General features: G+C 41.6%; 44 protein-coding genes, 2 tRNA genes and 1 riboswitch (2 of these 47 running past the window's edge). Of the genes, 26 read left to right on the top strand and 20 right to left on the bottom strand.

From position 1 onward, the window contains the following. On the bottom strand, positions 1-738 hold the 5' portion of the coding sequence (locus tag WMO13_RS07985) for an IS5 family transposase (RefSeq protein WP_342386815.1). Its footprint begins 18 nt before the window's first position; the window shows 738 of its 756 coding nt (coding positions 1-738); the start codon lies at positions 736-738; its stop codon lies beyond the left edge, outside the window. A 794-nt stretch (positions 739-1,532) separates the two neighbouring features. Between WMO13_RS07985 and WMO13_RS07980 the strand changes: the two genes are divergently transcribed. The 6 genes from WMO13_RS07980 (at position 1,533) to dnaA (ending at position 5,715) form a co-directional block, all read left to right on the top strand. Further along, positions 1,533-1,608 (top strand) — tRNA-Ala (locus WMO13_RS07980). Positions 1,609-1,612: 4 nt separating this feature from the next. Then, a tRNA-Glu gene (locus WMO13_RS07975) sits at positions 1,613-1,688 on the top strand. A gap of 295 nt (positions 1,689-1,983) precedes the next feature. After that, entirely contained in the window at positions 1,984-2,502 is a 519-nt protein-coding gene (locus tag WMO13_RS07970; RefSeq protein ID WP_026879299.1) for a disulfide bond formation protein B, read from the top strand. 172 nt (positions 2,503-2,674) lie between these two features. Next, positions 2,675-3,472, top strand: a complete 798-nt coding sequence (locus WMO13_RS07965) for an ABC transporter ATP-binding protein (RefSeq protein ID WP_034855976.1) — start codon at positions 2,675-2,677, stop codon at positions 3,470-3,472. After that, the gene (locus WMO13_RS07960; RefSeq protein ID WP_034855979.1) at positions 3,469-4,251 is read left to right on the top strand and encodes an MlaE family lipid ABC transporter permease subunit; all 783 of its coding nucleotides are present in this window, start codon (positions 3,469-3,471) and stop codon (positions 4,249-4,251) included. Before WMO13_RS07965 ends, WMO13_RS07960 begins: the two co-directional genes overlap by 4 nt. A gap of 99 nt (positions 4,252-4,350) precedes the next feature. Next, positions 4,351-5,715, top strand: a complete 1,365-nt coding sequence (gene dnaA, locus WMO13_RS07955) for a chromosomal replication initiator protein DnaA (RefSeq protein ID WP_342386836.1) — start codon at positions 4,351-4,353, stop codon at positions 5,713-5,715. Between the two features lie 838 nt (positions 5,716-6,553). On the opposite strand, the gene WMO13_RS07950 is transcribed toward dnaA, so the two are convergent. Next, the gene (locus WMO13_RS07950) at positions 6,554-6,907 is read right to left on the bottom strand and encodes a YraN family protein (RefSeq protein WP_026879303.1); all 354 of its coding nucleotides are present in this window, start codon (positions 6,905-6,907) and stop codon (positions 6,554-6,556) included. 56 nt (positions 6,908-6,963) lie between these two features. On the opposite strand from WMO13_RS07950, the gene rsmI reads away from it, so the two are divergent. From rsmI to WMO13_RS07930, 4 genes are all read left to right on the top strand, one after another. After that, on the top strand, positions 6,964-7,809 hold the full coding sequence (gene rsmI / locus WMO13_RS07945) for a 16S rRNA (cytidine(1402)-2'-O)-methyltransferase (RefSeq protein ID WP_026879304.1): 846 nt from the start codon (positions 6,964-6,966) through the stop codon (positions 7,807-7,809). Next, a complete protein-coding gene (locus WMO13_RS07940) occupies positions 7,810-9,411 on the top strand; it encodes an MFS transporter (RefSeq protein ID WP_051396285.1) in 1,602 nt (533 codons plus the stop codon). A gap of 225 nt (positions 9,412-9,636) precedes the next feature. Continuing rightward, a complete protein-coding gene (locus WMO13_RS07935; RefSeq protein WP_026879305.1) occupies positions 9,637-10,407 on the top strand; it encodes an inositol monophosphatase family protein in 771 nt (256 codons plus the stop codon). A gap of 27 nt (positions 10,408-10,434) precedes the next feature. Further along, a complete protein-coding gene (locus tag WMO13_RS07930) occupies positions 10,435-11,313 on the top strand; it encodes a phosphodiester glycosidase family protein (RefSeq protein WP_051396286.1) in 879 nt (292 codons plus the stop codon). A gap of 206 nt (positions 11,314-11,519) precedes the next feature. Here the strand turns inward: WMO13_RS07930 and WMO13_RS07925 are convergent, their stop codons facing one another. The 3 genes from WMO13_RS07925 to WMO13_RS07915 form a co-directional block, all read right to left on the bottom strand. Then, positions 11,520-12,866: an ATP-binding protein gene (locus WMO13_RS07925; RefSeq protein WP_026879307.1), complete on the bottom strand. Its 1,347-nt coding sequence runs from the start codon at positions 12,864-12,866 to the stop codon at positions 11,520-11,522. A 71-nt stretch (positions 12,867-12,937) separates the two neighbouring features. Beyond that, complete coding sequence (locus tag WMO13_RS07920) at positions 12,938-13,654, bottom strand: response regulator (RefSeq protein WP_034855981.1); 717 nt, start codon at positions 13,652-13,654, stop codon at positions 12,938-12,940. 326 nt (positions 13,655-13,980) lie between these two features. After that, complete coding sequence (locus WMO13_RS07915; protein ID WP_034855984.1) at positions 13,981-15,438, bottom strand: potassium transporter TrkG; 1,458 nt, start codon at positions 15,436-15,438, stop codon at positions 13,981-13,983. A gap of 249 nt (positions 15,439-15,687) precedes the next feature. Here WMO13_RS07915 and WMO13_RS07910 point away from each other — a divergent pair, with 249 nt between their 5' ends. Further along, complete coding sequence (locus tag WMO13_RS07910; protein ID WP_026879310.1) at positions 15,688-15,870, top strand: hypothetical protein; 183 nt, start codon at positions 15,688-15,690, stop codon at positions 15,868-15,870. Positions 15,871-16,032: 162 nt separating this feature from the next. Here WMO13_RS07910 and hemB read toward each other — a convergent pair whose 3' ends face one another. From hemB to WMO13_RS07875, 7 genes are all read right to left on the bottom strand, one after another. Continuing rightward, positions 16,033-17,043, bottom strand: a complete 1,011-nt coding sequence (gene hemB, locus WMO13_RS07905) for a porphobilinogen synthase (protein ID WP_026879311.1) — start codon at positions 17,041-17,043, stop codon at positions 16,033-16,035. Positions 17,044-17,128: 85 nt separating this feature from the next. Further along, positions 17,129-18,121 carry an NAD(P)H-dependent glycerol-3-phosphate dehydrogenase gene (locus WMO13_RS07900; RefSeq protein WP_026879312.1) on the bottom strand — a complete coding sequence of 331 codons (993 nt, stop codon included), beginning with the start codon at positions 18,119-18,121 and terminating at the stop codon, positions 17,129-17,131. A gap of 351 nt (positions 18,122-18,472) precedes the next feature. Continuing rightward, positions 18,473-18,790, bottom strand: coding sequence for a hypothetical protein (locus WMO13_RS07895; RefSeq protein WP_026879313.1), 318 nt, complete (start codon positions 18,788-18,790; stop codon positions 18,473-18,475). A gap of 389 nt (positions 18,791-19,179) precedes the next feature. Further along, the gene (locus WMO13_RS07890; RefSeq protein WP_051396287.1) at positions 19,180-20,307 is read right to left on the bottom strand and encodes a porin; all 1,128 of its coding nucleotides are present in this window, start codon (positions 20,305-20,307) and stop codon (positions 19,180-19,182) included. 471 nt (positions 20,308-20,778) lie between these two features. Then, entirely contained in the window at positions 20,779-21,897 is a 1,119-nt protein-coding gene (locus tag WMO13_RS07885) for a porin (protein WP_026879315.1), read from the bottom strand. Between the two features lie 439 nt (positions 21,898-22,336). Continuing rightward, positions 22,337-23,578 carry a porin gene (locus WMO13_RS07880; protein ID WP_026879316.1) on the bottom strand — a complete coding sequence of 414 codons (1,242 nt, stop codon included), beginning with the start codon at positions 23,576-23,578 and terminating at the stop codon, positions 22,337-22,339. Positions 23,579-23,954: 376 nt separating this feature from the next. Continuing rightward, a complete protein-coding gene (locus WMO13_RS07875) occupies positions 23,955-25,178 on the bottom strand; it encodes a porin (protein ID WP_026879317.1) in 1,224 nt (407 codons plus the stop codon). Positions 25,179-25,818: 640 nt separating this feature from the next. On the opposite strand from WMO13_RS07875, the gene WMO13_RS07870 reads away from it, so the two are divergent. After that, positions 25,819-25,989 (top strand): hypothetical protein, encoded by a 171-nt coding sequence (locus WMO13_RS07870; protein ID WP_156923285.1) that lies wholly within the window; start codon positions 25,819-25,821, stop codon positions 25,987-25,989. 63 nt (positions 25,990-26,052) lie between these two features. Further along, a complete protein-coding gene (locus WMO13_RS07865; protein ID WP_156923286.1) occupies positions 26,053-26,193 on the top strand; it encodes a hypothetical protein in 141 nt (46 codons plus the stop codon). A gap of 84 nt (positions 26,194-26,277) precedes the next feature. Here WMO13_RS07865 and lon read toward each other — a convergent pair whose 3' ends face one another. Next, a complete protein-coding gene (lon, locus tag WMO13_RS07860) occupies positions 26,278-28,665 on the bottom strand; it encodes an endopeptidase La (RefSeq protein ID WP_342386834.1) in 2,388 nt (795 codons plus the stop codon). Between the two features lie 737 nt (positions 28,666-29,402). On the opposite strand from lon, the gene WMO13_RS07855 reads away from it, so the two are divergent. Continuing rightward, positions 29,403-32,270: an FAD-binding and (Fe-S)-binding domain-containing protein gene (locus WMO13_RS07855; RefSeq protein ID WP_245601174.1), complete on the top strand. Its 2,868-nt coding sequence runs from the start codon at positions 29,403-29,405 to the stop codon at positions 32,268-32,270. A gap of 978 nt (positions 32,271-33,248) precedes the next feature. Here the strand turns inward: WMO13_RS07855 and WMO13_RS07850 are convergent. Further along, positions 33,249-34,193: a LysR family transcriptional regulator gene (locus tag WMO13_RS07850; RefSeq protein WP_051396284.1), complete on the bottom strand. Its 945-nt coding sequence runs from the start codon at positions 34,191-34,193 to the stop codon at positions 33,249-33,251. Positions 34,194-34,438: 245 nt separating this feature from the next. Between WMO13_RS07850 and WMO13_RS07845 the strand changes: the two genes are divergently transcribed. Together WMO13_RS07845 and WMO13_RS07840 are read left to right on the top strand one after the other, a co-directional pair. After that, positions 34,439-34,858: a DoxX family protein gene (locus WMO13_RS07845; RefSeq protein WP_026879295.1), complete on the top strand. Its 420-nt coding sequence runs from the start codon at positions 34,439-34,441 to the stop codon at positions 34,856-34,858. A 215-nt stretch (positions 34,859-35,073) separates the two neighbouring features. Next, positions 35,074-37,002: a hypothetical protein gene (locus tag WMO13_RS07840; protein WP_342386833.1), complete on the top strand. Its 1,929-nt coding sequence runs from the start codon at positions 35,074-35,076 to the stop codon at positions 37,000-37,002. Between the two features lie 253 nt (positions 37,003-37,255). On the opposite strand, the gene brnQ is transcribed toward WMO13_RS07840, so the two are convergent. The 3 genes from brnQ to WMO13_RS07825 all read right to left on the bottom strand — a co-directional run bounded on the left by brnQ (position 37,256) and on the right by WMO13_RS07825 (position 40,256). Continuing rightward, a complete protein-coding gene (gene brnQ / locus WMO13_RS07835) occupies positions 37,256-38,611 on the bottom strand; it encodes a branched-chain amino acid transport system II carrier protein (protein ID WP_026879293.1) in 1,356 nt (451 codons plus the stop codon). Positions 38,612-38,815: 204 nt separating this feature from the next. Further along, positions 38,816-39,688, bottom strand: a complete 873-nt coding sequence (locus WMO13_RS07830; protein ID WP_026879292.1) for a DMT family transporter — start codon at positions 39,686-39,688, stop codon at positions 38,816-38,818. A 160-nt stretch (positions 39,689-39,848) separates the two neighbouring features. Further along, a complete protein-coding gene (locus WMO13_RS07825; RefSeq protein WP_026879291.1) occupies positions 39,849-40,256 on the bottom strand; it encodes a pyrimidine dimer DNA glycosylase/endonuclease V in 408 nt (135 codons plus the stop codon). Positions 40,257-40,569: 313 nt separating this feature from the next. Continuing rightward, positions 40,570-40,674: riboswitch (TPP riboswitch) on the top strand. A 226-nt stretch (positions 40,675-40,900) separates the two neighbouring features. Here WMO13_RS07825 and thiC point away from each other — a divergent pair. Next, positions 40,901-42,733: a phosphomethylpyrimidine synthase ThiC gene (gene thiC, locus WMO13_RS07820; RefSeq protein WP_084331515.1), complete on the top strand. Its 1,833-nt coding sequence runs from the start codon at positions 40,901-40,903 to the stop codon at positions 42,731-42,733. Positions 42,734-42,771: 38 nt separating this feature from the next. On the opposite strand, the gene WMO13_RS07815 is transcribed toward thiC, so the two are convergent. Both WMO13_RS07815 and WMO13_RS07810 read right to left on the bottom strand, forming a co-directional pair. Next, positions 42,772-43,194 carry a DUF4878 domain-containing protein gene (locus WMO13_RS07815; protein WP_026879289.1) on the bottom strand — a complete coding sequence of 141 codons (423 nt, stop codon included), beginning with the start codon at positions 43,192-43,194 and terminating at the stop codon, positions 42,772-42,774. A gap of 218 nt (positions 43,195-43,412) precedes the next feature. Continuing rightward, complete coding sequence (locus WMO13_RS07810) at positions 43,413-45,701, bottom strand: Tex family protein (RefSeq protein ID WP_034855968.1); 2,289 nt, start codon at positions 45,699-45,701, stop codon at positions 43,413-43,415. A 654-nt stretch (positions 45,702-46,355) separates the two neighbouring features. On the opposite strand from WMO13_RS07810, the gene WMO13_RS07805 reads away from it, so the two are divergent. From WMO13_RS07805 to der, 9 genes are all read left to right on the top strand, one after another. Continuing rightward, a complete protein-coding gene (locus WMO13_RS07805; RefSeq protein ID WP_051396283.1) occupies positions 46,356-46,820 on the top strand; it encodes an ATP-dependent zinc protease family protein in 465 nt (154 codons plus the stop codon). A gap of 196 nt (positions 46,821-47,016) precedes the next feature. Beyond that, the gene (locus tag WMO13_RS07800; RefSeq protein ID WP_026879286.1) at positions 47,017-48,600 is read left to right on the top strand and encodes a UUP1 family membrane protein; all 1,584 of its coding nucleotides are present in this window, start codon (positions 47,017-47,019) and stop codon (positions 48,598-48,600) included. Positions 48,601-48,604: 4 nt separating this feature from the next. Beyond that, positions 48,605-49,588: an alpha-L-glutamate ligase-like protein gene (locus tag WMO13_RS07795; protein WP_026879285.1), complete on the top strand. Its 984-nt coding sequence runs from the start codon at positions 48,605-48,607 to the stop codon at positions 49,586-49,588. 229 nt (positions 49,589-49,817) lie between these two features. Continuing rightward, positions 49,818-50,594, top strand: coding sequence for a tetratricopeptide repeat protein (locus WMO13_RS07790; protein WP_026879284.1), 777 nt, complete (start codon positions 49,818-49,820; stop codon positions 50,592-50,594). Next, positions 50,595-52,121 carry a helix-turn-helix domain-containing protein gene (locus WMO13_RS07785; RefSeq protein ID WP_026879283.1) on the top strand — a complete coding sequence of 509 codons (1,527 nt, stop codon included), beginning with the start codon at positions 50,595-50,597 and terminating at the stop codon, positions 52,119-52,121. A 40-nt stretch (positions 52,122-52,161) separates the two neighbouring features. Next, a complete protein-coding gene (hisS, locus tag WMO13_RS07780; protein WP_026879282.1) occupies positions 52,162-53,442 on the top strand; it encodes a histidine--tRNA ligase in 1,281 nt (426 codons plus the stop codon). 12 nt (positions 53,443-53,454) lie between these two features. Further along, on the top strand, positions 53,455-54,072 hold the full coding sequence (locus WMO13_RS07775) for a YfgM family protein (protein ID WP_026879281.1): 618 nt from the start codon (positions 53,455-53,457) through the stop codon (positions 54,070-54,072). 27 nt (positions 54,073-54,099) lie between these two features. After that, the gene (locus tag WMO13_RS07770) at positions 54,100-55,242 is read left to right on the top strand and encodes a PQQ-binding-like beta-propeller repeat protein (protein WP_026879280.1); all 1,143 of its coding nucleotides are present in this window, start codon (positions 54,100-54,102) and stop codon (positions 55,240-55,242) included. 8 nt (positions 55,243-55,250) lie between these two features. After that, on the top strand, positions 55,251-56,660 hold the full coding sequence (gene der, locus WMO13_RS07765; RefSeq protein WP_026879279.1) for a ribosome biogenesis GTPase Der: 1,410 nt from the start codon (positions 55,251-55,253) through the stop codon (positions 56,658-56,660). A 144-nt stretch (positions 56,661-56,804) separates the two neighbouring features. Here der and WMO13_RS07760 read toward each other — a convergent pair whose 3' ends face one another. Continuing rightward, a protein-coding gene (locus WMO13_RS07760) for a DUF808 domain-containing protein (protein WP_026879278.1) crosses the window boundary here: on the bottom strand, positions 56,805-57,671 show its 3' portion. Its footprint extends 60 nt past the window's final position; only the last 867 of its 927 coding nucleotides appear in the window; its start codon lies beyond the right edge, outside the window; its stop codon occupies positions 56,805-56,807.

Genomic DNA, 57,671 nt, shown 5'->3' with positions numbered 1-57,671 from the left:
ATAGGCACAAGCTAAAGCAACGTTGTTTTCATAATGTTGTTTTAGCTTGTCATATCTTGTTGCTATACTTCTAAAATGTTTCAGCCTTGCAAATGCATTCTCCACTAAATGCCGAGTTTTATAAATATGCCAGTCCATATGATTATTATTCGTAAGAGTATTCCTCTTTTTAGGAATAATAGCTTTAGCTCCTTGATTTATAATATCTTCTCTAAAACTCTCAGAATCATAACCTTTATCTGCACTAACGTAATCTGTCGTATTTAAATGAACCCTGCTAAGTAGCTCTGGAGCGACCTTGATATCGTGGGTCGTTCCATCTGTTACGATAAATTCACAGGGATTACCGCAAGCATCTACGATCATATGAATTTTTGAACTATTTCCACCAACACTTTTAGATATTGCTTGAGGATTATCTGCGGTTGCTCCTGTGCTATGCTGGTGAGCTCTAATGTGAGTTGCATCTATAAACAGCCATTCATAGTCAACATCTTGTGATAGTTTTTTAAATAATTTCAAGAGCTTGTTATTTTTAGACCAACGACTAAAAGTTTTAAAAATAGTATTAGGTCGCCCAAATTGCTCAGGAATATCCCTCCAAGGAACACCTGTTCTCATTCTAAATAGAATACCCTCAACGATATTTCTTAAATTTGGTTTGTCATAGATATTCAAATCTAGGAGAATAGGCTTCAGTTTCAGCCATAGTTTATCTGTAAGCATGGTTCGAGACATAGCGAGAGGTAGGTTTTTTTTGACGATAATATTCTACCGCTCGCTTTTTTTATTTTGAACTGCAATGTTCAACAGCCCCTAGTTATTAGATAAAAAACACATCTAATAAAAGAGTGTTTTTAGTGACATTTTAATGTTTTATATTTACTATTAGGATAGTTAGCTGAAACCAGCAAAAATCGACATAAATAGGTAGTTGTAATGGCAGTTTTCTACAAAGTTTTACCTTGTGGAATATTCAGTCGAGCTTATTGTGATTGATCATTGTAAAGCAATTTATTTTTAACTAGGAACTAAATAGAATATAAATTAAATGAGATAAGTTGAAAATAAATAGGTTAGATAAAATACAAATATAGCTTATTGATTATATTTATATGTTGTTGTTATTTTTAGATTTAGTACTTTTATGGTAATTTTTATTAAAATTAAATGTTCATGATTTATGCTGTAACTATTTTGTTAAATAGGGGGATCTTATTAAAAAGGGGCAATATATTGATGGTTTACAGTAAGGTTGTTTTGATGTTGGTTTTGTAAGGCCATAACTTAGAATTTCAAGCTTTTTCAGTGTAGAGCTACTTCGAGCCTTCTGAGATCTTGAACAAATATTTTTATCAAATCATTTGGTACAATACTCAACAACATTGTTTTTAAATCGTTTTCACATAAGTTTTAAAGGAAAATTTCACATAAGTTTGAGGGGATCGATTTGCTGGTTATAAATTGCGCAATATTTAAATTGACAATATTTGATGAATCTCCTATTATACAACTCCTCAGACAGCAAGTCTGGGGCTATAGCTCAGTTGGTAGAGCGCTTGCATGGCATGCAAGAGGTCGTCGGTTCGATTCCGACTAGCTCCACCATAAAGTCCCTATCGTCTAGAGGCCTAGGACACTGCCCTTTCACGGCGGCAACCGGGGTTCGAATCCCCGTAGGGACGCCAAATTAAGAAACCTGCACAATGTGCAGGTTTTTTTATTCTCTAAAGGTTATTGCTTTAAAGGGAGATAATATCAAGGGTTAATGCGCAATGAAGAAGTCTCTGATTGCGAGTGTACCAATGAGATTTTAAGACAAAATAGTACGATTTTATCTTGTTTGAAAGCTCCTATTTTGGAGGCATTAAGGTTATCTAGATCGAAGAATGATAATTTTAATAGTGTGATTTATCTGAAGAAGTTATCCACAAAACGTGATAATATATTCAGTCCTGAATATCGTCAAAAGGGTTCCTCAAAATGTCTCCTCGCGGTCTATTTTTTATTTTAGGTTTGATACCATTATTGGCCATTGCATTTGCTAAATTTTATCTAGAAGATGTGCAATTATTAGAGCCATGTCCTTACTGTATGTTACAGCGCGGCGTATTCTTGCTTTTTACTGCGGTCTTTTGGTTAAGTGCTATTTTTGTGAAGCAGGGTTCTCGTTTCTTTTCTGCGGTTTCCCTCATATTGACGATTGCAGTGGGAATCTTAGGGCTTGTCATCGCCGGAAAGCACGTTTACCTACAGTTGAATCCGAGTGATGCCTTAGGTTGTACACAAACGACACTAGCAATTACAGAAGTTTTCGATTATCAAATCGTGAAAGATCTACTTCTCACGGGCGGAGATTGTAGTGCAATTGATTGGTCGCTTTGGGGCTTATCTATTCCGATGTGGAGCGCGATTTTGATCTTTGTCTTGATGATTGCCGGTATCGGCGCTAATCTTAGAGCGCGTCAACGACCGACAAGAGATTGGTTGCGGGGAATATAACTATATCAACGGTGTTATTATTTACGAGTGATGTTAATAGGCATGAGCGAGTAATAGTACTTTAAACCTTAGGTGAGTTATCTATAAAACGCAATGAATAGCAATTTGACTAGATAGCGTTAGATGGAAAGCAGGTAAATAATGGGGAAGAGATCAGAAGGAGTATATCTCAATGCAATTTAAGCAGAATATTATTGAATTAACAGATATTCAATTGAGTTTTGGTGATCGACAGATCTTTAATAATCTATCGATTCAAATTCCAACTGGGAAAATCACTGCGATTTTAGGGCCTTCGGGATCTGGTAAGACGACATTGTTAAAAATGCTCAGTGGACAGATGCCGCCAGATTCAGGTGATGTTGAGTTGATGGGGCAAAATATCGGTTCGATTTCTACCAAGAACCTCTATGAAATTCGCACGAAAATGGGGGTGCTTTTTCAATCTGGCGCGCTCTTTACCGACATGACAGTCTATGACAATATCGCATTTGCGCTACGGGAACATACGGATCTTAATGAGTCGATGATCGAAACCTTGGTACTTTTAAAGCTGCAATCAGTAGGGCTTCGTGCGCTCAAAGATTCTTATCCTTCACAATTATCTGGCGGACAAGCGCGCCGTGTTGCGCTTGCAAGAGCCATTGCTTTAGACCCAGCGCTGCTGCTCTATGATGAGCCTTTTACCGGACAAGATCCGATCTCGATGGGCGTTTTAATTCGTCTGATTAAGAATTTGAATGATGCACTCAAGATTACGAGTGTGGTTATCTCCCATGATGTGGAAGAGGTGCTCTCTATCTCTGATAATGTCTGCGTCTTAGGTGAGAAAAAAATTATCGCGCAAGGAACGCCGGATGAGATTCGTAATCACCCTAATCCTTGGGTTAAACAATTTATTAATGGTGATGCAGATGGACCTGTGCCATTTCATATTCCCACAAAACCATTAGAGGAGGTTCTGTTTTGAGTAATGTAATTGTGGCAACGGGTACCAAAACTCGGCATTTTCTCACTCATGTAGGGGAAGCGACTCAATTATTAGTCAATATTGTGATTAATTCTTGGTATCTCTTTAAGAAACCTTCGCTCTTTGTCCGTCAGCTCTATCAGCTTGGAATTCTCTCTTTGCCGATTATTCTCCTATCCGGCTTATTCGTCGGAATGGTGCTCTGTTTTCAAGGGTTTGTGAATCTTATCAACTTCGGCGCAGAGGCATCAGTAGGGACGATTGTCGCTCTGGCACTTTTTCGGGAGTTAAGTTCAGTCTTAACCGCGCTTCTTTATACAGGGCGTGCAAGTTCCTCTTTAACAGCGGAGATTGGCCTGATGCGTGCGACAGAGCAGTGGGCAAGTTATGAACTAATGGCGATTAATCCTGTGCAATATATCCTCACGCCTCGTTTCTGGGCCGGCGTATTAGCTGTTCCTATTCTCGCGCTTCTCTTTAGCGTGATTGGTATTATCGGCGGTTACGGCGTTGCAACCATTTCTCTCGGCGTTGATGGCGGTGCTTATTGGTCGCAAATGAAATCAGGGGTCGATTTTGGGGTAGATATTGGTCTTGGGGTAGTTTTAAAAAGTTTTGTTTTCGGTATAATATCGAACCTTGTTGCGCTTTATATCGGCTTAAAGGGCAGAGCGACGGCGAGCGGAATTGCCCGTTCTACGACAGATACGGTGGTGATCTCATCACTATTGATTCTCGTAGCGGACTTCCTCTTAACTGCGATGATCTTCGGCATCTAGTTGTTTAAATGACTGAATAGATAATACTATTCTCTCGAGAGACGATGTTAGCCTTTTTATTAACCTTTACCGATTGTTAGAATTTAGAGTCTTATATTTATGATGAAATTTAGTTGGGATAATTGCCTTGAGCTTCTTGCAGATCAGATGTCTGAAGAAGAGTTCAGCATGTGGATTTCACCGCTTGAGGTGGTGTTAAAAGATGATCATGTCATGGTGCTAGCCGCAAATGAGATTGTATTACGCGGTGTTCAAACTAAGTTTAAGACTCTCTTAGAGAATACGATTATTGATGCAGCAGATCGTGAAGTTGAGGTTCGTTATGGCCTTGGTACTGAATCTGATTATGAAGATCATCAGGTCAAAAAACAGATTAAGCGTGTTAAGAATAAAACCGGTAAAGCGCGGAATGTGACGAAAGACTCTATTCGTGAGCAGTCCATTGAAACGAGTAACCTGAATCCTGATTTCAGCTTTGAGAATTTTGTAGAAGGGAAATCGAACCAGTTTGCGCTAGCTGCTTGTGCGCAAGTCTCTAAAAATCCAGGGACTTCACATAACCCACTTTTTATCTACGGAAATACCGGTCTTGGTAAAACGCATTTAATGCATGCTGTTGGGAATGCGATCAAAGAGCAGTATCCTGATGCGCGCCTTATTTATCAGCATTGTGACGGTTTTATCGAAGATATTGTGCGCAGTATGCGTAATAATACGATCAATGAGTTGCGTCACTTCTATCGGACGCTTGATGCGTTATTGATTGATGATATTCAACTCTTATCAGGCAAGGGCGGCTCTCAGGAAGTTTTCTTCCATACTTTTAATACCCTTCTTGATGGTGGGCATCAGGTGATCTTAACCTGTGACCGTTATCCAAAAGAGTTAGAGGCGATGGAAGAGCGCTTGAAATCCCGCTTTGCATCAGGTTTAACGGTGGATATTAAACCGCCTGATTTTGAGCATCGGGTCGCAATCTTGGAACAAAAAGCGGAAGATTGGGGGATTGAATTACCGAAAGATACTAAATTCTTTATCGGCGAAACGGTGCGGGCAAATGTGCGTGAATTAGAGGGGGCATTGAAGCAGGTGAATGCGATGGCCTCTTTTAAAGGGATGCCATTAACCCTTGAAATTGCGCAAGAAGCACTTCGTCATTTAGTAGAAATTCAAGATCGGCAGATCACGCTTGCGAATATTCAGCGGACAGTGGCAAGCTATTTTGATCTTGATATGAGTGAGATTCTAGGGAAATCCCGAAAAGCGAATATCGTGAAACCTCGGCAGTTAGCCATGTATATTGCACGGGTATTAACCGATCATAGCTTACCGGAGATCGGCCGAGAATTTGCCCGGGATCATTCAACCGTGATGCATGCATACGACAAGATTGCCGAAGAGTTAGAAACCAATATCCGCTTAAAACGGGATTATGAAGCGATTAAAGCTTCACTATTAGTATAGTAAATTTAGTTTAAGAAAAATGATTTTAAACAACACTTGCAAGATGCCGGATAGAATGGCTTCCTTACTTATTACAGTCGATGCGCCGGCACTTAAATAAGCTTATTTTGAGCCGACATTACATATATAAATCATTCTTAGGAATCACAATTATTCTACGGTAATTGTGGTTTTTTTATTACCGAGAGATTAGGTAATCACTCATCTGCGGGCGCGGGATCATTCTGGATTTGCAAACATTCCCTCCCGCCGCAAATCAGATTCTATCTTAAACGACTCAGAAAATGTATCGCATCGCCGGGGAGAAATATCTCGTTCTTTTAGTAATAGTGCGCTGGCAGATTGTGCGCTGTTGCCCCGGAGATATCCTCATTTATGAGAAGCACAAGCCGGCAGATTGTATTTTCTCCTATCGAGAGATTAGGTAATCGCTCATCTGCGGGCGCGGGATCGTTCTGGATTTGCAAAAAATTCCCTCCCGCCGCAAATCAGATTCTATCTTAAACGACTCAGAAAACTTATTGCATCGCCGGGGAGAAATATCTCGTTCTTTTAGTAATAGTGCGCCGGCAAATTGTGCGCTGTAGCCCCGGAGATATCCTCATTTATGAGAAGCATAAGCCGGCAGGTTATATTTTCTCTTATCGAGAGATTAGGGAATCGCTCATCTGCGGGCGCGGGATCGCTCTGGATTTGCAAGCATTCCCTCCCTCCGCAAATCAGATTCTATCTTAAACGACTCAGAAAATGTATCGCATCGCCGGGGAGAAATATCCTGCTCTTTTAACCATGGTGCGCCGGCAGATTGGGGACTATCACGCTGGAGATATAGTCTCTTTTAAAGCGTAATATTTTGCAGCCAATCAATTTGATAAGGGGATTGCCCGATAATGGTAATCAGATCAATGCGAAGGGGTTGTGTGGTTGGATATTGTTGTAGATAACAGGCGATGGTTTGCTCTATTTTTTGTAATTTTTGAGGCGTTACCGATGAGGCTGCGCTCGCAAAAAATTCATTTTTACGATATTTCACCTCGATAAAGAGTAGAACACCGGCGCAATCTTCGGCAATAATATCAATCTCACCATAACGAGAGTGATAATTAGTTCGCAGAATAGTACATCCTTGTGCGATTAAATAGTTTTGGGCAATGGCTTCTCCCTGTTGGCCAATTGCTTTGTGTGTCGTCATTTTATCGTTCTCTTGTTATACTGATCACTCTATTTAAAATGCTAAAGAGTGAATGAATGTCAACTTGTTATGTTATCGCAACTCCCATTGGAAATCTGCAAGATTTAACGCCAAGAGCGATTGAAGTGCTGCAACGTGTTACAGCCGTTTTTGCTGAGGATACGCGTGTATCGGGGCGATTGCTACAACATTTTGGTATTCACGCCCCCTCATTATTATCACTCCATGAACATAATGAGATGAGTCGCATTGCGCGTATCGAAGCCCACTTAACGGCTGGTGAAGATGTGGCGATTATCTCAGATGCAGGAACTCCGCTGATTTCAGATCCCGGCTTTACGATTGTGCGTAGTCTACGGGAATCAGGGTTCTCAGTGATTCCTATTCCCGGCGTAAGTGCGATTATTACAGCGCTTTCAGTGGCCGGCATTGCCACAGATCGCTTTACCTTTATCGGTTTTCTATCGTCTAAAAAACAGCAACGCCTCAATGAATTAGCACCATTAAGTCAAGTTCCACATACTCAGGTATTTTATGAGTCAAGCCATCGTATTGAGTCGATGTTAGAAGATCTTGTCACCACCTTTGGAGAAGATCGGACAATCTTTGTAGGGCGAGAGATGACGAAGCGCTTTGAAGATTATCGCTATGGTTCGGCTTTAGAATTATGGCAACATTATCAAAATCATCCTGAAGAGATACGGGGGGAGTTTGTCGTGGTGACTTCAGGCGCAGAGATCAGAGAATCAGAGAATCAGTCGCTAGAATCGACAAAATTGACCAAAGTTTTACTGGCGGAGGGGCTACCTTTAAAGCAAATTTCGGGGATTTTACATCAAGTGACAGGGCGGCCTAAAAATACGCTCTATCAAGAATTACTACAATTAAGAGATGAGGCATAGATGATGCATAAGAAAACAACCATATCGCCGGCTCAAGAGAATCAAACATCAGTAGATACCGGGAATCTTCATAAACTATCAAAAGGGGATTGGACGCTAAGTTCAAAATTGGCTGGGCTCTTTGCCATCCGTATGCTTGGGATCTTTATTATTCTACCGATCTATTCACTCTATACTAAGGAACTACAAGGCTCTACGCCATTTCTGGCTGGACTCTTTATTAGTAGCTATGCACTCACACAGATCATTTTACAACCGCTCTTTGGTTCATTGTCCGATTATTTCGGCCGAAAAGTGACGATTGTACTTGGTATGGGGCTTTTTGTAATCGGAAGCTTGATGATTGCTTTTACCGACTCGATTCATTTTGCAATCTGGGGGCGCGTAGTACAGGGGGCCGGCGCAATCTCGGCGGTAGTACTAGCCTTTACCAGTGATGTGGTGCGTGAAGAGATTCGCGGTAAAGCAATGGCCATTATCGGGATGAGTATCGGGATTACCTTTGGGCTTGCGATCTTTATTTCACCGCTTATCTATGGTTTTCTCGGCGGGATGGGTATCTTCTCACTCTGTGCGCTATTAGGGATTATTGCGATCTATGTGACCATTTGGCAATTGCCGAAGAGTGAGCAGCATAAGGTTAATCGCAAAGAAAAACGCCCTTTACTACACTCTATGAAAGAAGCTTGGTCGGATCGGGATATTAATCGTCTCTATTTTGGCGGTTTTATGCTTCATCTGATTTTAACCTTAGGTTTTACCGTATTTCCTTGGCTTTTACTAGATAAAGCTGGATTTGAGCCACAGGATTCTTGGAAGATCTATCTTCCCGGATTTGTGATAGCAATGTTATTAGTCTTTCCTGCGATTGGAGTGGCTGAGCGTTTTCGGAAATTTAGAGGTTTCTTTTTAACGGCGATTGCAACATTGGTGATCTCTCTTATTGCTTTGGCTTTTGTTGAAGATTATTGGTATTTACTCATCTTTATGACCCTCTTCTTCTGGGGCTTTAACCTGATGGAAGCGATGCAACCCTCTTTGATGAGTCGTTTAGCACCGGAACATAATCGTGGGATGGTGATGGGTTTCTTCTCTTCGAGTCAATTTCTTGGTGCCTCTATCGGTGGTATGGTGGCGAGTTTAATTCTCGGTTACTTCACCAAGTTACCGGCGTTATTAGTGGGTGCAGGATTGCTCATGCTCTGGTTTGCCATTGCTTTTCCGATGAAAAACCCTCAAAAACGGGCAACTACAACGGCTGATAGTGCCGGAGATTCAGATGATACAGATTCAGATAGTACGGGCTCAGATAGTACGGATTCAAATAGTAGAGCTTCTAATAATGTAGATGTTAATGAGATAGCGGCTCATCAAGCGGATAAAACGGATAATACTCAAGAAGAGATTGCAACTAATGTTCAAGAGCAGGGGAATGTAGAAAGCGAGGCATCGACTTTGGAATCTTCCGAGGATCAATCTTCCGAGGATCAATCTCCCAAAGATGAACCCTCAGAGCCGGTAACTCCAGATAAAACATCTGAACCTACACCGCCGGTTAAACGCAAAGGTCCCGGCGATGGTTTGAAGCGACAATATCTTTAGTTGAAATGATCTAGAAATAGTAAAACGGTGAGAATAATGGGCTTGCCGTTTTTTATTGCGCCATTAAGACTGACGCTATTTTACGAAATCTGAATTTTCCATACGAATTTAGCGCACAATGGGGTACAATAAAAGGCTATTTTCGAGGCGATTACCTCAACTAGTCAGGATTTATATCCATAGACCTGATGATCTATTTTTATCTTTAACAATTAAGAGAGTTTCATGAGTTCATTTACCCAAGTTGCAAAACAGGCGGCAATTGAGTCGGGCCGTCATATCCGTTCTATCTACTATCGCTTAGAGCGCCTTAACTTTGAACAACGTGCTGATGATGCACTGTTTCAACAGTTCTATGAGAGTATTGAAAATAGTGTGATCGAAGGATTACTCAGTTTTTATCCAGATCACGCTTATTATGCCAACTTTCATCCAGGGAAAGTGACAGACTCTCGTTTCTCATGGTATGTGAGTTTAAGTGGTGCGGAGAATTTCCGCCAAATGCAGTCCCATTTCTCGATTACAGTCGCCTTAGAGATGGATGGGGAGTTACAATCTGCGGTGATCTATGATCCAATTGCCAATAAAATTGTCGCGGAAGCGTCTAAAGGTGATGGTGTTCTTTGTGAAGATGAAGAGCAACGGGTTCGCCTCGGTAAGAGCGATGGTAAAATTGAAAATGCCGCACTTTTAACGGCAGTTGCGCCTCTCGATCAAGAGATCACTCGTTTCGGTGCAATGTTACGCCGGACAAGAATGCAGCGTATCTTAGGCGATTTTGCGAAGGATAGCGCGCTTGTCATCAAGGGGGAATATAGTGCTTACTATGCAGCGACTTTTGATTTAGCAACCTTAAAAGCGGTACAATTAGTCGCAAGAGAAGCAGGACTACTCGTTACAGATTATCGTGGTAATGAAGATGTTGCCGCAAGCGGTACCGTAGTTGTCACACATCCAAAACTCTTAAAAGAGCTACTCCAAGCATTACAAATCTAAAACTCATCTGAGATTGAGGGAAAAGCAATGTTTAAGCCCAATTCAGTATTATGTGATCAAGTCGCTCAAAAAGATTATTTTTCTCGTTTGAGAACCGTGGTATCTGTGATGGGAACTGTGATGATCGCTTCGTTATTGTGTCCTGTTTTGAGTCAGGCGAGTGACCTTGATTTAGCGAATCAGGCGAAGGGCTTAAATGTTTCCATGTTACGTTACCAAGATAAACGTTATGTTGATGTAACACTCGATCTGAAACAGCTCTCTTTAGTGCATCATTGGCAAGACCCCACTACTGAAACCAATTTTGGCTCGTTTCATAAGTTGAATCAATATTTGCGGCAAGATAATGAAACACTATTATTTGCGATTAACTCCGGGATCTATACTAAGGATTATAAGCCACTTGGGCTGCATATTGAGAACTCCCAATTACTCATGCCACTTAATTTGGTGAAATCGAATGAAGGGCGAGGTAATTTTTCGCTCTTTCCTAATGGTGTATTCTATATTACTAAGCAAAATCGAGCTGTTGTGATGGATAGTGATAGTTTTCAAGCACGATTTAAGGGTAATTATCAAACGATTAAAGAGGCAGTGCAATCGGGACCAATGCTCTTAACAAATGGGCAATATAACCCCCACTTTATCAAAAATTCGGATAGCCTTCGCATTAGAAGCGGTGTTTGCGCTGTCAATGATGGGCAGGAAGTCCATTTTGTCGTGACGGAAGATCAGGTAAACTTTTATGAGTTTGCTAGCTACTTCAAAGAGCAATTAGCCTGTCAAAATGCACTCTATCTCGATGGGACTCTCGCTCGTATCTACCTGAATGGCCGTATGTACGGTGCTTCTTTTTGGCAAGTGAAGCCTTTAGTAGGGATCTGGTCCGTTTCTAAAGCATTGTAAAATAGGATGTTATAGTAAATTTGCTTTAAGGAAAATGTTGTTTATGTCGCTAGCGTAGAACTGTAAAAGAAGATCAAACCGTATTAAACAACACCTGTAAGATGGCAGATAGAATAGTTTCCTCGCCTCGATCAGCTGATGCGCCGGCATTTAAATGAGCTTATTTTGAACTGATCTTACTATAAAAGCGCTTATTTTAATGCGGTTTAGCTACTATGCTTAAGTGGTAGGACGAGCGTAATAGATAAGCCTTGATCATTTTCGGCTTTAACAGATCCTCGATGTAACGTGACCATCTGATTGACAATAGCTAAGCCTAAGCCTGATCCTCCATAATCTTGCATACCTTCTGGGCGCTCACCACGATAGAACGGTTCAAAAATCTGCGGGAGATCTTTCTCTAAAATACCGGGGCCATCATCGTGGATATTAATGATCAATTGCTTATTCTGAACGTGAATAGAGACAGCTATTTTGGAGGCCGCATAGTGAATCGCATTGCGGATGATATTCTCAATTCCGCTTAAAAAGAGTTCAGCATTAGCTTCGATAGTAATATCGGGCGGATCATTAAATAGGAGCTCTTTACCATTTTCCTCAGCTTCAAAAGCTGCATCTTCTAAAAGTGGGATTAAGATGTCAGGGAGCGCTATCTCTTCCATTAAGACCTCATTCAAAATTGTTTGCTTAGAGAGGGAGAGCATGGCTTGAATTCGATCTTCGACTAATAAAAGATTATCATTAATCCGTTTGACCTCATTGGTAATGGCTTCAATATTTTTAATACGAATAAGGCTATTGGCAAGATGAATACGGGTTAACGGCGTACGTAATTCATGGGAGAGATTGGCAAAGAGGCGTGCTTTTTCATCTCTAGCGATATTCAGTGTTTGAATCATATCGTTAAAGCTTTTTGCAAGATAACGATATTCTAAAGGCCCTCGCTCCTCTAAATAGCGATCAACACGCCAATCGCCTTTTCGTACGCGCTCTGCTGCTTTTTGTAGATTCTTCATTGGAATGGTTAAAGACCAGCTTAAAAGTGCAGCGAATGGCAAGCTAATAAAGAGCATTAAGAGGAATATGAGGTAGGGCGCATCATAGAGTCGTGAGAGATAGTAGAACTGAGGGAATGCAGTCACTGTGAGATAGTACGCATTGCTGTCATTATCAAAGCGAATAGGGCCGATAAGTTCGATATCCTCGATCTCTTGTTGATACATTTTGTGGGTAGGGAGCGTGCTAATGACGAAGTTAATCACACTTTCATCTTCAAGATTGTGAATGACATTGTAGCGTTCAGCAGTATCATCAGGGATCACGAGGAGATTCGCTTCCCCTTTATTGTCTCGAAAGCGATCTGTGGGTGCGCTAAAGAGCATATGAGAGACTTTCGTTTTATAAAAAATCTGCTCCTTTTCGGGCGTCGGTAATGCTCGCCTTTGATCAAATTTAGGCAGTAGAAGTGTAAGGGAGATCATGAGCCCCATGCTGATCCAAATAGTGATAAAGACACGGATGCTTAATCGGTTGAGTAGCTGAAAACGCCCCATGAATCCCCCTGTATATCATTTCCCTAGTCCCTTGAATAACGCTACATTATGCAGGGAATGAGAGAAAACGCTTATTCATCTAAAAAGAGATATCCTAAGCCATGAACTGTTTTAAACCAAGGATAACCATCATCTCGAGATGGTAATTTTTTGCGAATATTACTTAAATGCATATCAATGACACGATCAAAGGTTTGATGGCGTTTCCCTAAGACATTTTTACTGAGCTCATCTCGACTAATGGTTTCGCCTCGGCGTTTTGCCATGTAGTGGAGAATAGAGAACTCGGTGCTAGTGAGATTAATAGGCTCTTTTTTGAAAGTTGCTTGGAATTGTGCAGGATTCAATACTAAATCATGAATTTCAATGATTGGCGATTGTTCACGATCATCCCCATTATCTTCAAGTGCCTGGGTTTGTAAACGCATTCTAGTGCGGATACGAGCGATCAATTCACGATCATCAAATGGTTTAGAGATATAGTCATCTGCACCAAGCTCAAGGCCAAGTACCCGATCGATACTGTCCCCTTTTGCAGAGAGCATAATGACAGGAAGATTTGGATGATTTTTGCGAATCTCTTTTAAGGTATCCCAGCCATTTTTCTTAGGCATCATGACGTCAAGAATAATAACATCAGGAATAGTATGTTCAAGGAATTCTAAGCACTCAACGCCATTGCCCCCAACGCTTACATCAAATCCTTCATATTTTAATAACTCAGGAATGAGCTCTTGAAGTCCTTGATCATCATCGATAAATAAGACTTTAGGTGTAGTGGATGTCATAATATAAACCCTCTTTTAGGCTATGTACTCAAAATATATTGAAGGTTCAACTTTCTTCAATATCAATCGTCTGTTTCATGCAACAATCCATTATTTGTCATAACTTGTATTCATTATAATATTAATTAATGATTCTTGCTTGTAATGCATGGAAAATAAATATTTATTAAGCTTCTCATCTCTATTTATTTGTTTATGATTTTAACTGTTTTTAATTAAAGTTAATAAAATTTATTAAAATTTAACAGATTAAATTGTAAATTTGGTCAATAGATAGATAGTAACTTACCAAAGCGGAATGTGCCAGATAACCCATTGTTATGCTGTTAGTTTCTCCAAAAGCTTGGTGTAATGAGCACAAAGAGTGTAAATATTTCTAAACGTCCCAAGATCATAGTAAACATCAGCATAGAGAGCGCCCCTTCAGGAAGTGCGCCGTAGTTACTTGCAACAAGTCCTAAGCCTGGGCCTGTAATATTTAAACATGCTGCAACTGCTGAGAAGGCATCGAGTGGTGAGAGACCAAAAGCGGTCATAATGAGTGTTAAGATCGCTGTAGAAAATGCGTAAATACCTAAAAAAGCCCAAACGCTGCCAAGGATATCAGGATGTACCACTTTACGATTGAGGCGTATCGGGAACTTTCCATGGGGATGAATGAGCAGTTTAACCTCGCGCATGGCTTGTTTGGTTAATAAAATAATACGAATCACCTTCATGCCACCGGCGGTAGAGCCTGAACAGCCTCCAATAAAGGTGATAAAGACAATCAGAATCGGCAGATAACTTGGCCATTGGCTGAAGTCTGTAATCGCTAATCCTGTTGTCGTGATCATGGCAATGACAACAAAAGTCGCTTCAAGGATAATATCACCAATGGAATCAAATACTTTAAATTGATAAAGCCCTAGCCCGACAAGAAATATGGCGGTTAAGCAGATAAAAACAAATGCTCGAAGCTCGCTGCTCTCAAAATAGAGACGCATATTTTTCTGCCGAAAGGCGAGGAAATGGGTAGTGAAATTAATGGAGCTGATAAACATAAAAATAATCGCTGTAATATCAATAAACTTACTATCAAAGTGCCCAAGGCTGTCATCGTAGTTCGAGAATCCTGCGGTTGCGACAGTGGTAAAGCCGTGAGTAATGGCATCGAAAAGATCCATTCCACCGATATAGTAGGTAACGATACAAGCAAATAGTAGCAGTAGGTAGACAGACCAGAGATTACGAGCCGTTTGAGCAATTCTAGGAGTCAATTTATCTTCTTTGATCGGGCCTGAGACTTCTACTTTAAAGAGCGCCATTCCCCCCATGCCGAGTAGCGGCATAATAGCGACTGCCAAAATAACGATCCCCATACCGCCGAAGAAGTGGAGCTGTGTGCGATACCAAAGAATCGATTTAGGGAGATCTTGCAGGTTGGTCAGGACGGTTGCACCCGTTGTGGTAAAGCCTGAGGTTGCTTCAAAAAAGGCATGAATCACAGGAAGTTCTACTGCCGGTGAGATAATGAGCGGTAGCGAGCTAATAAAGCTCAAGCTTGTCCAGAAGAGAGAGACAATGAGGAAGCCATCACGGGTTTTGAGCTTTCCTTCTGTTTTATGAAAAGGCACCCAAAGCATCAATCCTAATGCGAGTGTGAGCAAAAAAGTGATAAAAAAGTACTTTGCCTGACCATCGTGATAGATGTAAGAGATAATAATCGGAATTAAGTAGGTGAAGCTAAAGCTTGTAACAAAAATCCCTACAATTTTGGAGACGAGCGTAATCTGATTGCGCATGGCGCTAAAACTCTCAAAGTGAACAAAGTGGTAATTATACCCATTTTTACTAAGAAGCTATAATGAAAAATGGATATGCTTAAAAATATTTATAAAAACAGAGTATTAAAAGATTTTAAGCTGTATGATATTTCTATAGACTACCTTGCATTTTGTTGACAAATACTACAAAATAGGCGGGACTAACTGATTAAATCGTTAGTTGGTTTATAAATCTCTAACTATTTTATTTTTAAGGAAATAAATACAATGAAAAACTTAGTAAAAGTAGCAGCATTAGTTGTTCTTGGTGCAATCACTGTTGGTTGTGCTTCACAAAACTTAGAAGCAAAAGCTGATGAAGCTTTAAGAACTGCAAACGAAGCAAAAAGCATCGCACTTGCAACTCAAGCACAATTTGACAAATACTTCACAAAAACGCGTTATAAATAAGTAACGGCTGATTTTCTGTCAATAAAATCAATAAGGGGTCAGAAGATTCTAGGTTGATCGTTATTTGATAGATAAAAGTAGATTGATATGCATGCAGTCTATTTTATGTGAAAAGAGGGTAATTCATTGAATTACCCTCTCTTTTTATTTCAGTCTATAGGATTATGCATCCTCTTTTAACCAGCGTGCGATATCTTTGGCAAAGTAGGTCAATATCGCATCACATCCGGCGCGTTTAAAGCAGAGCATTGTTTCCATAACCACCGTTTTCTCATCTAGCCAGCCTTTTTCAAAGGCCGCTTTCATCATCGCATACTCCCCTGAGACATGGTAAGCCATTGTCGGCAGTAGGAATTGATCTTTCACTTCTCGAACAATATCAAGATAAGGCATGCCGGGTTTTACCATCACCATATCAGCCCCTTCTTGAATATCAAGCGCCACTTCATGCAAGGCTTCTCGGCGATTAGCGGGGTCCATTTGGTAAGTCTTTTTATCAGCTTTACCAAGAAGTTCCCGAGAGCCTACAGCATCACGGAAAGGACCATAATATTCAGAGGCATATTTTGCGGCATAACTCATAATCTTAGTATTAATATAACCATTTGCTTCTAACACTTCTCGAATGGCAGCAATCCGACCATCCATCATGTCAGATGGAGCAATAATATCAACGCCAGCACGGGCATGACTTAAGGCTTGTTGCACTAAGACATCTTTTGTCTCTTCATTGAGGATATAACCATCTGTATCGGTTAAACCATCTTGCCCATGGAGTGTATAAGGATCAAGTGCCACATCGGTAATGACGCCGATATTCGGAACGGCTGCTTTGAGTGCACGAACCGCAGTTTGTACTAAACCATTGGGATTATAAGCCTCTTTCGCATCGAGCGAACGAACTTCATTACTCAAATTTGGGAAGAGTGCGATCGCAGGTACACCCAGATCTGCGAGGATTCTTGCTTCTTCTACGAGTAGATCAATCGATAAACGATCAATGCCGGGCATCGATTCAATTGGCTCCCGGCGGTTTTCTCCTTCAATCACAAAAACCGGTTGAATGAGATCGCCGGCAGTAATGACATTCTCAGCCATTAAACGGCGGGTAAAATCATCCTTGCGCATGCGGCGAGGACGGGTGTAAGGATATTTTCCTGTGGTAATACTCATGTGATCTCCTTCATTTGTATGATTCAGTATCAGAGCGATAGAGGATCATGGTGTTAAAATAAATCGATAGTTTTTGTATGTATGGCTATTCCGTCTTTTGCTCACGAGAGAGTAGTTGATAGAGTGAAGCATTGGGTAATACATTTTTATGGAGAATTTTATAAACTTGCTGTGCAATCGGTAACTCAATACCCATCTCTTCCCCTAGCTCATAGATATTCTTCACGATATTCGCCCCTTCTACGACTTGACCGACTTTTTCAAAAGCTTCACTACTTTTCATCCCTTGACCTAAATAGAGCCCAAAGCGGCGGTTGCGGGATTGATTATCGGTAGCCGTCAGTACAAGGTCTCCAAGGCCGGCAAGCCCTTGGAAGGTATTCGTTGTCCCGCCGAGCGCAAGCCCTAGTCGCGTCATCTCTGCAAGTCCACGGGTAATCAGGGCTGCACGAGCATTAGCCCCAAAACCTAAGCCATCAGAAATCCCGGTAGCAATGGCAATGACATTCTTATAAGCACCGGCAAGTTGCACACCTTTGATATCAAGGTTGCCATAAACCCGCATATGTTCATGATGAAAAAGCGGTATCACTTCTGCTAATTCAGCTTCATGATTACCGGCAATCGCAATGGCTGTGGGGTAGCCTTTTGCCACTTCTTTAGCAAAGCTAGGACCTGATAACACTGTAAAATGGGCATTAGGGAAAGCCTCATAAAAGGAATCACTCAAAAAGCCATTGGTATGATGATCAAGTCCTTTTGTCGCACTGATAATTGGTGGTAATTGGGGTAGGTGGCAGGCTTTTAATGTCTGAATAATCTCATCAAAAGCCGTCGATGGAACTACAATTAAAATCGCATCGACATTCGTGATGGCTGCTTTAAAATCAGCGAAAAGTGTGATGTTATCAGGAAATGGTGTTTCGGGTAAAAATCGTTCATTGAGACGAATATTCGCCATATCCGCAACATGATCGGCATTATGGCTCCAAAGATTGACAGAATGTTTCGCCGCTAAATGAATCGCTAAGGCGGTACCCCAAGAGCCGGCGCCGATGACGGCAATAGTCTGTTTCATTGCATCTCCTCTTAGTCCATAAAATAGAGATTGAAGCTTAAAAGGTTCAATGGATCTCTATTGATGAATAGTATTGTTTTTAATGATAATGCAATATTGTACCGCTAATTGTAGAGAGATGCACAAATCAAGTTTATCCCATCGCCGGGACGAATGATCCCGTTCTTACAACAATCCCGCGCCGGCAAGTTAGGCATTTGCAATGCCGAGAGATTGATAAGAGCTCATCAGTCAGCGCATACACTCTATCTTGTTGAGAGGCTTTGAGCTTCTCACCTGCGGGCGCTCGATTGTTCGGGTTGCTCGATCATTCCCTCCCGCCGTGGATTAGATTTGAGTGAAAACAAGCGTTTATTTCCCATCTCCCCATTCAAATTGATAAATAATGCTATTACCATTGCCGATGGGTTTTTCCCCTTTGATACCGATTTTGTTATCCGGCGTTAAACGAGATTTCTCCTTGTGCTGATAATGCGGGCGAGAGGGTAGGGAAGGCTGATCGTTAGGAGTGTAATGAAGATTCGGTTGATTGGATTGCTGTTTTTGTAAGCCGTAAGAGAGTGTTCCGTAAAGCTCATTTCTTGTTTCAGCATTAATAGGCGAGAAGAGTGATGTGGTAATAAGTGCAACGCTACCTATTACTAATAGATACGATTTATTATTAGGCATTCTCTCTATCTTCCTTATATAGTAAATTTGGTTTAAGAAAAATGGTTTTTAAATAGCTATTGCGAGATTTAACAAAAACATAATGTACTAAACAATACTTGCAAGATGCCGGATAGAACAGCTTTCTTGCTGCTTATAACCGATGCGCCGGCATTTGAATACGCTTATTTTGAACCGATATTGCTATATTTATGGTGATCATTCTAGTATAAGGCATTGTTCATTAACAATGAATGGGGTGATATCCGTGATTGATTCAGTCTCCCTTTTTGCTAGGTAAAAAGAAATCCCACCGAAGTCGTGAAACCTCGATGGGACTTTATCTTATAACATCAATCTTTCGATTGTGTCATTGAATCCTAATGGAGCCTTACGATGTAAGGCAATTATTAGAAGTCGTGACGAAGACCGATTGAAACGATGTTGTCTTTTCTCTTGTCGCTGTTAGGTGTAGAGTATTTAGTCTCTTCTGAACCATACTCAACCCATGCACGTGTACGAGTAGAGAGTTTTTGCTCAAAACCAACCGCCCATGATTTAACTTTATCTTTAGCATCGCCTTGTTTTAATTCGCTTTGACCATAAGTCGCACGAACGGTGCTGAAGTAGTTAGGTCCGAAAGAGTAGCTACCACCTAAATCCCAACCTTTAGATTTTTCTTTAGGTGTATCGCCTTCTAATTTGTGGTTACCATCTGTATAAGATACAGTGACTTTGATTGGATCAGAGAGATAACCTACGAAAAGGCCCCATGCTTTAGAAGAGTAACGACCATTTGTAGCGCCAACTAAAGGTGCAACTTTACCTTGGATATAACCTGCTTTAGCAAGGATTTGGCCATTATCAGCACCTAAATCATAAGCGTAACGCGCATTGATTGTCCAAAGGTCAGCATTTTTACGGCTATTGTCTTTGTAAAGATCTGAATCCATCATGACTGCTGCATTTGCTTGGAAGCCAGCAAAATCAGGAGTTGTATAAGCGATTACTTTACCTACGCGTGAGAAACCTGCGTCATATTTAGTACCAAATGCAGGGCTAGATGCAGCAAGCGTTGTTGTCATCGCGCGTTGTGATGCTGATGAGATTGTTGAACCATTGAAGTCATCTTGTACAGAATCATCAACAATCGTTACTTTAAATGGGTTATCTTGACGACCCGCTGTTGCAGTACCCCAATTACCCGTTAACCCTAAGATTGCTAAACGGTTTTTGAAGCCTTTAGTCTCATCTTGAGCCATGCCATCAAAGCCCCACTCAAGTTGATAGATAACAGCGTTGTTGTTACCTAAATCTTCAGAACCTTTAATACCGATACGTGATCCTGCATCTTCAAGGTTTGATAAACGTTGGCTAGTGAGTTTTGTTAATTGATTCTCGTTATCTCTAGCGATACTGTAATCTTTTACGCTTTGATATTCATAACGGATTGATCCGTAAAGAACCGTTTCAGCTTGTGCTGCGCCTAAAGTTAAAGCAGAAGCAACAGCTACTGCGAAAATACTTTTTTTCATCATGGTGTAATCTCCAATGAGTTGTATAAGAAATAATAATTAGGAGTGCGTCGATCAATAATATATGCGTTAAATTTCATATATTACCAATATTTAACGTTCCTTTAAGCGGTATATTACACTTCTATTATCATTTGTACAACTTTTTTATCAAAAAAGATAAAAAATATTTGTTATAAACCTCTATGAAAGTTGATAGTTTAGCCTAAAACCTAGGTTTATAGCCGTTATCCCTCTGAATAATGGCGCTAGTGATAGTGCTGGAGAGTGTGAAATAACGTATTTGTATCATTTTTGATAAAGTTGTTTTTTAGTATTTGTGATTAATTGGGGCGCCGATGGAGAGAAGAAAGAGCATGTTGATGGAGAGATAGGGGTTAGAAATCCTATAAAAAACCCGCTACATTTTTTATTTGTAGCGGGTTCTTTTTTAACTCAAAATCGCTGAGTGATTATTAGGTGTTGATCTTACGATTAGAAATCGTGACGCATACCCACAGAGATAGTGTTGTCTTTTTTCTTATCAACATTTGCATCTGCAAATTTAGTCTCTTCTTGACCATACTCAACCCATGCACGTGTACGTGAAGAGAGTTTTTGCTCAAAACCAACAGCCCAAGATTTAACTTTATCTTTATGACCATCCACTTTTACTTGGTTTTGACCATAAGTTGCACGGATACTGCTGTAGTAGTTAGGACCAAAGGAGAAACGACCCCCTAAATCCCAGCCTTGAGATTTTTGTTTATCGCCGGCAACAGCGTTGATCGTATTAGCTTTTGGTGTGTGGTTACCATTTGCATAGTCGAATGATACGCCAAATGCACTTTGCTCATAACCTAAGAAGAGTCCCCAAGCTTTTGACTTGTTAACATCTGCTAATTTGCCTTGGATATAACCCGCTTTTGCAAGAAGTGTACCGTCAGCTCCTAATTCATACGCATAGCGCGCATTGATAGTCCAAAGGTCAATGTTTTTCTCATTATTTTTACCGTAAAGGCTGCTATCCATCATCAATGCAACATTCGCTTGGAAGCCCGCCCAGTTGGGAGTTGTATAAGCAATCACCTTACCTACTCGGCTATAGCTTGCGCTATTAATAGTTTCGGCGCCATTTAAAGTGCTTGTCATTGCCCGTTGTGCCGCTGAAGTAGCAACATGTGAACCATTGAAGTTATCTACAACGGTATCATCAACGATGGTGACTTTGAATGGGTTATGCTGACGACCTGCTGTGAATGTCCCCCAATCGCCTGTTAAACCTAAGATCGCTAAACGATTTTTGCCACCTTTTGATTCATCTTGAGTCATGCCATCAAAGCCCCACTCAAGATTATAGATGACCGCATTACCGTTTCCTAAATCTTCAGAACCTTTAATCCCGATACGAGAACCGGCATCAGAGAGGTTAGAGAGGCGCTTGCCTTCCCATGTATAGTTAGTGCCACCTGCATTTTGATGAGCCACTAATGTGTCTTCAACTTTTCTGCTTTCATAATCGTAACGAATGGATCCGTAAAGAACAGTTTCAGCGTGTGCCGCACCTAGAGTCAAAACAGAAGTTACAGCTACTGCAAAAATACTCTTTTTCATTATGATGATCTCCAATGAAGTCAATATAGAAATAGTATCCAAATAGGGTGAATATTTTTATAGGATACTGATATAAAACATCCCTTAAAGGAGATATTAACCATTTGTTATCATTTATACAACTTTTTTATCATAAATGATAAGTTTTATGGTAAAAAATGAGAGGTCAAAGTCGATCATCAGCTCTATTTATCAGGGGGGGCAACGAATCATGATATTTTTGATTTTGTTGTTATTTTTATAAATATCATGCTTATTTTGTGTAGGAAATAGACAAAAAAGAGAGGATCTCGATTATTTAATTGAGAATTATTCTCCTTTAAGTTGTATGAATGATACAAAAAATCCCACCACTATATTGTGATGGGATTGATGCTTATCGATATTATTAAATGCTGTTTTGTAGCTCAGATAGCGCTATCTTCTGTCACGTGAATATTTAGAAATCGTGGGAAAGACCGATGGAAACTACGCTATTTTTCTGTGCTTCTAGGTTGTTGAATTGTTGATTAAAGGTGGTTTTAGCAACCCCATATTCAACCCAAGCGGTGGTTCTGCTTGAGAGATTATTTTGATAACCAATCGCCCAAGACTTCACTTTATCCTTTGCGCCAAATTGTTTGACTTGATTTTGGCCATAGCTTGCACGAATGGTATTGTCATAGTTTGCCCCAAAGGAGAAGCTTGCACCTAAATCCCAACCTTTTGATTTCGCTTTATTGCTGATCGAAGCGGTTGTACCTTGTGCAGTTGTGATGGCAGTCGGCGCTTTATGGTAATTACCATCGGCATAAGATGCAGTCACATTCCACTCGTCACTTAAGTAACCTAAGAAAGCCCCCCAAACTTTGGATTTATCCCGATCGACTAAATGTCCTTGGATATAACCTGCTTGTGCTAAGATCTGACCTTCGCCGGCATCGATACCATATTGAGCATTAATCGTCCAAAGATCGATCCCTTTTTTGTGGTTTTCAGGGTAGAGCGCCGCATTCATCATAATCGCGGCATTTGCTTGAAATCCTGCAAAGTCCGGAGTGGTATAACTTAATGTATGACCAAAATGGGAGTAATCGGTATAAGAGATGGTTGTGCCATCGAAGTAATTTTCAGCTTCTTCATTTACAATAATCGTTGGATTTTTACCTTTGAAGTCAATATGGGTAATATCAAAGCCATTGTAAGTATTGTTGCTATTCGACATGGTAATTCCTACACCACCAAGTGCGGTTGTCATCGCGCTCTCGGCTGCCGATGAGATCACATCTGAACCATTAAAATCATCATTGACAGTGCTATCGACGAGCATCACTTTAAAGGGATTATCTTGACGCCCCGCTTTAAACGTTCCCCAATTGCCGGTTAAGCCTAAATAGGCAACATGTGTCGTTAAGCCATCTTGGTAGTTATCATTATCGGCATGGAATTTCCATTCAAGATTATAGATAACAGAGGTATCGCCGCCGAGGGATTCCGTACCGCGAAAACCAAACTCATGATCTGCCGTGCCGATATTCGAGAGACGTTCCCGAGAGAAGGTGCCATTTTCATTGGGCGCATCGCTAGCAAACTTTTTGCTCTGATATTCAAAGCCAATGGAGCCGTACAGTGTGGTATCCGCTTGCGCATAGGTTATAGTAAGTAGGGAAGTGAGCGTTGCTGCGATGAGGGTTTTGTTCATTATTCTCATAATTAGGATTCTTCTTAAGGTGAGATAATCGGATTATCGAATGAATGCTATTCGATAATAGCCATAGTCGCGAGCCCCGAGAAATACCTTATGTAAAGAGGGCAGGTCTCTGCTTCATCATCTCCCTATGAATGAAAACGCTATATCACTTATTATTAGAAGTGATCGATATTGTAAATAAAAATTTAAAAATATCGCTGAATATTATAATTATTTACAATGATAAGTGCCACTATTATTTTTATAAAATCTCTTATTTTTGAAGAGGTTTTATTTAATATCAAAACCATAAAAAATCCCACCTCCGAAGAGATGGGATCTGTCTTACTGACATTTGACTTCTAGCTTACATGAAGTAAGCGTTGAATTAGAAGTCGTGACGCATACCTACAGATACTACGTTGTCTTTCTGTTTTGCGTTACCTTGACCGTGGAATTTAGTCTCTTCTGCACCGTACTCAACCCATGCACGTGTACGAGTAGAGAGTTTTTGCTCGAAGCCAACAGCCCAAGATTTCATCTTGCTTTTCTCGCCGCCAACTTTTACTTCGTTTTGGCCATAAGCTGCACGAATGGTGCTGAAGTAGTTAGGGCCGAAAGAGTAGCTAGCACCTAAATCCCAACCTTTTGCTTTTTGTTTATTTGCATCTTCTTCTTTATGTGTACCATCTGCATAAGAAGCTGATACTTTAATATCATCTGAGAGGTAACCTAAGTAGAGGCCCCAAACTTTAGATGAGTAACGACCATTATTGTTCTCATCGTAACGACCCGTGTTTGAATTAATTTCTTGACCTGAAGGAGCGCCAGCTACTTTACCTTGGATATAACCTACTTTTGCAAGAATTTGGTTATCAGCACCTAAGTCATAAGCATAGCGTGCATTGATTGTCCAAAGGTCAGCATTTTTGCGGTTGTTAGTAGGATAAAGATCAGAATCCATCATTACTGCTGCATTCGCTTGGAAACCAGCAAATTCAGGTGTTGTATAAGCAATTACTTTACCTACACGTGAGAATTTTGTGCTATTAACAGTGTTAACAAAATCGCCTTCTACGGGCTTTCCATCTTTAAATGTAACACTGTTTTTTGACAAACCTTGGGCAAGTAATGAAGTTGTCATCGCACGTTGTGCTGCTGAAGAGATCACGTTACCGCCATTGAAGTCATCCGTTACAGAATCGTTAACGATTGTTACTTTGAATGGGTTATCTTGACGACCTGCTGTTACGGTACCCCAATCACCAGTTAAACCTAAGATTGCTTTACGTGTAGTCCATTTGCTGTCTTTTGACTCGTCTTGGATCATACCATCAAAGCCCCACTCAAGATTATAGATAACTGCATTGTTGTTACCTAAATCTTCAGAACCTTTCAAACCGATACGTGAACCTGCATCATTAAGGTTTGAAAGACGATTGCTAGTGACTTTCTTAATAGGATTGTGACCTTCTTTATCTTGTTCCATTCCTTGGATTTTTTTGCTTTCGTAATCGTAACGAATTGAACCGTAAAGAACTGTTTCAGCATGTGCTGCGCCTAAAGTTAAAACAGAAGCTACTGCTACTGCGAAAATGCTTTTCTTCATCATAATGAATATCTCCATTGTGTGGCATTCGCCACGATCGATTAAAAATAAATTTAGATGTATCTCATCCACGACTCATATTAAAACGTAAATTCCTACATTAATCAAATAAAATTTACATAAATAATACAAAAATATCTGCAACTTTATTAAAAGTACAACAAAAAAGTAATTTGAATTTTTAACATTACAAAATAATAAAATTATTTATCTTATTGATATTTATTTATTTTTTGGGTTTTTTTGGGGGGAGGGAAAGCTGCTAATAGATCACTTTAGAAGTTTGTTGTAATTTTAATAATTTTTGAGAGTTTCTTTTTTTTGATGAAAAATTTTCTAAAAAAATCCTAAAAAATAGAAAAAAGTATGATGTAAAGGGGGAGCTTATAGCTTTATTCAAGCGGTCATTTGATCAGAGATTAATAATCCCAATCTGTTGTGGAAAAGATACGATATTAAAATATGAGTTTTAATAAGAGTTAATTCCAAGACAAACCCATCGGGCAGGATTGTTATAAAAACGAGATCATTCGTCCCGACGATGGGATTAACTTTCTTATTTATTTTAATTAAGGGCTAATTCCCGGCGGGAGGGAATGATCGTGCAACCAGAAAGAGAGAGCGCCCGCAGATGAGGAATCCTATGACTTCTCAATTCAATTTAAGCTGTATGTATATTGATAGTAGAGAAGAGATTATCTCACTCATCGGTATTGAGAATTGCCAAACCTGCCGGCGCGGGATTGTTGCAAGAACGAGATCATTCGTCCCGACGATGGGATTAACTTTCTTATTTATTTTAATTAAGGGCTAATTCCCGGCGGGAGGGAATGATCGTGCAACCAGAAAGAGAGAGCGCCCGCAGATGAGGAATCCTATGACTTCTCAATCCAATTTAAGCTGTATGTATATTGATAGTAGAGAAGAGATTATCTCACTCATCGGTATTGAGAATTGCCAAACCCGCCGGCGCGGGATTGGTGTAAGAACGGGATCATTCGTCCCGGCGATGGGATAGCTATTAGAGAAACATACAACAAAAAAGCCCTCTGAATGATCAGAGAGCTTCCATTAATAAGAATATCAATGATGAATATCTAAATTAGAAGAGTAATTTTGCCACTTCGGTAAAGTCTTCGACAAAGTGGAGCGTTAAACCTTCTCGTAGATAGTCGGGTAACTCATCGGCATCTTTCTTGTTGCCTTTCGGGAAGATGATCTCTTTAATCCCGACTCGTTTTGCCGCAATGAGCTTCTCTTTCACGCCACCAATCGGTAATACTTGCCCCACTAAGGTGAGCTCGCCGGTCATGGCAATATTTCTGGGGGCTTTATCTAAGGCTAAAGACATTAAACAAGAGGCGAGGGTAATCCCAGCACTGGGTCCATCTTTCGGTGTGGCGCCTTCCGGTGCGTGAATATGGATAAAGGCTTTTTCGAAGAAGCTCTCTTGTAATCCTAACTCTTTCGCATTGGCCATAATATAACTATAGGCAATATTAGCAGATTCCTGCATCACTTCACCGAGCTTACCGGTCAATTTAATGCCGCGCTGATGATCGTGCACTTTGACCGCTTCCACCGGTAAGGTAACGCCACCCATTGAAGTCCAAGCAAGACCGGTGACAACGCCGACATGCTGTAGTGGCTTTTCTCGATTAAAGAACGGATTACCGAGCATCGGCACGACATCATTCACACCGATAGAGAGCGACTCTAACTCTTCGGTTTCAAATTTGACCGCAGATTTACGGACAATTTTCCCGAGTTGCTTCTCTAGTTGACGTACACCGGCTTCCCGTGCGTAATCATCAATGATCTTCTCAATTGCGCCACTTGTGATCTTCAGCTCTTTCTTGTCAAAGCCTGCTTTCTCTAACTGTTTTGGCCAGAGATATTGGCGCGCGATTTTGCATTTCTCTTCTAAGATATAGCCCGAGAGACGAATCACATCCATTCGGTCTAGTAACGCCGGCGGAATAGAATCGAGGGTATTTGCGGTACAGACAAAGAGAACATTTGAAAGATCGTAACGCACATCAAGATAGTGATCGAGGAAATCGTGATTTTGCGCAGGATCAAGCACCTCAAGGAGTGCTGAACCTGGGTCGCCTTGATAGGATTGCCCCATTTTATCAATCTCATCAAGCATAATAACTGGATTATCGGCTTTGGTTTCCCGAAGTGCTTGGATCAATTTCCCCGGCATTGCGCCAATATAAGTCCGGCGATGACCTTTGATCTCCGCCTCATCGCGGGCACCACCAAGGCTAAAGCGGTAGAATTTACGGCCAAGGCTATCTGCTACAGAGCGCCCAATGGAGGTTTTACCAACACCCGGCGGACCGACAAGGAGAATAATTGTCCCTTTGATCTCGCCTTTGCGTTTCCCTACAGCTAAGGTTTCGATAATGCGATCTTTCACATCTTCTAAGCCAAAGTGATCTTTATCTAACACTCGGCGAGCGTGTTTAAGATTGAAATTATCCTCTGTCTTCGTGCCCCAAGGTAGATCGGTAATAATGTCGAGGTAGTTACGAGTAACCCCATATTCCGGCGATCCTGTTTCAAGAATCTGTAATTTCTCAAGCTCTTCATCAATGCGCTCTTGCGCCGCTTGTGGAATCTCTTTATTCAGAAGACGTTCGACAAATTTATCGATATCCGCGGCTTTATCATCTTTAGAGATGCCAAGCTCTTGTTGAATCACTTTGAGCTGTTCCCGTAGGAAATATTGCCGCTGCTGATCTGTCAGTTGATCTTCCACCTCTTCACGGATGGAGTTATGTAGTTTGGCAATTTTGATCTCTTTCTCAATAATTGCTAATACTTTCCGCAAACGAGGGACAAGGGGGATGGTCGATAACACATCTTGTAACTCTTCTTTCCCATTTGTGGTCATACTCGCCGCAAAGTCGGCAAAGGGTGATGGGTCATTACTGTTGTAACGGGTTAAAAAATGCTTTAACTCTTCTGAGAAGAGCGGATTAAAGGGAATAAGTTCTTTAAGCGCATTGACAACCGCCATAGAGTAAGCCCGCACTTCATCGGACTTATCAATAATCGCTTCATCGAAATATTCCACTTGTGCCACAAAAGGAATCTCTTTAGAGATCCATTTTTTGACACGAAAACGCTGAATACCTTGGGCGATAAATTGCACTTTGCCATCTTCGCGATGGGGATGATGGATATGAATGAGCGTACCATACTCATAAAAATCATCGGCGGTGAGATCTGTTTTGGTCTCTTTCTTACTTAAAATCAGCCCGACAACGCGCGTACGATTATCCATAATCGAATCGAGTGTGGTGAGCCAAGGTTCTTCGTTGAGCAGAAGCGGCGCGATTTGGGGCGGGAAGAATGGGCGATCGTGTAAGGGGAGGATATGGATAATATTCGATATCGTATCGCCCTCTACAATCACTTCATTATGCCCTTTGATCTCATTCTCAACAGCGGGAAGTATTGTTTTTTTATTATCACTCATAAAGTTCCTTCATCTGTTCTTTGCTACGATTGTAGGGAATCTTTGATGCCTAAGGGAGATTCAAATCTCATTATTGTGAGGCAAACCTACAATGTAAGTGAATTATTACTAAACTGCTATCGACAATGGGGATTAATTCTCTAAAATCAACTTCTCTGTGAATTTATCGAAAGATATTTCAATATTTCACAATCCTTTGGGGCATAAAGGTTCTATAATAGTCGGCGATTCTACTCATCGAGAATAGATCATAGATTTTAGAGACAATCATCCTGTGGATAACTTTGTGGGTAAACGGTTTATATTCTTGGGATAAGTAGGGATAGTGATTCATCAGCGCTATAGGTATTGATGCTATCTTAACGCTATATTAGCAATACAATGATTTGTACTACCATTAACTATAGTACTTGTGTGTCCAAATGTGTGGAGAGGGATCATTTTTTTAAATATTCCGATTTAATATTATTTATTCAATCAGCCATTTATTTAAATAGTCATTTATTTAAATAGTTATTTCTAATATATTGATACATCAATGGTTGTATTTATAGTGATATTCAATAATGAACACAATAATATAGTGAGATATATTGATAGATCCTTGTTGCTTTCACGTTAAGAAAATAGATGACCCATTCAGCGCTTCAGAAGGATAGAGTAGAAATGGAGCGCTTTGGAATCGGTATTCATAACCACCCATAATAAGAAAAAAAGAGAGAAGAAAGAGAGTTGTAATGGAGAAGAATATTTATATGAGAGAAGAGGCGCTCGATAGTGCGCACGAAGCCTTTGCCGAGAAAGCTCGGGCTATTTTAGGAGAATCGCGGGTCTATACTGATTATTTCTACCGCTTTGCTTACGGAACGGATGCGAGTCTCTATCGCTATATTCCTCAAGTGGTCATTCGCGTAGAGAATGAGGCAGAGATGATGGCAATAATGCCCATCGCGCGGGAATGTGGCGTGGCACTCACCTTTAGAGCATCGGGGACATCGCTCTCAGGACAAACTTCAAGCCAATCGGTGCTAGTACTATTAGGGCAAGGATTCACCAAGCTTGAAATCACTGAGAAAGGCGAAAAAGTGACGGTCGGCCCAATGGTCATTGGCGCACAGGTGAATCAAGCCTTATTACCCTATCAGCGTAAAATTGGGCCTGATCCTGCGTCTATTAATGTGGCGCGTATCGGCGGTATTGTGGCCAATAACAGTAGCGGAATGTGCTGTGGTACGAAGAATAATAGTTATCATACCATTGCCGATATTCGCTTAGTGCTCTTTGATGGTTGTGTTTTAGATACAAGGGATAGAGAGAGTGTAGCTGAGTTTCGAGAGAAGTATGCACACTTTCTAGATCAGCTTCTTGCCTTACGGGCACGGATTATGATGAATCCGCTTTTGAAAGAGAAAGTCGCCACTAAATATCGCCTGAAAAATACTACCGGTTATGGCGTCAATGCCTTGATCGATTTTGAAGATCCGATTGAGATTTTAAAGCATCTTATTGTCGGTTCAGAGGGAACGCTGGGGTTTGTGAGCGAAGTGGTCTATCACACTGTGCCGGAATATCGGCATAAAGCGTCGGCATTTATCTATTTCACCTCGCTTCGGGAATGTTGTGAAACGGTGAAAGCATTGCGTGAACGTGCGCCAGTGGAAGCGGTTGAGCTCTTTGATGGACGAACGCTTCATCTTGTTGGGGAGGCGATTGCGGACTTACCGAGCTTCTTCTATCGTCCGCTTGATCGGGATAGCGCCTGTCTTTTGATTGAAACAATGGGGCAATCGGAAGCAGATTTAACGCAGAAGATCAAAGAGATAGAATCCGTCTTTGCCGATTTTAAGATCGTAGAATATACCGGATTTCAGACCGATACCGCCATTACGACACAATATTGGAATACTCGAAAAGGATTGTTGCCGATTGTGGCGAAAGGGCGCAAAAGTGGCGCGCACGTGATTCCTGAAGATGTGGTCTTCCCGATGGAACATCTCGTTGAGGGTGTTCAGGCGCTAACGGCGCTCTTTGAGAAGCATAAATTCCCTGAAGCCACCATTATGGGGCATGCACTGGAGGGGAATCTACACTTTATCTTAGCGCCGGAGATGACTTCAAAGAAAAAGGTGAAGCAATTTGACCGTTTTATGGATGAGCTCGCCGAAGTGGTGGCGGTGAAATATGGTGGTTCTCTTAAAGGGGAGCACGGAACCGGGCGAAATATTGCGCCTTTTGTGGAGACAGAATGGGGCAGTGAGATCTATGGGGTAATGCGGGATATTAAAGCGCTCTTTGATCCGGATAATATCCTCAATCCTGATGTGATTATTACCGATAATAAAGCGCTTCATATCACCTCTTTTAAATCGATTCCCGCCGCGGATAAGCTGATCCAAGATTGTATTGAGTGCGGGTTTTGTGAACCGGCGTGCCCGTCAGATGGTTTATCTTTAACGCCGAGACAGAGAATTGCACTTCATCGCAATATGCAGATGTTGCCAAGAAGCGGAGAGAGTGGAGAGCTCTTTGCCAAGCTCAATCGCACCTATCAATATGCAGGGATTGAAACCTGTGCCGAAACAGGCATGTGTGGTCAGCGCTGTCCTGTGGGGATTAATACCGGTGCATTTATCAAATCATTGCGCCCTAAAAATCGCGGAAGTCTAGTGCGGTTTTCCGGCAATCATTTTGGCAAAGCAGAGAAATTTTCTCGTTTTGCGCTCAATCGGGTGCAAAGTTTCGGTGTGGATAAAGCGCATCGTTGGAGCAGTCAATTACACAATACCTTCTTAGGCATTCCTGTTATTCCAACAATGATGCCGAAAGTAGCGAGCGAAGTGCCGATATTACCGGTGCCGAGTAAGATTGAAAATTCAGTGGTCTATTTTTCCACTTGTGTGAATCGAAATTTGCAGGAGTTACAGGGGAAAGGCAGTATCGACTCTCCGGCAAAAGCAGGCAAAGAGAATACCTTTGATCACGTTATTAGCCTATTGCAGAAAGCCGGTTTTACCCCATTTTTTCCGGATCATTTAGGGGGACTCTGTTGTGGGCAACCCTTTACTTCGGCAAAGGCGAATAGAGAAGCAAAATCGATGGCGGAGAAGCTCAATCAAGCCTTATTAACCGCAACCCGTTATGGTGAAATCCCGGTGTATGTGGATAATGCGCCTTGTGCGTTACAAGTTCACGATTGGCAGAAAGCAGGCTTAATTGATGAGCGGATTATTCTCTATCGTCCGACAGAATTTTTGGTAAAAGAAGTGTTGCCGAGATTAACGATTGAGGAGAAGCTCGACCGTTTACTGCTTCACACACCTTGTAGCGTTGCCAAAGCCGGCGGTAGTCAAGATCTACTCAAGCTAGCCAACGCCTGTGCCAATGAAGTCGTACTGACTAATATCGAATGTTGCGGTTTTGCCGGCGCGAAAGGTTTTACCGTGCCGGAGATTAATGAAAATAGTTTGAAGCGCTTACCGGCAGATGCTGTAGAGCAGTTTGATATCGGCGCATCAATGAGTAAAACCTGTCAAATTGGTTTAACAAGTCATACCGGGCTCTCTTTCAAGAGTATCGAAGCGTTATTAGATCGTTGTGCGCTGTAGACTCATATAGGGATTCATTCAACAAAGTGCATTTGAGATAAGATCTACTGATTAAACAGTAGATCTTTTTTTATACTTCTTAAATCTAATTCTCGGCGGGAGGGAATGATCGTGCGACCAGAAAGCGCGAGCGCCCGCAGATGAGAAGCTCAAAGCCTCTCGACAAATCTCATTTATGCAACTGTCAGAGATCGATTATCCATTTCTAACATTGAAGTTGCCACAATTGCCGGCGCAGGATTATTGTGAGGACGGGATATTTTATTCCGGCGAGATAACGTCACAACTGCCGGCGCGGGATTGTGATAAGAGCGGGATATTTCGCTCCGGCGATGGGATAAATCTTCTTATATCATAAAGATAGTTTGTTTCTGTAGATGTGGGAAAAATATCAGAAATTTTTATACTTCTTAAATCTAATTCTCGGCGGGAGGGAATGATCGTGTGACCAGACAGAGTGAGCGCCCGCAGGTGAGAAGCTCAAAGCCTCTCGACAAATCTCATTTATGCAACTGTCAGAGATCGATTATCCATTTCCAACATTGAAGTTGCAACAACTGCCAGGTGAGATTATTGTGAGGACGGGATATTTTATTCCGGCGAGATAACGCCACAACTGCCGGCGCGGGATTGTGATAAGAGCGGGATATTTCGCTCCGGCGATGGGATGAATCGTCTTATATCATAAAGATAGTTTGTTTCTGTAGATGTGGGAAAAATATCAGAAATTTTTATACTTCTTAAATCTAATTCTCGGCGGGAGGGAATGATCGTGTGACCAGAAAGCGCGAGCGCCTGCAGATGAGAAGCTCAAAGCCTCTCGACAAATCTCATTTATGCAACTGTCAGAGATCGATTATCCATTTCCAACATTGAAGTTGCCACAATTGCCGGCGCGGGATTGTGATAAGAGCGGGATATTCGCTCCGGCGATGGGATAAATTGTCTTAGTCGTTCTACATTCAATCTAATGCTCGATTAAATAAAATAATCAATATCCCGATTCTGTTTTGCCACATTCGGAAGAATGGAGTCCATAAAATAGTCGATAAAGAGACGGGTTTTCGCCGGGATATAACGACTGCTAGGATAGACAAGGTGTACTTTCATTGCCGGCGGTGCAGTGCCGGGGAGAATTTCGATAACGTTGCCTTTCTCTATGTCTGCTTGTACTGAATAATCGAGTAATCTGACAATGCCAAGACCGGCAACAGCGTGGGCGAGTGCCCCCATTGAGTGACTGTGAGTGATGGCAAATTGTAGCGGGAATCGCTCGCTCTTTTCCCCAAATTCCCAAGGAATAACGGAGCCTCGATCAGGGAAGTGAATTCCGATACATTGATGTTGCTGAAGATCGGCAATGGTTTGTGGTGTGCCAAATTGCGCAATGTAATCTGGTGAGGCGACCAATTTAAATTGGGCAGTGTGAAGATATTTCGCAACTACGCGCGCTTCCTCTAATTCCCCAATTCTAACGGCAATATCGACAGATTCGCGGGTGAAATTGACAAAGTGATTACCGAGGGCAATTTCTACTTTCAGGGCTTGTCGATGCGCTTCAATAAATGGGGCAATTTGCGGGATGAGGACGGTCATTCCATAACTATCCGGCGCACTAATACGGAGCGTTCCGCGAGGTTTGCCGTCCATTGCTAATTGATTTTCAATATCCTGAATATCCGCAAGGGCTTCTTTACACACCGCATAATAACTAGCCCCCTCTTCTGTCAACCGCATTGCGCGCGTAGAGCGTTCAAAGAGCTTCAGAGAGAGCTTTTTCTCAAGGCGAGCAATGGCTTTACTAATGGCCGATGGCGTTGTGCCAATCAGAATAGAGGCTTCAGTAAAACTTTGGCATTCAGCGGTCAGGCAGAAGACTTGAATATCTTCGAGATCAATTTTTTTGAAAGTATGGGCAGGCATAGATTCTCTCGAAATCAGCAATTGGGTCAGAGGATTATTGCTTTTCAGGCAATAATGATTTTCTATTGGGCTATATTAGCACGCTTTGCTTTTCCTTATGATAGCGCTTAGTTATTTTTAGTGAGTGTGATGACCTGACAGCAATCATCTATTTAATAGTGAGAGAGGGCAAAAGTACTCAGTAATATTACGAATAAATATTATGGACATATCTTACGATTCACTTATTTTCTAAGGAGAGAAAAATGTTAAACCCGAATGTATGGATCAAAAATTGGGTATCCCCTCAAGTCTTTCAATCAATGCTACTGTTAGCCGGTCGAGCATTGATGGCATACCTCTTTATTATTGCCGGTTGGGGCAAAATTGCCGGTTATGCCGGAACGCTTGGCTATATGGAATCAAAAGGCTTGCCCGGCGGACTTTTATGGCTCGTGATTTTATTAGAGTTAGGTGGAGGATTGGCAATTTTAGTGGGCTTTCAAACACGATTTGTAGCGCTCTTTATGATTGTATTTAATATCTTAACGGCAGTGATTTTCCACGGCGGTACAGGAGATGAAACCTCATTTATGAAAAATATCGCCATTGCCGGGGGCTTTATCTACCTAATGGTACAAGGTGCCGGCGCGTGGAGTATTGATGCTTGGCTTGAACGGAAATAGGCTATACCAAATAAGCCATAGATAAAGAGAATGAAATGGATGATGTAAAGGATAATGATCTTTCGGGATGATTATCCTTTTTTATGATCTAAATGCCGCGAAGCCCAAATTTTTAGAGAGGAGAATAGGCAATATGCTATGCTCTTCTCACGATTGTTCTGTGAGAGATTATCCGTATGAAATTAAAAGTGATTTTGAGAAAGTGTCTGCCTGCCATGATGACCTCAATGGCGACCTGTTTAACCTTAGTGGGTTTAATCACCGCGAATGTGAGCTATGCCGAAAAATCGAAAGTAAAACCGCCGAAGATTGATCAATCGGTAGGGCAATATGCCTATCTTCGGGATAAATTGCCGGATAATGCGGTGGCGTATCTGCGAGTTGCACAACCGGTTGTGCATTTTTTTAGTGCCAAAAATCGTACCAATGATCAAGCGCTACAACATCGGGAGAGCGTGAAAGCATTAGAATCATTTCGGGCGGTACTGAGTGATCAAGCGTTATTGACAGCGCAATTAGAGAAGATCGGTTTCTCATTAGATCAATATAATCAAGAGATGATTCACTATATTGCCACTTGGCTCTATCGCGATCTCAATGGTCCGATTGAGGCGATGGTCGTTGATAAAGGGCATTCGATCTCGGCAATGTCGCAAGGGCTGATTATTGTGCCGATGGCAATTGATTCGGTGGCAAAATTGAATCAGATATTGGCGGATAATCCCATTAATCCTGACCTTTTGCAATTAGATGATCAGGGCTTTGGCACCTATGAACAGGCAAGTTTCTATTTTGATGCCGAGGAACAGCGACTCTTTGTGATGGTGGGGGTTGCGCCTATTAGTTGGGAGGCGATGCAAACGCAGATTACAAAACTCACACATCAACGGGAACACGAGATGTATACCTTTGAAAATCAGATTGATTTAACGGGGCAGAGTAACTTCTTGTGGCTCGATCTTCGTAATAAAGCCGGGGTTTTATCAGCACCTATTGGAAATATGGCGGTAATGGAACTCTTACAGCAGATTGAGGGCGTTGCACTCGGCGAGGGAACGAATGAAGTGGGACAAGGGCAGATGAAGATCATCGTCAAAGGGAATATGAATACCCTGTTGGCGCTCGATCCTAAGCGCAAAAATGACTTTAACTTTGAGACAGTAGAAGCCCCGCTCGGCGCTGTGATTCTACCGATTCCAACACAAGCAATGGTGGAAAAAGCGCTCTATACTTCATTTGCAAGTCAAATGCCGGCCTATTTAGTGGATGAAGCTGTGGTAGCGGATTTCCAAACGGAAGCCAAAGCGCTCTATCAAAATATACAGGCGAAACTTTCTACGGATCTTGGATTTGATCCAATGCCACTGCTGAATGCGCTTGGGCCCACGATGACGTTCTATTATGATGATCTAGGGCCACACGCGATTATTGGTTTACGGGATAAAAAACAGTTTTATCAATGGTTAAATACGCAAAAGGAAGCGGGCTTAGTGCAATATGATCAAAAGGGTCAAATGCACCATTTAGTGATGCAAAATCCTCTGATTCCCCTGCTTGTCGATAAGATTAGTCAAGATCCGAAAGAGGATTTAACACCGCTTACGTTCTATCCTTTCATTAATGAATATGTAGCGAATATCTACGGCGTACGAGCGCTTGATCTCAATTGGCACTTCTATTGGACTGAAGAGGGGGATTATATTCGAATAAATCGCTTGCCACAGATGGTGATGGAAGAGGATCGATTAGGCAATGAGAAGTTTGGTAAATGGTTAGAGCGTTCACAAGGGATTAATCCCCAAGAGCTGCTCTTTGCCGGTACGATGAATATTAAAAATGGTGATCGTAATTGGTATTACAACTATCTACAGTTTTTACAAAATAGTGCGGATGTTTTAGGCGTTGAATTTGATGTGAATCGGATGCCAAGAGCGGATCAATTCGATTTTGCACAATCTTCTCGGGTCGGTCTGCAATTGAGTGCGAATGATCAATTTCTCTATCTCTCTTTAGATTATGGGGCTGATCCGAGTACGAGCATTATGAGCACGTTGCTCTTTACCGGGAGCTCAATCTTTATGTCAGGTATACTTGCCGGATTTTTAGAGCAATTCCCGATCTATGAATCACTCTACTATAATTAGAATCTCAGAATGAGAACTAGTAGAACAAGAAGAGTAAAGTGAGAATAATCACGTAAAAAATAGAGCACAAATCAGTTTTCGCATATTTGCACGGATAGAGTAAAGCCCACTGAATATCAGGTTCAGTGGGCTTTTTATATAGAGTGATATCTAGAGTGATATCGGGTCAAAATAGGTATTATTGAAATGCCGGCACATCAGCTAATCGAGGCAAGAAAGCCGTTCTATCCGGCATCTTGCAACTGATGATTGATTAGACCGCTTCCGCCTTGCTACGGGTTTTAAAGCTCAATGCCCAACCAATGATTAAGCCGACAATCGCCGGTAAAATCCAACCCATACTCACATCAGAGAGCGGAAGAATCCCGTCCACTGTTGAGGTAATCGTCCAAACCACAGGGTTTTGGCTAATCATCTCGGAAGAGGCTTTTAACCCTTCAAGTACTGCGACAATAAAGGTAATGCCGATGGTGCATTGATACACAATTTTCTGATGATGAAATAGCGGTGAGAGAAAAGCGAGGAATACCAAAGTGATGGCTAATGGATAGAGAAACATCAATACCGGAATGGAGATACTGATAATCGCGGTTAAACCCACATTGGCAATGAGCATACTGATAATACTAAAAATATGAACAAATTGACGATAAGAGATCTTCGGGAAGAGCTCGGTAAACATCTCGGCACAACTTGTAATAAGACCGATAGCGGTTTTCAGACAGGCAATCGTGATAATAATCGCTAAGAGCATTGCCCCATACGCACCAAAATAGTGGGTTGCAATCTGCGCAAGGGCAATTCCGCCATTATCAGAGAGCGGGAATTGATTGAGGCTCGTGGCCCCAATATAAGCGAGGCAACCGTAAATAACACTCATTAAAATAAGGCTAATAATACCGGATTTAAAGGTATCTTTGGCGATATCGGTCGGGTTCGTTACACCTAAGTTTTTGATGGTATTGACGACAATAATCCCAAAGGCCAAAGAGGCTAATACATCCATTGTGTTATAGCCCTCGGTAAAGCCTTTAAAGAGCGCATTATGCGTATAAGCCGGCTGAATCGGAAGCGTTTCAACATCTCCCATAGGATAGATAAAAGCGCTAATAATGAGAAAGGCTAAGAAGACCAAAAAGAGCGGATTTAACACTTTTCCGATCCACATCATAATATTGCTAGGATTGAGGGAAAGAATCCACGCTAATAGAAAGAAGAGAACTGTAAAGATGAGGAGTGCAATCGTATATTGATCTTCGCTCAAAAATGGTGTTAAGCCAATTTCAAAAGAGACTGTTGCCGTTCTAGGAAGTGCAAAGAAAGGGCCGATCGTTAGATAGAGCACAATGGTAAAGAAGAGGCCATAGAGCGGGGTAACCCGACTTGCAAGGTCATAGAGACCATTACTTTTAGAAAAGCCAATCGCCACAACGCCGAGGAAAGGAAGCCCTACGCCGGTAAGGATAAAACCAATGGTTGCTAATGAGATAGAAGCACCGGCTTCTTGCCCCATATGAACGGGGAAGATAAGGTTCCCGGCACCAAAGAAGAGCCCGAATAACATCGAGCCGATAGTGATATATGCTGAGAGTGATAGTTGTTTCTTCATCTGAATCTCATAAGGTTAAAGGTGAATGAAAATAAAATGTTGTCATTTGAAAAGGTTGCCATTTGTGGCAATAAAATCCCTCAAAGAGGCGCTATCATATTGCAAAATCAGTGAATAATAAAATGAGTGTTTACTTTTTGAATAATTATTTATTCTATATTCGCTTTTTGATATCTATTTTCTCTATTAATTGTCGCTATGGGTTTAAAGCGATTGTTTTGATCGTCTCTGTTGAGTGATGACGAGTAATAATCCGCCCAATATCACTAAAGTGGCGCCGAGCCAGCCCCAGAAGCCGAGTGTTTCATTCCAGAAAAAATGGGAGATGAGCGCACCAAAAACGGCATTGAGATAGTAGAAAGGCGCTAAGATTGACGCATCTGTCAAGGAGTTTGCTTTCGTAACCCACACTTGACCAAGGGAGCCAAAGATTCCCATTAAGAGCACAATCCCCCAAATCGCCGGCGATGTAGGGAGGGTAAATTCAGTAAAGAGCGCTAAACCGAGCGCCGAGATAATGCCGGTGAGAGAGAAGTAGAAGACAATCTCTGCACCTTTTGCCACTTTACTGACCCGCTTAATCGCCACCATTGCCATTGCCACAAAGATTCCGGCAACAATAGGCAGTAGAGAGAGGAGAGAGAAATGGGGCTTATCTACATCGGCTAACATCCAAACGCCGGCTAGAGCGAGGAGGAAGCTCGGAATTAGCACCCAACTGAGCTTCTCTTTGAGCCAGATAAACGCCAAAATAGGAACGAAGAGCGGAGTGAGGGAGCGGAGCACTGTGGCATCTGAAAGCGGTAATACTTTTAGTGAGACAAAGATGAGGATCATCCCGATCTGCCCTGAGAGCGAGCGAATGGCGTGTAGCGGAAGCCTTGCAATTGAGTGGCGCATTTCGCCGGAGAGATAGAATGCCGGTAGAACCCACATTAGGGTGATGAGGTTTCGAAAGAAGATGATCGTTGCGGTTGAGATATCGTTACTTAACCATTTGATAGAGCTATCCATGAGCGCAAAAGCCACTTGAGAGAGCACTACAAAGAAGATACCAAGAAGAAGCGTATTTCGCATAGAGATTCTATCCCTGAGAATGATGGAGCGGTCACTGTTTTTATCTTATGAGCAAATAGTGTACGCCTTTCTATAGGACGCTTCTAGCCTTGGAGATGATTTTATGATACTCATCTGCCGAATTATTCTAGTGATAGCCAGCCGTTCTCCCTAGAGAGCGCTATTTTTCTGTTTCTGAGTGATCTGTTTGATGCGGTGTGTAACGGGGTTTTTCCGGCATTCTTTCAATAATACGCGCCATATTGATCGCACGATCTTGCGCTGTGACTTCATAATCATTCCAGAGATGAAGATATTCTGCTACATCTTCCGGCCATTTATAGAGCACATTAAATCCTCTTTTTAGGCATTCTTGATGCAGTGCGTCATAACGATCTTTTAAAAAACGCAATTTATCCCGGAAAAAGGTCACGTGCCCGGTTCCTAAATGGTAACCCGGCGCGTTTGAGAGCGGGACTTTGCCTTGCCGTTTCGCGATATCATTGGGGATACGAGTCAATTCCCGATGTTCGGCTAGGAGATGTTGATCACACAGTTCTTCAGGAGGAATGATATTAATTCGAGTCATAGCGAGTGATTGATCAATAGTTCAAAAGAGAGAAGAGCATTGTAACAAGCTTGAATAAGGATCGCGAATAAGGGGTGTAAATAGAAGAACCACAAAGGAAAGAGAAGATAATAATCCCAATAATATAAATGTGTTACTAATTTTAGTGGCAATGAGATTACGCGGAAGCGGGAAGAACTTTTGCTTTCTCAAGGAAAACAGGCTACATTCAAATGCAAGTGAAGAGCGGTTAAAAATTTATTAACAATGATTCTATTAACAATGATCCATTAACAGTTCATTGAAAACGACTTTAATCGGATCTTCTTCTCTTTATTCACACTAGGGGAGCTCAAATCGAGCTGAGATTAGCATTGTGCTTAAACCCTTTGGACCTGATCTGGCTAATACCAGCGTAGGAAAGTAAGGCGATATAATGAGTATCTATTCTATTTTGATTCTGTTGAATCATTATCTCAAAGCGATGATCGATCAATAAAGATTGATGAATAAAGATCGATTAATAAGATCGATCCGTCACGCTATCAGATTGTAATGCGCTCTAATCATAGAGACGTTTTATGTGAAACATCCCATTATTATCCCTGCAATAGACGCTTGCTAGCCCAAATCTTGTCTTCTTTTATTATCATAGGAGCAATTTAATGGCAGATACATTTCAACCCGAACAATCGTTAGCGCAACCAATATCGCAACCATTTCAACAAAAATTTCAACAGCAATTCCCCAATAGCCGAAAGGTCTATATTGAAGGTTCTAGGCCGGATATTCGAGTACCCTTTCGCGAGATTACCCTCTCAGATACTTTAGGATCCAAAGGAGAAGTGATTGAGAAAAATCCCCCATTTTTAGTCTATGACACGAGTGGCCCTTATTCGGATCAAGATTACCAAGTGGATCTGACGAAAGGGCTTCCGGCACTTAAAAGAGCTTGGGTCATAGAGCGTGGCGATGTGGAGACGTATGAGGGACGCATCAAAAGTGCGCGAGATGATGGCTATAAACGGGAAGATGATCCTCGTATTCAAGAGGGCGCTTTCCCGGGATTAAAGCGGGAGCCTCTTCGGGCAAAGCCGGGAATGAATGTGACGCAGATGCATTATGCCCGTAAAGGGCTGATTACGCCGGAGATGGAATTTATCGCGATTCGTGAAGGAATGACACCGGCGTTTGTACGGGATGAAGTAGCGGCCGGCCGAGCGATTATCCCCTCGAATATTAATCATCCTGAAGCCGAGCCGATGATTATTGGTAAAAATTTCCAGGTGAAGATTAATGCCAATATCGGGAACTCGGCGATCACTTCTAATATCGAAGAGGAAGTGGAGAAGATGACGTGGGCCACTCGTTGGGGCGCGGATAATGTGATGGATCTCTCAACTGGGAAAGATATCCATAAAACACGCGAATGGATTATCCGCAATTCGCCGGTTCCGATCGGCACCGTTCCCATTTACCAAGCTCTTGAAAAGGTCAATGGCATTGCCGAAGATCTGACGTGGGAAGTGTTTCGCGATACCTTAATTGAGCAAGCAGAGCAGGGCGTGGATTACTTCACAATTCATGCCGGTGTTTTACTGCGCTACATTCCGCTAACGGCGAATCGAGTAACGGGGATTGTCTCTCGAGGCGGTTCTATTATGGCACAGTGGTGCCTTGCGCATCACAAAGAGAATTTCATCTATACCCATTTTCGAGAAATTTGCGAGATTATGCAGCAGTATGATATCGCTTTCTCGTTGGGGGATGGCTTACGACCAGGGTCGATTGCCGATGCCAATGATGAAGCACAATTTGCTGAGCTTAAGACCTTAGGGGAGTTGACAGAAATTGCGTGGGAGTATGATGTCCAGACGATGATCGAAGGCCCCGGGCACGTACCGATGAATAAGATCAAAGAGAATATGGAGATGCAGGAGCGATATTGCCACGATGCGCCTTTCTATACACTTGGGCCACTGACGACTGATATCGCACCGGGATATGATCATATCACGTCAGCGATTGGAGCCGCACAGATCGCTTGGTATGGTACGGCGATGCTCTGTTATGTGACGCCGAAGGAGCATTTAGGCTTACCTAATCGGGAAGATGTCCGTACCGGCGTGGTTACTTATAAATTAGCGGCGCACGCAGCGGACCTTGCAAAAGGGCATCCAAATGCGCAAAAACGGGATGATGCACTCTCCAAAGCGCGCTTTGAATTTCGGTGGTTAGATCAATTTAACCTCGGCTTAGATCCAGAGTTAGCACGAGATTATCACGATGAAACCCTGCCACAAGAGGGCGCAAAAGTAGCTCATTTCTGCTCGATGTGTGGTCCTAAATTCTGTTCAATGCGGATTTCACAAGATATTCGTACGGTAGCACAAGCACAATCAGGGGGAGCACAATCAGGGGAAGCTCAGAAGATCATTGCCGGAATGCAGGAGAAATCAGCAGAATTCCGTGCGAATGAGAGTCAGATTTATCGCTAATGAGGTTATAAGTGGGGTATCAGTCGGCAAATTGCGCATTAATTTGCGCTTTTTGCCGGCATTAATTGTAATTGCCAATAGCCGGTGTGATCTTTGACAAGTGCAAGCCGATCACTTTGTGTCGTCTTGTTACGAAAGAAGAGTGTGTAATCGACGGTTGCTGCTGTTTTATCTTGATTGAAGGTGGCATTTTGAAATTCGATTTTTTCGATACCCCCTTTCGCATTAATGTTGAGGGCTAAATCTTCAAAAATAATGGTCAAAATTTCGTAGAGTACCGCTTCGGAGCGGGGCTCTTGATTCAGATCATTCAGATTAAAGAGCGCGATTAGCTCCGGATAATTAGGATTAGCCAAAGATTCATAAAATCGTTGCACACTCTCTTCTGGCGAATGGGGTTGAGTACATCCTGCAATACAGAGGAGTAATCCCAAAGTGAGTGTACGAAATTTATGACGCATAGCATACCTTTACGTTTAATGGCTGATTGAATAGCAGATTGAATTCTATTTCTTCTATTTATTCTATTTTAGAGGCTATTTATTAATAGCGCAAAAGAGCATTCTAATACAAACCCTACTGCAAGCAATATCTTAGTAATATCTTAGTTGCAGTGATGGTTTGTATTAGCGTGATTGCTTATGCGCGACTCTTTTGATGGGCAAAATGGGCGACGGATCTACTTTTTGAATCCTTTGAGTGCATCGGCAAAAGGATTATTACTTGGCGCACTCTTTTGTGTTTGATTCATTGAGCGCTTCTGCTTTTGTGATGCCGGCGCAAAGCCTTTATTGCCGTCTGTTACATTTTCTCCAATAGGATCGTTCATCCGCATTGTTAGGGCAATTCGTCGGCGTGGAACATCCACTTCTAATACTTTCACTTTCACGATATCGCCGACTTTAACGACTTCATAAGGATCTTTCACAAAGCGATCGGCTAGGGCACTAATATGCACTAAACCGTCTTGATGAACGCCGATATCTACGAAAGCACCGAAGTTTGCCACATTTGTGACAACACCCTCTAACTGCATTCCTGGTTTTAGGTCTTCAATCTCAGCAACATCTTCTCTAAAGGAGGCAGTAATAAATTCAGGACGAGGATCACGACCCGGTTTCTCGAGCTCATCTAAGATATCCTTCACTGTCGGGATACCGAACTGCTCACAGGTATAATCTTGGGGTTTAAGCGTTTTGATAAAGGCGCTATTGCCCATAATCTCAGAGAGAGGCTTCCCTGTTTTTTGTAAAATCCGTTCTACTACAGGATAAGCTTCAGGATGCACCGCCGAGATATCAAGGGGGTTATCGCCGCGAATACGTAGGAATCCTGCCGCTTGTTCAAAGGTTTTAGGCCCTAAACGTGGCACTTTTTTGAGCGCATTACGGTTCGCAAAAGCCCCATTTTCATCCCGATAATCTACGATATTTTGCGCAGTCGTAGCATTAAGGCCAGAGACTTGAGCTAGGAGTGCACTTGAGGCGGTGTTTGCATCAACCCCGACAGCATTCACACAATCCTCAACCACAGCTTCGAGCATTTTACCGAGTTGTACTTGATTGACATCGTGCTGATATTGACCTACGCCAATGGCTTTAGGTTCAATTTTAACGAGTTCAGCAAGGGGATCTTGCAGACGGCGCGCAATCGATACCGCACCACGAAGGGAAACATCTAATTCAGGAAACTCTTTCGCCGCTAAAGCTGAAGCGGAGTAGACTGAAGCCCCCGCTTCACTAGTGACAACACGATTGAGCTTAGGATATTGTTTGCAAAGATCTGCCACTAACTTATCCGTTTCTCGAGAAGCAGTACCATTGCCGATAGAGACCAATTCAGGTTGATATTTATCCACTAATTGCGCCAAGGTATGGAGCGATTTATCCCACTCATTTCGAGGTTGATGAGGATAGATCGTCGCAGTATCGAGCAATTTACCGGTACGATCAACAACCGCAATTTTACAACCGGTACGAATGCCGGGATCGATACCGAGAATCGTTTTTTCGCCGGCCGGTGAGGCGAGGAGGAGATCTTTAAGATTGCGTGCAAAGACCTTAATCGCTTCTGTTTCCGCCGCTTCTTTGAGTTGATTGATGAGCTCTAATGAGAGGGAGAGATTGAGTTTCGCACGCCAGCTAAGACGAATGGTATCTTTGAGCCAATCGTGAGGGTTATTCAATCCCAAAGTACTACGAATCATCTCAAGGGGTGCATCGAGAAGCTCTTCAGGGAGCTTAAGCTCAAGCGTAAGCATATCTTCATTACGGCCACGAAGGAGCGCGAGCGCTCTGTGAGATGGGATTTTGTTAATTTTCTCTTGGAATTGGAAGTAATCTTTATAATTACTGCCGGCTTCCTCTTTCCCCTCTTGAACAGTTGAATGGATCTCTGCAAAGTCCCAGAGATATTGTCGAAGTTTTCCGAGTAACTGGGCATTTTCTGAGATCCGTTCAATGAGAATAAAGCGTGCGCCGTCAAGTACCTCTTTGACTTCATTAAATTGCATCTCAGGATTGAGATATTGTGTGGCTAACGTTTCGATACTCTCTGATGGCTGATCTACAAAGAGAAGATCGGCTAATGGTTCTATTCCGGCTTCAATGGCGATTTGTGCCCGCGTCCGGCGTTTAGGGCGGTAAGGAAGATAGAGATCCTCTAATTCTGTTTTAGTCGTCACACCATTAATTTGGGCGCGTAATGTGTCAGTGAGCTTCTCTTGCTCGGCGATCGATTTGAGGATGGTGATGCGGCGCTCATTGAGTTCCCGAAGATAGCTCAATCGCTCTTCTAGCAGCCTAAGCTGTGTATCATCGAGGCCGCCGGTAACCTCTTTTCGGTAACGGGCTATAAAGGGGACTGTCGCCCCCTCATCTAGGAGTTTAATGGCGGATTCGACTTGGGAAGCCGAAGCATTAATATCTTGAGCGATAATGTTAGGGAGCGCTTTTTGATGCGCTTGCATATCTGCTTCAATAGCGATATCGATAGACATAGAAGAGAGTCCTTATTCGTTATTGGAATATTTATTGAAATAGAGTGTTAGAGCTAATATTAGATCTACAATAAAGGGCTAATTATACCCATTTTTTATCCTGATCGGGGAGTTCTCTATTTTTTCTTAGAAAAAAGCGGTAATAGAATCAGTTTTTGAATATATCAGAGGTTTAATCGCGCATCCGAATCTTGTTAATCAGTTGAATGATTGATCTTTTTGTGGACATTTATAAGTGTGATAAAATGTCACGCTGATGTAAAGTCAATAACATATTGAGATATCAAAGGTGTGACAATCAGCGATAAAACTGAATATGAAACTGAATATGAAATTGAATATGAAAAAGAAGTAAACAGAAACGGTGAGTTTAATAAAGAGATTCTATCGATAATGATCACGATTATTTGCTACTGTATTACGCAGATTATTCTAAGTGTGATGATCATTAATAAGTAAGAGAAATACTGTGGGTACAGTATCTGATAAGACATAAACGAGAATATCGAGAATATGAACATAAACAATAGATTATTAATATTAGTGTCTTTTAAGCGGATACTATTTGTTGGCACAATAATATTGTCATTACTTCCGATGATAAGTTACGGTAAATCAGCGAAGATGAGTCAAGAAGATCAACCTATTTTAGGACGTTATGAACACGTGACAATCGATGAGTTAGGGAATACTCAAATTAAAGCAAAGCTTGATACCGGTGCTTATACTGCATCGCTCAATGCCTCTGATATCGAGTATTTTAAAAAAGGGGATGATGATTGGGTGCGTTTTACGCCGGTGATCGATGAGGTGCGCTTAGCAACGCTTGAATTACCTTTAGAGAAAATTTCCAAAATTAAACCTCGGGTAGAAGAGGGCGAAGATCAGGATGATATCGTCGCATCTAAGCGTCCGGTTGTGAAGATGAAAGTCTGTCTTGCAGGTCAATGGAAGACGATCGATGTGAATTTAACGAATCGAGATCACTTTAATTATCCGCTCTTATTAGGTGCTAAAGCATTACGGCAATATAAAGCGCTCGTGGATGCCGGCAGAGAATATACCGCTGATCCTGCTTGTGGCCAATAAATACCTTTATTCACTTCATAATTTTACTCAATAATGAATATTAATTTATACGTAATTTAATTTATACGTAATATGTATAAGTCAGACATTGCATTAATGCTTGTGTTACACAGTGACGTTGTGATTATGCCGCTCTGTATTGCACTATGCTATTCAATGCAAATAGATCCACATTACCATACAAGGAAAGTAGCTCGTGCGTTCCGTTAATTTACATTTAAAAGTTTTAATATTTTTGCTATTAGCAATCGGGATCGGCTCGATTGTGTATGAGCGTTATGTATTACAAATTCCATTTACCGATCGTGAGGTAGAAAATCTCTGGACGATCGATGCCAAAATCACTTATGACGTACCCCGTGAAAGCGCTGTCTCTGTGCAGTTCTATCTGCCGACAGACTATAATCAATATAGCCCTTATAGTGAGTCGCTGATTGCAGATAAACAGTATGGCCAAACCTTTGAAGAAGATGAGTATGGGAATAAAGTAGCCCATTACTCAGTTCGCCGTACCAAAGGACAAGAGACCATTTACTATCGCTTAGCGCTCTCGCCTAATTTTGGTGGAAGCGATAAAACTGAGGCGAAAAAGGGGCCAATTTATCGGGAACCTATTCCTATTGAAGGGGCTGAGCAGTTAGCAGCTGATGCTTTAGTGAAGGATATTCGAGCCACATCGTCCAATACAATGAGTTTTATCAGTGAAGCGATTCAACGGGTGAATGATCCGGATAATAGTAATGCGGCGCTACTACTCAAAGGTGATGATTCGGTCAAAAATCGTTATGCCGTTGTGGAGCTTCTCTTGTCTCAAGCACATATTCCTGTGCAACGGGTGAATACCATTGAGCTAAAGCCAAGCGTCAATCAACAGCCTGAAATTTGGCTACGAAGCTATATCGAAACATCGAGTAAAGATAAAGAGACCAACAAGAATGTAACGACCGGTAAATGGTACTATTTCAATCTTGAAAATGGGGCGATTGGGTTACCTAAAAATGCGATGATCTGGTGGATTGGGGATAATCCGCTATTAGAAGTTACGAACGGATCTAAAGCTAAAGTCTCATTTAGTATTACGGATAAAGAATTAACCGCTATTAGTCTTGCACAAGCAAATAATGCCGAGAGCTCTGAGTTCTTAGCCTACTCGCTCTACAGCTTGCCCATTTCGGCGCAGTTTGGTTATGAATTAATGATGATGATTCCTTTTGGGGTGTTAGTTATTTTATTGGTGCGTAACGTCGTCGGAATTCAAACCCTTGGTACCTTTACACCGGTACTGATCGCACTTGCCTTTAGAGAAACAGGATTGGGCTTTGGGATTATCTTCTTCTCCATCATTATCGCGATGGGGTTACTCGTACGCTCCTATCTTGAGCATCTAAAGTTACAGATGCTCTCTCGACTCTCGGTTGTGTTGACCTTTGTTATTTTGATGATTGCCACATTAAGTATTTTTAGTAATAAGATGGGCTTCTCTCAAGGATTAGCGATTGGTCTATTCCCAATGGTGATTTTAACGATGACGATTGAGCGACTTTCGATTACCTGGGAAGAGCGCGGTGCCGGCAATGTTCTTAAAATTAGTATTGGGACATTAGTAGCCGCATCACTTGCTTATCTCTTGATGGATATCCCGGAGTTTGTCTACTTTGTCTTTACATTCCCCGGCATTTTACTCATTCTTGCGGCTTTTATGCTGATGATGGGGCGTTATCGTGGTTATCGTTTAACAGAACTCAAACGATTTAAAGCGATGCTCAAAGAGGAGAAATAAGCCCATGTTTACGATGATTAAACGGTGGCGAGCGCTGCGAAAACGGGGAGTAATGGGGATCAATGAGCGTAATGGCGATTTTGTGCTCAAATACAACAACCGTAAATTCTACCCTTATGTAGATGACAAGATTATTACCAAAGAACGGGCGATTGCTGCCGGGATTAATGTGCCGGAGATGTATGGTGTGATTGAAACTGAGCGAGACATTAAGGATCTTCCCAAAATTCTCAAAGGGCATACACAATTTGTCATTAAGCCGGCGCAAGGTGCCGGGGGGGATGGGATCTTAGTGATTGGTGATAAATTTGATGATCGCCGTTACAAAACCGTTTCAGGACGTTTAGTCACCCTTGATGAGATTGAGTATCAGATCTCAAGCACCCTTACAGGGCTCTACTCTTTAGGGGGAAACCGAGATAGAGCGTTGATTGAGTATAAGGTCAATTCTGATCCAATCTTCAGTAGCATTAGTTATGAGGGTGTGCCGGATATTCGGGTTATTGTATTGATGGGCTATCCCGTAATGGCAATGCTCAGATTGCCGACTAGACAATCGAATGGTAAGGCGAACCTGCATCAAGGCGCGATCGGTGTCGGCGTTGATCTCAAAACAGGGAAGACGCTAGAAGGAACATGGCTCAATGAGATTATTCAGCGCCACCCTGATACCAATAACCACGTGAGTAATGTTTTATTGCCTAATTGGGATGGCTTTTTAGAGCTTGCCACGAGTTGTTATGAGTTGAGTCAACTAGGCTATATTGGTGTGGATATGGTTCTTGATGAAGAGAAAGGACCGTTGGTACTAGAGATTAATGCGCGTCCAGGTCTCAATATTCAAATTGCTAATAATGCCGGATTAGCAGCGAGAGCTAGAGCGGTTGAAGCGCATTTAGCGGAGCTTAAAAAAGCAGGAAAGCCCGCTGAGTCGGTTTTAGAGCGGATGGCATTCTCGCAGCAACATTTTGGTAGCCAAAGTGAGTAGTTGAAAAGAGAATAACTAGAAGTGGCTAACTTATTAAAGAAGTACTTGATCTAGTTTAACTCATAAGTCATTAACAAAAGCGATTGAGGGGGGCTTTCAATCGCTTTTTTGTGGGAAAGGCTTTTACGATGCTCGGCGCTCATTCCTATTATTGCGGTTATTAACCTATAGTTCATTAGAGAGAATCTAATTGAAATAATTGAGTGACAATAATCAATAGGAGAGGAGAATGATGATGTTGATGGGATATCGAGGGGAACTATTACGGGGATTAATGGGAAGCTTACTACTGCTGTTAATGGTCGGATGCGCTTCACTATCGAATGATTCCCAAGTACCAGTTACACTTGCAGAGTTGTCTGAGGCGGAGCAGAAGCATTATGAGTTGAGCTTACATTATATCGATACGGCGCATTATGATGCAGCTGAAGAGAAGTTGCAGGCTATTTTACAACAGCGCCCTGCGTTTTCTGAGGGTTATAATGCTATGGGGGTACTTTATGAACGTAAAGGGCGAGTGACAAAAGGCAGTGAATACTTTTTAGAGGCCATTAAACTTGATCCTAATTACGATATCGCAGTGATTAATTATAGTCAGTTGATGTGTTATAAATCAGGTAGCGATGGTATTTCTCAAGCTATTGAATTAGAAGTTAAGGCAATAGTAATGATAGAGAATAGAAGAAAGATTGAATCTCGACTATATACTGCATTATTGAAATGTTATATTAAGGAGGATTATTTGCAAAATGGACAACAAGTTGCAGAAAAGGCCATTATATTAGATCCAGATTATGCCTTAACTTATCTCTATTTTGCGGATATACTTTATCGGCAACACAACTATATGAAAGCCCGAGAAGCGATCGATCGATTTAATGATCTTCATGGTTATAGTCGCGAAAGTGCGCAATTAGGGCTAAAAATTAGTGATGCGTTGCAACATCAGGATGAAATTAATAAATATCAATATGTGCTTAGAACACAGTTTGATGAGGATTTATAAGTGAAGGAAAGTGTTAATATTGCACAACAATTGGGTGAAGTTTTAAAAGCTGCTCGATTAGAGAAGTCCCTAAGCATTGAAGAGGTTTCGCGAGTTTTATCGTTGCGCCCCTCATTGGTGACTGCAATAGAATCAGGGAACTATCAAGAAATTGGTGCATTACTCTACGTCAAAAACTATTTACGGAAATATGCGAAATTCTTAGGGCTGTTAGATGAGAATTTTGAAGTAGAAATGAGTCGATTAACCGAAACATTAGATACGAAAAACTACGGTTATCATAATTCGGCAAAAGTAAAACAGGAAGCTGAAGAGAAAAAACGTTCTAATCATTTCAAATATTACCTGATTTTTGTTTTAGTGCTAATCGCGATTTTTGCTTATCTCTATCAAAATGGGATGATCCCTGCGCTTTTTAAAGAGATGCGAGCTTTAGATACTAAGGAGAATGTCTCCCTTCTGAATGAGCGATTTCCTTCTATCGAGCTAGAATATGGGATTTCATCTAATCAAGATAATGTAAGCTTTGAGAATTTACTGATTGACGCTGTAGAGAACGAGCAAGCGCAAAAGATGATTGCCGATAAATCTTATCAACATGAGATCAGTGCACGTATTGACTCTATTGCAGATGCTTGGCAAGAGGAGGACCGAGATACTTCGGTGGGAAAGTCCGAAATATCTAGTCAATTACAGACTCAGTTAGGTTATGGTCCCGAAAGACAACGTGGGCAACAAGAATCATTCTCAAGGCAAGACAAGAAAACAGGTACCGGCCGGTTTAATGCTTTAGGGCAATCGTTAGCGCATTATAATAGGCTTCTTTCGGGAGCCTCTTTACCTGTCATGGATTTAGGCGCTCAATCAGAGATTCGTGAATTTACCGCGCCGAATCATCATATTCTATATCCTTATAGTGAGCCAAATAAGGTTTATTATGGTGTTGCTGTAGATCCTGCTATTACGGCATCACTAATAGAGCGATTTAATCGTAGAGTCTCTTTTTTTGATCGGGAAAGTGGTTTCTATCCGGCGCTTGATCAACTAGTAACGCAGTTTCAATTAGAGAAGGCAGAAGAAGAATTAGCCTCGATTACTGAGTCGATCAAAATACAAGAAGATGCAATACGGGATGAGGTGGCAGATGAAGCGGTGAGTGAGATCACCGTAGAATTAATGAATTTAGAGTTACAAAAATTGATCACAAATCTTGAATTATCTGAGAAAACAGTTGAAGCATTACAGCATAAATTACCTCAAAAAGTGAAGGTGAATATTGTAGCAGACGATATTACCACGTTAGATATTACCGATATGAGTGGGCGGACAGTAACGAGTCGAGTGATGGCGCCAGGCGAGCAATATCAACTTGAAGGCGATGGCGTATATGATATCTATTTAGGAAACCCTGCAGTGATAGATAAAATAACAGTTAACGGAACAGCAATTCCGGAGTATTATTATAAACCATTTACTGATGAGGTGGCGTCGGTTCGATTTTCACTAAATTCAGCACAGTACCAATAAGTAATAATAAGCAATAAAAATAAGAGTAGGAAATAGAAAGATGAGTCAAAAAATTAATGCGGTGCGGGGAATGCACGATTGTCTACCAAGCGAAATTGGCTATTGGCAAATGATCGAGGGGCATCTTCGCACGCTTTTTTCTGAGTATGGTTACACTGAAATTCGTACCCCTATGATGGAAGAGACCCGTCTTTTCACTCGTTCAATCGGGGAAGTGACAGATATTGTCGAAAAAGAGATGTATACCTTTCCTGATCAAAATGACCAAATTAGCCTCTCTCTTCGCCCCGAAATGACTGCAAGTATCGTTCGTGCTGGTATTCAACATGGGCTTTTCTATAATCAAGTACAAAAGCTATGGCAAATCGGGCCTGCTTTCCGTTATGAGCGACCACAAAAAGGGCGTTATCGTCAATTTCATCAAGCCGATGTAGAAGTGTTTGGTATTGAAACCCCGGATGCAGACGCTGAGATGCTCGCAATGTTGGCGCGTTTTTGGAAACGTTTAGGGATTGAAAATGAGGTAAAATTAGAGATCAATTCGATGGGGACGACAGAGAGTCGTAAAGTCTATCGGGAAAAATTGATTACCTATTTTGAACAATATCAAGATATCTTAGATGAAGATTGTAAACGCCGTCTCTATACTAATCCGCTTCGGATTTTAGACTCTAAAAACCCAGAGCTCAATGAAGTGATTGCAAAAGCGCCGAAATTACTTGATTATTTGGAACCAGAATCAAAAACACATTTTGAACTTCTCTGTCAACAGCTCGATATTCTAGGAATTGAGTATGTGGTGAATCCCCGCATTGTTCGCGGGATGGATTACTATACGCGTACAGTATTTGAGTGGACAACCACAAAATTAGGGGCACAAGGTACCGTTTGTGGTGGTGGGCGTTATGATAAAATGGTGGAAGAATTAGGTGGAAGAGCAACGCCGGCCATTGGTTTTGGCATGGGGATGGAGCGGTTAATTCTTCTTTGCCAAGCTTGTGATGTGGTGGCGCCTGAATATTTACCATTAGTAACGACAGTTTTCTTAGGTGATCGCGCCTCACTTGAAGGGTTACGTTTAACAGAAGAAATTCGTTCAGCACTGCCTTCTATCACGATTTTAGCGAATCTCGGCGGCGGTAGTATGAAATCACAGATGAAAAAAGCTGATCGTTCAGGTGCTAAATATGCTTTAATTATGGGGGATAATGAACTAGATGAAGGTGTTATTATCCTCAAAGATCTTCGAGAAAGTGGTGAGCAAAAGGAAATTGCTCATGCTGACTTGATTTCGTATTTGCAAAATAATTTATTATCATAAAAGGTTAATTCAATGGCTTTAAATCAATATGAAACAGATGAACAACGTGCAGAAGTCCTCATTGATTGGCTCAAGCGTAATGCAGGCTACCTTCTTCTCTTGGTAATCGTTGTTGTCGCCTCAATTGCTGGTGCTGAGTATTTTAAACTCAATTCTGTCAAGACACTTAATGCAACATTTGATACGTATGAACGATCTTTAACAGAGATTACGCAAAAACCGGTTGATGTTGCAAAAGGTGAGCAGCTAATTGCACAAAATGAAGGTGTTTATCAGGTATTCTCGGCACTTTTAGTCGCGAAAAAAGCATATAATGCTGGTAATTTAGCGGGTGCAGAACAATTATTGCAAGATGCGTTGAAAAGTACGAATGATGAAGGTGTTCGTTCATTGATTCAATATCGGTTAGCATTAGTGCAATTTGATCAAAATAAAAATGAAGATGCATTACAATCACTTCAGCAGATTCAAGCACTTGAATTTTTGGGGTTGAGAAAGGTGCTTGAAGGCGATATTTATCTAGACATGGGTAAAGTGCAAGATGCAAAAATCTCTTATGAAGAGGCGCTCAAAGCTGATGTTGTACCTGAGAATGCACTCACTAAATTCAACTCACTGAATATACAATAAGCCTGATGGCAATAGGACTGTAAGAAGATGAAGAAGATCATTACAACGATTATCGCTACAATTATTATTGCTGGATGCGCTGGAGGATTACGAGGCAAAAGTAATCTTGCGCAACCTGTTGAGTTGAATAGTGCTATACCTAATAACTTAGTTGTTAAAGTGTGGGAAGCGAAAACCAAGAGTAAAACGGCTAAAGAAAGTGCTCTTCGTTTTTTAATTGCAGATGATGGTGTGAATACACTCTATGTCGCCGGTGAGAAAGGTGTTGTGACGGCGATTGATATGAGTAATGGCGCAAAAATTTGGGAGAATAAAGTCCCAGCGCTTCATACAGGTGTGACTTACAGTCAAGGTGTTCTATTAGTAGGGCAACAAGATGCACATATTGCAGGGCTTTCAGCTTCTGATGGGCAACCTATATGGCAACAAAAAATTATGGGGGTTCCTGCAGTATCACCAGTAAGTAATGGTCACATTGCGGTAGTTCGTACACTTTTTGGCGCTGTTGAAACCTTTGCCTTGCAAACAGGAGAAGTAGATTGGGCTTATCTTTTTAATAGCTCAGAGTTCTCTGTAAGAGGAGCGGCAGCACCAACTTTTATTGGGAATAATATTTTAGCGGCCAGTGATGAGGGAACCTTAGCACTGATTAATGGTGAAACAGGGGAGCAGATTTGGAGCGTTGTCCTAAGTAAACCACTGAATGGTAGTTTTATGGGTGGGCTTCGAGATGTCGATGCAGCGATTATTGTGACACCTGAGCGAATTTTTGTGGGGCAATATCAAACAGGTATTACCGCATTAACGCATCAAGGCCGTAAACTTTGGCAGGCAGGGAAGGGCACTTATGCGGGTATTGCTTATTTCAATGGAGATGTGATCTCAATTAGCAGAGATAGCGCGATTGAGGCATTAGATGCAAAAGATGGTTCATTAGTCTGGTCAAACAATGATCTTTATGGACGAAATCTCACAAAGCCTGTTATTGTAGGCAGCAGAATTGTTGTGGGAGATTATGATGGCTATGTTCATGTGTTAGATGCGGCAAGCGGTGTATTACAAGGATCAACCAAAATATCTTCTAAAGGTTTTATGTTAGATATTAAAGAAATTAACGGTAGTGTCTATCTATTAGATTATTCAGGCACGCTGTATAAAGTTTCAATTTAAGGGAAAGAATGTCAGTACCATTAATTGCGCTTGTAGGGCGCCCAAATGTTGGTAAATCAACAATTTTTAATTCTCTTACTCGTTCACGAAAAGCTTTAGTGGCAGATCAACCGGGATTAACGCGGGATCGTCAATATGGCGATGGAAGAGTAGGGGATAGACCATATCGTGTTCTCGATACGGGGGGATTGTCAGGTGATGACAATCAGATGGATCACTTAATTGCAGAACAAGCTTGGCTTGCCACTGAAGAAGCGGATCTTATCTATTTTATTGTCGATGGAAGAGCAGGTATTACGGCATTTGATGAAGAGATTGCCGATCGTCTTCGTCGAATGGAAAAACCTGTTGTTGTCGTAGTGAATAAGGCGGAGGGAATTGCCCCCGAGGTGATTGTCGCTGAGTATTATTCACTAGGATTAGGTGAACCTGTTGCTGTATCAGCATCCCATAATCAGGGGTTATTTGAGCTTCTCAATCGTTCCTATCAAGTCATCGACTTCCCTGAAAAGGAAGAGAAAGAAGAGATTCACGATGATATTATCCGTTTAGCCGTTTTTGGTCGTCCTAATGCGGGTAAATCGACCTTGATCAATCAAATTCTAGGTGAAGATCGTGTTCTAGCTTCCGAAATCGCAGGAACGACACGGGATAGCATTGAAATACCTTTTACGGCTTATGACCGCGAATTTATCCTCATTGATACGGCAGGGGTACGTCGTCGTAGTCGTGTCTCAGATATGATCGAGAAGTTTAGTGTTCTTAAGAGTTTAGAGGCACTCGAAAAGGCGAATGTGGTTGTCTTTGTCTTTGATGCAAAAGAAGGATTATCTGATCAGGATGCAACCCTTTTAGGGGCGGTTTTAGAAGCAGGTAAAGGCTTAATTCTTGCGGTTAATAAGTGGGATTCTCTATCAGAAGATGAGAAGAGCTGGATTCAGCAAGATTTCTCTCGTCGTTTTGCATTTATTGATTTTACAGAGCCTTTCTTTATTTCAGCGCTTAAAGGGCAAGGGGTAAGGCAGGTGATTCGCCGTTCGATTGAGGTATTTGATCAGGCAATGCGTGAATTTACGACCAATGAATTGTCGAATATCCTAGAGTATGCGGTGCATAATCATCAACCACCAATGGAAAAGGGTTATGCGCCCAAATTGCGTTATGCACATCAAGGTGGAAAAAATCCATTGAAGATCATTATTCATGGAAACCGTACGCAATATGTGAAGGATAGTTATACTCGTTACTTGAGCAATATGTATCGGGAGCAGTTAGGGATTGAGGGATCTCCTGTATGGATTATGTATCGTACCAATGAGAATCCTTATGCTAACCGCCCGGGTAAAGTTGCTGAAATTCGCGGTAGTGCGAAACGTAAACGCCGTCTTGAACAGCAAGGGCAAGGTAAGAAGAAATAGATACAATAGATATCAATTATATTTCAATAGTGTTGAATAATTGATGACGCTAGTATTGATTAGAATTAAAGAAGGGATTACAGATCAAATGTAATCCCTTTTTGTTGTGCTAATGGTCAATCCTATGGTGATGTTGCATTTGTATTAGTGCGCTGCTTTTGGAGATTGACGCATTTTGCTAATGAATGTAACTACTGCCAAGACAATCAATCCCACAATAAAACCAATAATGAAACTAAAAAGAGTCGAGAAGAGTGATTGTAGGAAAGCCACAGGAATAGAGATTGCTAGAGATGTTTGTAGAGCGATTAATTGGGGGATTTCACCAATTACAATACCACCCCCGACTAAGAACATCGCGATTGTTCCGATAAAACCAAGCGCTTTCATTAAGTAAGGCGCTGTATTGACCAATCCCCGGCCAAGAAGATTGAATAGAGATTTTGGTGAAGGGGATTTTTTCATGAGATAGAAGCCTAAATCATCTAATTTGACAATGCCTGCTACGAGTCCATAGACACCTACAGTGATAATGACCGCAAGGGCTAACAATGTAAGCACTTGAGTCAATAGTGTTGATTCTGCAACGACGTTAAGGGCGATGACCATAATTTCAGCAGAGAGAATAAAGTCGGTACGAATTGCGCCTCGAATTTTACTCTTCTCTAATTGGCGAATCTCTACTTCTGTATAAGTACGGTTTTCAATTGCCGAAGTCATTGATGGGGCTTTCTCTTTTGAAAAGATGTGGGCTACTTTATGAGCTCCCTCATAGCAAAGAAATGCACCTCCTGCGAGAAGTAGGGCGATCATCAGCCATGGTGCAAAATGCTCAATGATTAATATTGCGGGAATAATAATAAGCTTATTAATAAAAGAGCCTTTAGCAACACTAGCCACTACAGGGATTTCCCTTGATGCCGAGACGCCTGAAACTTGTTCAGCATTGACAGCAAGATCATCAGTTAAGACGCCGGCTGTTCGTTTAGCAGATAATTTAGTCATCACGGC

This window comes from Ignatzschineria larvae DSM 13226 (genome assembly GCF_038500265.1).
GTDB lineage: Bacteria > Pseudomonadota > Gammaproteobacteria > Cardiobacteriales > Wohlfahrtiimonadaceae > Ignatzschineria > Ignatzschineria larvae.
Note: the sequence above shows the minus strand (reverse complement) of the source record. Positions and strands in the feature narration are given on the sequence as shown.

What these genes read in the sequence shown, in the direction of transcription:
- WMO13_RS07970 (WP_026879299.1), top strand. Translation starts at nt 1,984, where the DNA reads ATGTCTCCTCGCGGTCTATTTTTTATTTTAGGTTTGATACCATTATTG.
- WMO13_RS07965 (WP_034855976.1), top strand. Translation starts at nt 2,675, where the DNA reads ATGCAATTTAAGCAGAATATTATTGAATTAACAGATATTCAATTGAGT.
- dnaA (WP_342386836.1), top strand. Translation starts at nt 4,351, where the DNA reads ATGATGAAATTTAGTTGGGATAATTGCCTTGAGCTTCTTGCAGATCAG.
- WMO13_RS07950 (WP_026879303.1), bottom strand. Translation starts at nt 6,907, where the DNA reads ATGACGACACACAAAGCAATTGGCCAACAGGGAGAAGCCATTGCCCAA.
- rsmI (WP_026879304.1), top strand. Translation starts at nt 6,964, where the DNA reads ATGTCAACTTGTTATGTTATCGCAACTCCCATTGGAAATCTGCAAGAT.
- WMO13_RS07940 (WP_051396285.1), top strand. Translation starts at nt 7,810, where the DNA reads ATGATGCATAAGAAAACAACCATATCGCCGGCTCAAGAGAATCAAACA.
- WMO13_RS07935 (WP_026879305.1), top strand. Translation starts at nt 9,637, where the DNA reads ATGAGTTCATTTACCCAAGTTGCAAAACAGGCGGCAATTGAGTCGGGC.
- WMO13_RS07930 (WP_051396286.1), top strand. Translation starts at nt 10,435, where the DNA reads ATGTTTAAGCCCAATTCAGTATTATGTGATCAAGTCGCTCAAAAAGAT.
- WMO13_RS07925 (WP_026879307.1), bottom strand. Translation starts at nt 12,866, where the DNA reads ATGGGGCGTTTTCAGCTACTCAACCGATTAAGCATCCGTGTCTTTATC.
- WMO13_RS07920 (WP_034855981.1), bottom strand. Translation starts at nt 13,654, where the DNA reads ATGACATCCACTACACCTAAAGTCTTATTTATCGATGATGATCAAGGA.
- WMO13_RS07915 (WP_034855984.1), bottom strand. Translation starts at nt 15,438, where the DNA reads ATGCGCAATCAGATTACGCTCGTCTCCAAAATTGTAGGGATTTTTGTT.
- WMO13_RS07910 (WP_026879310.1), top strand. Translation starts at nt 15,688, where the DNA reads ATGAAAAACTTAGTAAAAGTAGCAGCATTAGTTGTTCTTGGTGCAATC.
- hemB (WP_026879311.1), bottom strand. Translation starts at nt 17,043, where the DNA reads ATGAGTATTACCACAGGAAAATATCCTTACACCCGTCCTCGCCGCATG.
- WMO13_RS07900 (WP_026879312.1), bottom strand. Translation starts at nt 18,121, where the DNA reads ATGAAACAGACTATTGCCGTCATCGGCGCCGGCTCTTGGGGTACCGCC.
- WMO13_RS07895 (WP_026879313.1), bottom strand. Translation starts at nt 18,790, where the DNA reads ATGCCTAATAATAAATCGTATCTATTAGTAATAGGTAGCGTTGCACTT.
- WMO13_RS07890 (WP_051396287.1), bottom strand. Translation starts at nt 20,307, where the DNA reads ATGATGAAAAAAAGTATTTTCGCAGTAGCTGTTGCTTCTGCTTTAACT.
- WMO13_RS07885 (WP_026879315.1), bottom strand. Translation starts at nt 21,897, where the DNA reads ATGAAAAAGAGTATTTTTGCAGTAGCTGTAACTTCTGTTTTGACTCTA.
- WMO13_RS07880 (WP_026879316.1), bottom strand. Translation starts at nt 23,578, where the DNA reads ATGAACAAAACCCTCATCGCAGCAACGCTCACTTCCCTACTTACTATA.
- WMO13_RS07875 (WP_026879317.1), bottom strand. Translation starts at nt 25,178, where the DNA reads ATGATGAAGAAAAGCATTTTCGCAGTAGCAGTAGCTTCTGTTTTAACT.
- WMO13_RS07870 (WP_156923285.1), top strand. Translation starts at nt 25,819, where the DNA reads ATGACTTCTCAATTCAATTTAAGCTGTATGTATATTGATAGTAGAGAA.
- WMO13_RS07865 (WP_156923286.1), top strand. Translation starts at nt 26,053, where the DNA reads ATGACTTCTCAATCCAATTTAAGCTGTATGTATATTGATAGTAGAGAA.
- lon (WP_342386834.1), bottom strand. Translation starts at nt 28,665, where the DNA reads ATGAGTGATAATAAAAAAACAATACTTCCCGCTGTTGAGAATGAGATC.
- WMO13_RS07855 (WP_245601174.1), top strand. Translation starts at nt 29,403, where the DNA reads ATGGAGAAGAATATTTATATGAGAGAAGAGGCGCTCGATAGTGCGCAC.
- WMO13_RS07850 (WP_051396284.1), bottom strand. Translation starts at nt 34,193, where the DNA reads ATGCCTGCCCATACTTTCAAAAAAATTGATCTCGAAGATATTCAAGTC.
- WMO13_RS07845 (WP_026879295.1), top strand. Translation starts at nt 34,439, where the DNA reads ATGTTAAACCCGAATGTATGGATCAAAAATTGGGTATCCCCTCAAGTC.
- WMO13_RS07840 (WP_342386833.1), top strand. Translation starts at nt 35,074, where the DNA reads ATGATGACCTCAATGGCGACCTGTTTAACCTTAGTGGGTTTAATCACC.
- brnQ (WP_026879293.1), bottom strand. Translation starts at nt 38,611, where the DNA reads ATGAAGAAACAACTATCACTCTCAGCATATATCACTATCGGCTCGATG.
- WMO13_RS07830 (WP_026879292.1), bottom strand. Translation starts at nt 39,688, where the DNA reads ATGCGAAATACGCTTCTTCTTGGTATCTTCTTTGTAGTGCTCTCTCAA.
- WMO13_RS07825 (WP_026879291.1), bottom strand. Translation starts at nt 40,256, where the DNA reads ATGACTCGAATTAATATCATTCCTCCTGAAGAACTGTGTGATCAACAT.
- thiC (WP_084331515.1), top strand. Translation starts at nt 40,901, where the DNA reads ATGGCAGATACATTTCAACCCGAACAATCGTTAGCGCAACCAATATCG.
- WMO13_RS07815 (WP_026879289.1), bottom strand. Translation starts at nt 43,194, where the DNA reads ATGCGTCATAAATTTCGTACACTCACTTTGGGATTACTCCTCTGTATT.
- WMO13_RS07810 (WP_034855968.1), bottom strand. Translation starts at nt 45,701, where the DNA reads ATGCAAGCGCATCAAAAAGCGCTCCCTAACATTATCGCTCAAGATATT.
- WMO13_RS07805 (WP_051396283.1), top strand. Translation starts at nt 46,356, where the DNA reads ATGAGTCAAGAAGATCAACCTATTTTAGGACGTTATGAACACGTGACA.
- WMO13_RS07795 (WP_026879285.1), top strand. Translation starts at nt 48,605, where the DNA reads ATGTTTACGATGATTAAACGGTGGCGAGCGCTGCGAAAACGGGGAGTA.
- WMO13_RS07790 (WP_026879284.1), top strand. Translation starts at nt 49,818, where the DNA reads ATGATGATGTTGATGGGATATCGAGGGGAACTATTACGGGGATTAATG.
- hisS (WP_026879282.1), top strand. Translation starts at nt 52,162, where the DNA reads ATGAGTCAAAAAATTAATGCGGTGCGGGGAATGCACGATTGTCTACCA.
- WMO13_RS07775 (WP_026879281.1), top strand. Translation starts at nt 53,455, where the DNA reads ATGGCTTTAAATCAATATGAAACAGATGAACAACGTGCAGAAGTCCTC.
- WMO13_RS07770 (WP_026879280.1), top strand. Translation starts at nt 54,100, where the DNA reads ATGAAGAAGATCATTACAACGATTATCGCTACAATTATTATTGCTGGA.
- der (WP_026879279.1), top strand. Translation starts at nt 55,251, where the DNA reads ATGTCAGTACCATTAATTGCGCTTGTAGGGCGCCCAAATGTTGGTAAA.